Consider the following 56,712-nt stretch of genomic DNA (forward strand, 5'->3'; position numbering starts at 1 on the left):
AGCCCACCACGACCGAGGCGCCGCCACGTTCCGCGAAGGCGCCCACGGGTACGTCCGTGCCGGCCAGCACGCACACCGCGGCCGGCACCGAAGCGTCCGCCAGCGGCAATGCCGTCGCGTCGGCCGCGGCGACCGGCAAACGCCGTACCGCGTGACGCAGTCGACCGAGGGAGAGGTCGACGCCCATCGGCGTCCAGCCCAGCCCGCCGAGCCAGGCCGGCCTGACCGGTGGCCGGCGGCACGTGCGCCGATGAGTGTCGAGGGAGCTCCGGCCTGCTCCCGGAAAAGGACCGACCCCGGAGGTGTGGCCCCGACGCTGCGGGTGTCCTACCCTCGAGGCATCGGTATCTCTGACTGAGTCAACCATCCAGGGGGCGGCCGGTATGACAGTTCAGGACATCCGCACCTTCAACCGCTTCTACACGAACGTCATCGGCGCCCTGGACTACAGCCGCCAGCTGTACGCGCCGTACACCCTCACCGAATCCCGCGTCATCTACGAGCTCGCCCACTCCCCGCGTACCGACGCTGCCGATCTGCGCAGTGAACTCTCGCTGGACGCCGGGTACTTGAGCCGGATCCTGAACAAATTCGAGGACGCCGGGCTGATCGAGCGCACGACCTCCACCAGCGATCCCCGGCGCCGGCACATCACGCTCACCGCCCGCGGCCGCGAGACCGCCGACCTGCTCGCCGAGCGCGCCAACGAGTCGGTCGCCGCACTGCTGTCCACCGTTCCGTCCGCCGACCGGCCGCGGCTCGCGGAGGCGATGCTCACCGTCCGCGAGATCCTCTCCGAGGGGCGTCCGCCGCGCCGCGAGGACGTGCTGCTGCGAGACCCCGTCCCCGGCGACCTCGGCTGGATCGTGTCGCGCAACGCGGCCCTGTACGCCGCCGAGTTCGGCTGGAACACCGACTACGAGGGGCTCGTCGCACGGATCGTCGCCGACTTCGCCGAGGACCACGACCCGCATCTGGAGCGGGTGTGGATCGCCGAGCTGGACGGGCGTCCGGTGGGGTGCGTGATGTGTGTACGGGACGATGCGCCCGGCACGGCCAGGCTGCGGCTGCTGCTCGTCGAACCGGAGGCACGCGGGCTCGGCATCGGCGACCGGCTGGTCGACGCGGTCATCGACTTCGCGCGCGGCGTCGGCTACCGCGAGCTCGTCCTGTGGACCAACGACGTACTCGCCGCCGCCCGGCGCGTCTACCAGCGCCACGGCTTCGTCCTGGTCGCCGAGAAGCCGCACCGGTCGTTCGGCAAGGACCTCACCGGACAGGACTGGCGGCTGGACCTGCACGGCGGCCCGCGGGAATGAGGGAGCAGGAAGGGGGCGGGGGTGAGTCCGGGCCCCCGGGGTAGGGGGGACCCGATCGGCCAGGCCCGGCGCCTGGACCTGTAGCGCACCCACGAGTGACAGTAGGGACCATGCGACTGGCGTTCTCCACCCTCGGCGTCCCCGGCCTGCCCGTCCCGGACGTGGTCCGGCTCGCGGCCACCCACGGCTACCACGGCGTCGAACTGCGCGCCCACCCCGAGGAACCCGTGCACCCCGGCATCGACGCCGACCAACGTGCCGACGTCGCCGCCGAGTTCAAGGCGGGCGGCATCGAGATCCTGGGGCTCGCGGGGTACGCCCGCGTGGCGGCGCCCGGCGACGACGGGCCCGTGATCGACGACATGCGCGGCCTTCTCGACCTCGCCCACGACCTCGGCGCGCCGTACGTCAGGGTCTTCCCCGGCGCCGATCCCGAGCAGACCCGCGAGCGCGCCGACGCCATCGCCGCCCGCCGGCTCGGCACCGCCGCCGAGTACGCCGCCGACCTCGGCGTCCGCATCCTGCTCGAGACCCACGACTCGCACCGCACGGGAGCCGACGCGATCCGGGTCCTGGGGCTGGTCGGGCACCGGTACGTGGGCTCCCTCTGGGACGTCATGCACACCTGGCTCGGCGGCGAACAGCCCGCGGAGACCTACGCGGCCCTCTCGCCCTACCTCGGCTACGTCCAGGTCAAGGACATCGCCTCCGCCGAGGACAAGACCCCGCTCGCCCTCGGCGCCGGCGTCCTGCCGCTCACCGACTGCGTCGAGGTCCTGTCCCGGCACGGCTGGGACGGCTGGCTGTGCTGGGAGTACGAGAAGCGCTGGTACGAGGAGGCGGCACCGCTCCCGGACCTGCTGGCCGCGGGGCGGGAGCATCTGGGGCGTCTGCTCAACGAGTCGGCGTGAGGGGCCGGCGCCGGGCCGATGTGACGGGGCCCGCGTGACGAGAACGGGTCGGGGGCGGCGGTGACGGCGATGGGGAGCGTCGGGCGAATCGCGCTGCCCGCTCCGACTGCATAGCCGTCCACTTCGTCGGCCCTCGGCGCCCAGGTGAACCCGTAGGTCCCGCGCCCCTCCTCCGCGGCCAGCGCGAGGTCGGCCCCGTACCGGTGCTCCAGCGGCTCCTCCAGGCGCACCAACGCGCCCTCCAGCACCGGACCTTTCACCACCTGGGACGGCTCACGCGTCCCGTTGGACACACCGGTACCGACTTGCCGGAATCGCCGGAAAGGGGGGAACCCTCTCCCCGTACGGTTCGTCCAACCCGCAAGCTGTCGGATGAGTCTCCGCCGTGCGGTGTCGGCCCTCGCTGCTGGCTGCGATCGCTGACCCACCCTCTCCGCCGTACTGCGGCCGGCAGCACAGCCGCCATCGGCGCGCCCCCCTCCAAAGCGCCGATGGCGGCCCCTTCTCCTCCGGCGCGGGTGCCGTACCTCGCGGGCCGCGGGCCGTGGTACTGGAGGGGGCGTAGGCGCCGTACGTCACGCCCTCGGCGTGCGACCCTCAAGGGGCCCAATGCCTCCCGCGCGTCTGGCGTGACCGACCGAGGGGGGTCACGCTGGGCGTGGGTGCTTGGGGAGGTGCCCGGGGGGATCGGATCGCTATGCGTGAGAGATGTTCGGTGGGGGTGGTCTGCGCACCGCTGGTGCTGGTCGTCGCGTTGCTGACCGGCTGCCAGGCGCTGTCGTCCGCCTCCGGCAAGGACGGCGGACCGAGTACGGCACCGAGCCCGACCGCGAGCCGGCCCTCCGGGTACGGGGCGGTGTTCCTCGGGGTCGGCGAGTGCAGTTCCTTCGGCACGACGAGCTTCACCGAGGTGCCGTGCACCAGCGAGCGGGCGGCGGCGCGGGTGGTGGCGCGGTACGACGGCACGGTGGCCGACGGTCCGCTGTGCCCGGCGACGACGGACTTCGTGCTGCACATCAGCGCGCAGAGCCCGCCCTCCGGCGCGACCGGCGACGGTTCGGTGCCGCAGGGGTACGCCTGTATGCGCAACCTGGAGCCACCCCATCCCGGCGACCCGGGCGGCGGGGGCGGCCCGCTCACCATCGTCGGCGACTGCGTCTACGGCTCCGGCAACGGACAGGTCCGGGAGACGGCCTGTGACGGGAGCGGCGCGAGGAAGCCGCAGTACAAGGTCGTCAAGGCGGTCACCCGCCGCACGGCATGCCCGCCGTCGACGGACCTGTACGTCCACCTCGACGGCGGGACGCCGGTGGGCTGCGCCCGGCGCCTGTGAACCGCGTCAGCAGAGAATCCAGCCCGAGCTCACCGACCCCGCGTCCACCGACCCCTTGATCCACACGCACCGGTGCCCCGCGTGCACCATCACCGGCCCCGCGTGGTGGCTGTACTGCCCGCTGTCCACGACGGGACGGTTGCCGCGCGCCTGAACGCTCACCGACATGGAGCGCTTGACGCTGGAGGCCTGCTTCGGGAACGTCACGGCGCAGACGTAGCCGTTGGCCTTGTAGACGTGCACGACGCCGGTGGAGAAGGTCAGGTCCCTCACCTTGCGCCCGGAGCAGTACGGGTCGGCCTGCGCGCTCCCCGGTGCGGCAAGCGCCAACAGTCCCGACGCGGTCAGCACGGTCAGACCGAGCGCCGTCCGTCGCCGTATCGCACCTGTGTCCACTGTCGTCTCCCCTTACGACCGACAAAGAGCGTACGGGTGTACGGACGCAGGACGTATGTCGGACGGTTGCGCGACCGTCAGCTTCCCGACAGGAATCCCACAGCCACCCCACAGCGACCGAGCGCTCGGGTCACGCCGCCAAGGGCTCGTCCTCCCCCACGAACGTCCGCCACAACTCCGCGTACCGGCCGCCCCGTTCGAGCAGCTCGATGTGGGTGCCGTCCTCGACCACGCGCCCGTGGTCCATCACCACCACGCGGTCGGCGCGGGCGGCGGTGGTCAGGCGGTGGGCCACCACGAGGGTCGTGCGGCGGCCGGCGAGGCGGTCGGTCGCCCGGTTGACCTGGGCCTCCGTGGCCAGGTCGAGGGCGGCGGTCGCCTCGTCGAGGAGCAGTATGTCGGGGTCGACGAGTTCCGCGCGGGCCAGCGCGATCAACTGCCGTTGTCCGGCCGAGAGGTTGCGGCCGCGCTCGGCGACCTCGTGGAGGTATCCGCCGTCGAGGGTCGCGATCATCTCGTGCGCGCCGACCGCCCGGGCCGCCGCCTCCACCTCGGCGTCCGTCGCGTCGGGGCGGCCGTAGGCGATGGCGTCGCGGACGGTGCCCTGGAAGAGGTACGCCTCCTGGGGGACGACGCCGAGCCGGTGCCGGTAGGAGGTGATGTCCAGGGCCCGCAGGTCCGTGCCGTCGACCGTCACCCGGCCGCCGGTGGGGTCGTAGAAGCGCGCCACGAGCTTCACGAGGGTCGACTTGCCGGCGCCCGTCTCGCCGACGAACGCGACCGTCTGGCCCGCCGGGATGGTCAACCGGACGCCCGTCAGGGCCTCCTCGTCGTCGCCGTAGGCGAAGTGCACGTCCTCGAAGGCGATGTCGCCGCGCAGGGAGAGGACCTCGAGGGGTTTCTCGGCGGCCTGGGTGGAGGTCGGTTCGCGCAGCAGTTCCTGGATGCGGCCGAGGGACACGGTGGCCTGCTGGTAGCCGTCGAAGACCTGGGACAGCTGCTGGACCGGCGCGAAGAACAGGTCGATGTACAGCAGGTAGGCGACCAGCGCACCGGTCGTGAGGGTGGCGGCCTCGATCCGGCCCGCGCCCGCGACCAGCACCGCCGCCGCCGCGACGGAGGACAGCAGCTGCACGAACGGGAAGTAGACCGAGATCAGCCACTGCCCGCGCACCCGCGCCCTGCGGTAGTCGGCGCTGCGCTCCGCGAACCGCGCCGCGCCGTCCCGCTCGCGCCCGAAGGCCTGCACGATCCGCAGCCCGGACACCGACTCCTGCAGGTCCGCGTTGACCAACGACACCCGTTCCCGGGCGAGTTCGTACGCCTTCACGCTCGCCCGGCGGAAGAAGAACGTGGCCACGATCAACGGCGGCAGGGTCGCGAAGACGACGAGGGCTAGCTGCACGTCGATCACCAGCAGGACGACCAGGATGCCGAAGAAGGTGACCAGCGAGACGAACGCGGTGACGAGCCCGGTCTGCAGGAAGGTGGACAACGCGTCCACGTCGGTCGTCATCCGGGTCATGATCCGGCCCGTCAACTCCCGCTCGTAGTAGTCGAGTCCGAGCCGCTGGAGCTGGGCGAAGATCTTCAGGCGCAGCGAGTACAGGACGCGTTCACCCGTCCGCCCGGTCATCCGGGTCTCCCCCACCTGCGCCGCCCACTGCGCCACCACCGCGAGCAGCCCGAGCAGGGAGGCCGACCAGACGGCCCCGAGGGCCATCGCGTCCACGCCCTTGTCGATGCCGTGCCGGATCAGCACGGGCAGCAGCAGCCCCATGCCGGCGTCGACGGCGACCAGCCCGAGGCTGATCAGCAGGGGCGCCCCGAAGCCCCGCAGCAGCCGGCGCAGTCCGTACGACTCCTCGGGCATGACCGCCCGCGCCTCGTCGATGTCCGGGGTGTCGGTCGCCGGGGGCAGCGCCTCGACCTGGGCGAGGAGTTCCGGCGTGGCCGGCGTCCCGGCCAGCGCGGTGTCCTTGGGTTCCCGGTCGCCGGTCCACAGCCGCGGGGTCACCCCGCGCTCGGCGTCGAACTCGGCGTCCAGCTCCTCCCGTACGGAGGTGTCCTCGGCGGGCACGGCGGGCCGGGCGTGGCCGGGCGAGACCCCGCCGAGCTCGTCGGGGTCGGTGAGCAGGCGGCGGTAGAGCGCTGACCGTTCCTGCAGTTCCTCGTGGGTGCCGAGGTCGGCGAGCCGACCGCCGTCGAGGACGGCGATGCGGTCGGCGAGGTTCAGGGTGGAACGGCGGTGCGCGATGAGCAGGGTCGTGCGGCCCCGCATGACCTGCTTCAGCGCCTCGTGGATCTCATGCTCGACGCGGGCGTCCACGGCGGAGGTGGCGTCGTCGAGGACGAGCAGGCGCGGGTCGGTGAGGATCGCGCGGGCGAGGGCGACGCGCTGGCGCTGGCCGCCGGAGAGGGTCAGACCGTGCTCCCCTACCTTGGTGGCGTAGCCGTCGGGCAGCTCCCGGATGAACCGGTCCGCCTGGGCGGCGCGGGCGGCGGCCTCGACCTCCTCGTCGCTCGCGTCGGGGCGGCCGTAGGCGATGTTGTTGCGGACGGTGTCGGAGAAGAGGAAGGAGTCCTCGGGGACCAGCCCGATCGCCGCCCGCAGCGAGTCGAAGGTCAGTTCGCGGACGTCGTGGCCGCCGATCAGGACGGCGCCGTGGGTGACGTCGTAGAAGCGCGGCAGCAGGAGGGAGACGGTGGACTTCCCGGAGCCGGAGGAGCCGACGACCGCGAGGGTCTCGCCGGGCCGGATCTCGAAGCTCAGCCCTTCCAGGACGGGCCGCTCGTGGTCGTACCCGAACGAGACGTCGTCGAACTCGACGGTGGCGGGCGCGTCGGCGGGCAGGTCCTTCGTGCCCTCCCGCAGGGTCGGCTCGGTGTCGATCAGCTCCAGGACGCGCTCGGTGCCGGCCCGGGCCTGCTGGCCGATCGTGAGCACGAAGGCGAGCATGCGGACCGGGCCGACGAGCTGGGCGAGGTAGGTGGAGAAGGCGACGAAGGTGCCGAGCGTGATGTGCCCCCGCACGGCCAGCCACCCGCCGAGCGCCAGCATGGCGACCTGACCGAGCGCGGGGACGGCCTGGAGGGCTGGGGTGTACGTGCTGTTCAGCCGCACGGTCCGCAGCCGCCCGGCGAACAGCCGCCGCCCGACCTCCCGGAGCTTCCCGGTCTCCTGCTCCTCCTGCCCGAACCCCTTCACCACGCGTACGCCGCTGACGGCGCCGTCGACCACGCCGGCGACGGCGGCCGCCTGCGCCTGCGCGTACCAGGTGGCGGGGTGCAGCCGGGAGCGGCTGCGCTTGGCGATCCACCACAGCGCGGGGGCGACGGCGAGGGCGACGAGCGTGAGGAGCGGCGACAGCCAGGCCATGATCACCAGCGAGATCACGAACAGCAGGACGTTCCCGATGGTCATCGGGAGCATGAAGAGCAGCCCCTGGATGAGCTGCAGGTCGCTGGTGGCCCGCCCGACGACCTGCCCGGTGGACAGCTCGTCCTGCCGTCGGCCGTCGAGCCGGGTGATCGTCTCGAACATCTCGGTCCGCAGGTCGTGCTGGACGTCGAGCGCGAGACGGCCGCCGTAGTAGCGGCGGACGTAGGTGGAGACGTAGACGAGGACGGCGGCACCGACCAGCGCCGCGGCCCAGGGGGCCATGCGCCGGCTGTGGTCGCCGATGACGTCGTCGATGATCACCTTGGTGACCAGCGGGACCAGCGCCGTCACGGCCATGCCGGCGAGCGAGGAGCCGAGGGCGAGGACGACGTCCTTGGGGTACCGCCAGGCATACCCCGCCAGTCGCCGTGCCCATCCCTGCTGCTGACTCACGCCTGTGCCTTCCTGCAGACCTGCTCTACCGGAAGGCACCAACGTCAGGAGCAGCGGATTTCATCCCTCCGCAACAAAACGGCCTCCGCCCCGGTTCCCGGGGCGGTCAGCTCGCCGCGAGGTCCCGGTGGATGACCTTGGCGACGCCCTGGATGGTCGAGATGCCGTAGTTCATGGTGCTGTCGTCCCAGGTGAGCACGGTCATCATGTAGTCGTGTCCGCCGCCGGTGAAGGTGCCGACGCTGTGCACCCGCCAGCCGTGCGTGGAGCGCTGCAGCCACCCGTTCTTGACGTGCCAGGCGACGCCCGAGGGGGCGCCGTACGGCGTGCCCCAGCGCTGCGAGGGGATGACCTGGCTCATCAGCTTGAGGATGTACGCGCGGGAGTTGTCACTCAGGACCGCGTTGCCCGCGGTGATCAGCTTGAGCAGTTTCTGCTCGTCGGTGACGTTGATCTGGGTCAGGCCCCAGTAGCCGTTCGCGCCGGGGACGGTCCTCGTCATGCCGGCGGCGCTCAGGAAGCCCTTGATCTTCGTCAGGCCCAGCTGCTTCCACAGCTTGCTGGTCGCGGCGTTGTCCGACCGGGTGATCATGGCCTTCGCCAACGAGGCCTCGGTGTCGGTCAGATACCGGTTGTGCTTCTTCGCGTCCCACAGCAGCGTGGCGAGGACGGCGACCTTGACGACGCTGGCGGAGTCGTAGGAGTTGGTGGCCCGCAGCGAGCAAGTGGTGTTGGTGGAGCGGTCGTAGAGGCCGACGGCGACCGTGCCCCTGCGGCCGCTGAGGGCGCCGGTGATGTCCCTCTGCAGCTTGCCGGCGAGGCCCGCCTTCGCGGACGTACAGCTGACGGTGGGCGTCGCGGCGGCGGCGGGCGCGGCGGCCGCGACGGTGGGTATGAGCACGCCGAGCCCGAGGGCTCCCGTGGCGAGCGCTCTGGCGCGTCTGGTGGATGTGCCTTGAGTCATGCCCCAGTTGACGCACGGGTTCGCCTGAATGGTTGTACGCATCTGCGTCATGGTCGTACGCATCTGCGACCGCGTGGGCAATGACTGACAATCCGTTACCCCCCTTCACAACTCACCACCCCCCTCACCACTCCCCCTGCCGATTCACAGCCAGAAGCAAGCTCCAGCACAGCCCGCACCAACTCCCCCTCCGCACGATGCGCTGGTGACCTCTGCGACCGATCCACGCCCCCACTCCCACCGCCACGTCCAGCACGTGTCCGCCGACTGGCCGCCGCCCTCCCCTCCCGCGACCCCGCCAGAGGGGGCACCGCGCTGGTCGCTGCCGGCCCTGCTCGCGATCCTGGTCCTGGCGGCGGTCCTGTACGTCTGGAACCTCTCCGGCTCCAGCATGAACACCTTCTACAGCGGCGCCGTCTGGGCCGGCACGCAGAGCTGGAAGGCCTGGTTCTTCGGCTCGTTGGACCCGGGCAACTTCCTGACGGTCGACAAGCCCCCGTTCGCGCTCATGGTCATGGGCCTGTCGTGCCGCGTCTTCGGCTTCGGCACCTGGCAGATGATGGCGCCGATGATCATGGTGGCCCTCGCCACGATCTGGATCCTGCACTCCTCCGTGAAGCGGGTGTGGGGCCACGGCGCGGCGGCCGTCGCAGCGCTGGTGCTGGCGCTGACCCCGATCACGGTCGCCATCAACCGGGACAACAATCCCGACACGCTCCTCGTCTTCCTCATGGTCGCGGGCGCGGCGCTGGCCCTGCGCGCCACCCGTGACGACAGGCTGCTGCCGCTGCTGGGCTCGGCCGCCTGCTTCGGACTGGCCTTCAACACCAAGCTGCTGGCGGGCTGGATCGCCCTCCCGGCCGTCTTCGCGCTCTACCTCTACGCCGCGCGGGCCCCCTGGGTGAAGCGGATCGTCAACCTGCTGCTCGCCGCGGTGGTCCTCGCCGTCTCCAGCTTCTGGTGGGCCGTCGCCGTGTCCCTGGTCCCGGCCTCCGACCGCCCCTACATCGGCGGCTCGACGGACGGTTCCGCGTGGAACCTGATCATGGGCTACGACGGTCTCGGCCGCGTCTTCGGCGGCGAGGGCAACGGTGGTGGCGGCCGGGGCGGAGGAGGCGGCGGCTTCTCCGGCTCGGCGGGCCTGGGCCGGATGTTCAACGACATCCTGGGCGGCCAGATCTCCTGGCTGCTGCCCTTCTCCGCGATCGCCCTGATCGGCGGCCTGGTGCTGTGCGGACGCGCCCGGCGCACCGACCTCAGGCGCATGGCGCTGGTCCTGTGGGGCGGCTGGACCGTCCTCCACTACGTCATCTTCGCGACCGCGCAGGGCACCATGCACCCGTACTACACGACCGCGCTCGCCCCGGGCATCGCGGCGCTGTGCGGCGGCGGTGGCGTGATGCTGTGGCGCGCCTTCCGCGAGGACCGGCGGTGGGCGTGGGTGCTGCCGCTCGCCTTCGGCGGGACCGGCATCTGGGCGATCGTCCTGCTGCGCCGGGCCTCCGGCTGGAACCCCTGGCTGTGGCCCACGGTCGGCGTCCTGACGGCGGCCGGCATCGTGGGCATGCTGGTCCTGCGCTCCGGCACCCGGACCCGACTACTGACCGCCTCCCTCGCGGCAGCGGCGATCGCGGCCCTCGCGGGCCCGACGGCATACGCAGCGTCGGAACCCTTCGGCAACAGCACCGGCGGCGGCATGGGCGGCGCGAACCCGACAGCCGGCCCTTCGACGGGCAACGGCTTCGGCGGCCCGGGCGGCAACCGGGGCGGCTTCCCGGGCGGGGTCCGGCAGGGTGGCCAGGCGAACGGCGAGTTGCCGGGCGGCGGCAACGGCCAGATGACGCCGGGCGGCGGCAACGGTGAGCTGCCGCAGGGCGGCGGTGCTCCGAGCGGCGCCCCGAACGGGGCACTCCCGGGCGGCGCCCAGGGCGGCGGCGCGAGTGGTTCCACGCCGGGCGGCACCGGCGGGAGCGGCTTTGCGGCCGGCGGGCAGCGCGGCGACTTCTCGCGCGGCCGCATGGGCGGCTTCGGTGGCGGTATGGGCGGCGCGAGCAGCGAGCTGATCGCATACCTGAAGAAGCACCAGGACGGCGCCAAATGGCTGCTCGCGGTGTCCAACTCGCAGGGCGCGGCACAGATCGAGCTCAGCGCGAAGGAACCGGTCATCTCCATGTGGGGCTTCACCGGCTCCGACAGCGCGATGACGGTGGCCAAGCTGAAGGAACTGGTGAGGAAGGGCGAGCTGCACTACATCCAGATCGGCAGCGGCGGCATGGGCGGCCCCGGCGGCGGCAACACCCTCAGCACCGAGGTGTCCACCTGGGTGAAGCAGCACGGCACGGCGGTGAAGGAGAGCTCGTACAGCAAGAGTTCGACATCGACGTCACCATCGACGTCGGGCACCAACTCCTCGTCGCTCTACCGCCTGGACCCGTCGGACGTCGGCTGACGCACACCGACACGATCACAGCACAACGGCCCCCGACCGCGCGCCGCACGCTCGGGGGCCGTTTCCGCTTCCCCGAAACGACATCTACTGTGAACAAAAAGAGGTATCATTTCACGGTCAGGTCGAGCAGCGGAGGAACCGTCCACATGGCCAGAACAGTCATTGACCTCGATGAGGACATGGTCGCCGAGGCCATGCGTATTTTCGGGACCAAAACGAAGGCCAAAGCCGTCCGTCTCGCCATGGAGGACGCTGTGAAGAGACACCTGCGGCAGGAAGGCTTCGACGCCATGGACGCCGGCGAGTTCGACTTCGGTGAGATCGTCGAGAACACCGGTCCCCGCAACGCCGATGGCTCCCTGAAGCATGCCGGAGGCCGAGCCGCCTGATGCAGGACCGCTACCTGATCGACAAGTCCGCCCTCGCCCGCTGGACGAAGCCGAGCGTCAAGGAGGTGCTCAAGCCCCTGCACGAGCGCTACCTCCTCGCCGTATGCCCGCCAACCGAATACGAGATGATCCACTCAGCCCGGGACAGTTCAGAAGCGACGCGGATCAGCACGTGGCTGCACGCCTTCGACTACCTCCGCATTGACGACGTCGTCTTCACCCGCGCTCTCGAGGTCCAACGCCACGCTCTCAACGCGGGCTGCCACCGCGCCCTGTCCCTCCCCGACCTGCTGATCGCCGCCACAGCGGAACGGCACCGGCGGACGGTCCTCCACTACGACGGCGACTTCGACATGATCGCGGCCCTGACAGGACAACCTGCCGAATGGGTCGTACCGCCCGGCACCGCCGACCGGTGAGCCGACCGCCCATCTGTCCTACAGATGCGTCGCCGCGAACATCCGCAGCACAGCCGGGAGCACGACCACCGACGGCCCCGGTGCCGCCAACGCCTTCGCCAGGTCCCCCTCCAGCGCCCCCGGCGTCGTCCGCACCCCCGGCACCCCGAACGACTCCGCCAGCGCCACGTAGTCCGGGCGGGTCAGTTCCGTCGCCGTGGTCTCGCCGAAGGCGTCCGTCATGTACTCGCGGAGGATGCCGTAGCCGCCGTCGTCGACGATCAGCCAGGTGACGTTCAGGTCGTACTGGCGGGCCGTCGCCAGTTCCGCGACGGAGTAGAGCGCGCCGCCGTCGCCCGAGACGGCCAGGACCGGGCGGGTCGGGTCGGCCACCGCCGCGCCGAGGGCCGCCGGGAAGCCGTAGCCGAGGCCGCCGGCGCCCTGGGCGGAGTGCATGCGGCCCGGGCCCTTGGGGTCGAAGGCCGACCAGGCCCAGTACGCGAGGATCGTCATGTCCCAGAAGGACGGGGAGTCGGCGGGCAGCGCCCTGCGGACCGACGCCAACACGTCCTGTTCCAGGGTGAGTTCCTGGGAGGCGATGCGGTCGGCGACCTTCGCCAGGACCGTGCGGACCCGCTCGGGGGCTCCGGTGTCCGATCGCGGGGTCACCGTCTCCAGCAGCGCCTGCAACGCCGGTCGTGCGTCCGCGTGGATGCCCAGCGCCGGGTGATTGGACTCCAGTTTGCCGAGGTCGGCCTCGATCTGGACCAGCCGGCCCCGGGGCCTGAACGTGTGGTAGTTGGAGGAGAGTTCGCCGAGGCCCGAGCCGACCACCAGCAGGACGTCCGCGTCCTCCAGGAAGTCCGTGGTGTGCCGGTCCTCGATCCAGGACTGGAGGGACAGGGGGTGCGTCCACGGGAACGCCCCCTTGCCGCCGGCCGTCGTGACGACGGGCGCCTGCAGCGTCTCCGCCAGTTGCCTGAGCTTGCCCGACGCGTCCGCCCGTACCACTCCCCCGCCCGCGATGATCGCCGGGCGTTGCGCACGGGACAGCAAGTCGGCCGCTACCGCCGTGAGTTCGGGGCGCGGCGGCAGTTCCTCCGGGAAGGCGTCGCCGCCCGTCACCACGGGGATCAGGGTCGGGGCCAGCAGGACGTCCTGCGGGATCTCCACCCACACCGGGCCGTGCGGAGCGGACAGCGCCGACTTCCAGGCCGCCGCGATCGCGGACGGGATCTGGGACTGGGTGCGGACGGTGTGGACCGACTTCACCACGCCCCTGAACGACGCCGCCTGGTCCGGGAGTTCGTGGAGGTAGCCGTGCCGGCCGCCGCCCAGCCCCGCCGTCGGGATCTGGCTGCTGATCGCCAGCACCGGGGCCGAGGCCGCCGCCGCCTCCTGCAGCGCGGCCAGAGACGTCAGGGCTCCCGGGCCCGTCGACAGGAGCAGCGGCGCCGCCTCGCCCGTGATCCGGCCGTACGCGTCCGCCGCGAACCCCGCGTTGTTCTCCACCCGCAGGCCGACGTACCGCAGGTCGGAGCGGCGCAGCGCGTCGAACATGCCGAGCGCGTGCTGGCCGGGCAGCCCGAAGACCGTCGTCGCGCCGAGTCCGGCGAGTGTCTCCACGACCAGGTCTCCGCCGTTGCGGCCGGGAGGAGGGTTCAGAGCGGCGGAGATCTGCGCCGGCGTCGGGCGCAGATCCAGGTCGTGGTCGTGGGTCACTTCGCGCGGGCCTCGGCAATCTGGCGGGTCATGATGGTGGTCAGTTCGTACGCGGTGTGGGACGCGGCCACCGACGTGATCTCCGCGTGGTCGTACGCGGGGGCCACCTCGACGACGTCCGCCGAGACCAGGTTGCACCCCGCCAGACCCCGCAGGATCTCCAGCAGCTCCCTCGACGTCATGCCGCCCGCCTCGGGCGTGCCGGTGCCGGGCGCGTGCGCCGGGTCCAGGCAGTCGATGTCGATGGAGATGTACAGGGGGCGGTCCCCGATGCGGCCGCGCAACTGGTCGGCCACCTCGTCCACGCCGCGCCGCATGACGTCCGCCGACGTCACGATGCCGAAGCCCATCTTCTCGTCGTCCGTGAGGTCCTGCTTGCCGTACAGCGGCCCGCGGATACCGACGTGGGAGAGCGCGGAGGTGTCCAGGATGCCCTCCTCCACCGCCCGCCGGAACGGCGTCCCGTGCGTGTACTCGGCGCCGAAGTACGTGTCCCAGGTGTCGAGATGGGCGTCGAAGTGGAGCAGGGCGACCGGGCCGTGCTTCCTCGCGACGGACCTGAGCAGCGGCAGCGCGATGGTGTGGTCGCCGCCGAGGGTCATCAAGCGCGCGCCGGTGCCGAGGAGTTCGTCGGCGGCGGCCTCGATGGTCTCGACGGCCTCGTTGATGTTGAAGGGGTTGACGGCGATGTCCCCGCCGTCGGCGACCTGGGCGAGGGCGAAGGGGGAGGCGTCCTGCGCCGGGTTGTACGGCCGCAGCAGCCGGGACGCCTCGCGGATCGCGTTGCCGCCGAAGCGGGCGCCCGGCCGGTACGAGACGCCCGAGTCGAACGGCACGCCGACCACGGCGACATCGGTCCGGCCGACCTCGTCGAGGCGGGGCAGCCGGGCGAAGGTGGCGGGTCCGGCGTACCGGGGGATCCGGGAGGAGTCGACGGGGCCACGGGGTGTCTCGTTACTGCTCATGGGGTAATGCCTTCTTTCCTGCGCTTCATCGCGCGTTGCATCTGCACACGACTCTACTGGGACCCCGGGCCGGTTCGAATAAAAGTTCGACATCTCGGCGGTCGCGTCGACTGCATCCGCCCGCATCCGCAAACAGCCGGCCCCTGTGACACTAGGCAGACGGAAAGCGGCCGGGAATTATACGTTTCGTACAGCACGGCGCGACAGGATGAAGGAAACGTCCACCACGCCTGGCACACCCAGGGGTGACTGAATCACCGCTGAGCGCCATTCGGCACCTCGCCGGCCTGGAATCCCTCCATTTCGAAAGAGAGGGAGGATGTCAAAGGGCGCACACCTCGGATAGGTACGACGGCTCACCGACCCTGAGTACGTGACGCACGTCCCAGCGCGCGGGACACCAGGGACCGGCACAGGTCGCTGCCCCACAATGGGGAGCATGCCGATACCCGGGACTCCCAGCCGCGCCGAGCTCGTCGACCACCTCGTACGGACCCGTATCGCGGGCGAGGTCGCGACCCCGCGCGAGAACAATCTCAGCCACTACCGGAAGCTGGCGAACGGCGACCGTCACTACTGGCTCGGACTGGAACTGGGCGACCGCTGGAGCGACGAGCAGGACGTGCTCGCGGTGATGGCCGAGCGGGTCGGCGTGAACGACGACCCCGAGTACCGGTACGGCCAGGACACCATCGACCCCGAGTTGACCGTCGCCGCGCTGGAGCGGCTGGCGGGGCGGCTGCGCAAGGCGGCCGAGGGGCAGCAGCGGGTGCTGTTCGCCACCGGCCACCCGGGCGGCCTGCTCGACGTGCACCACGCCACGGCCGCCGCCCTGCGCACCGCCGGCTGCGAGATCGTCGTCATCCCGGAGGGGCTGCAGACGGACGAGGGGTACGTGATGCAGTTCGCGGACGTGGCGGTGCTGGAGCACGGTGCCTCGCTGTGGCACACGCACTCGCCGGAGCCGATGAAGGCGATCCTCACCGCGCTGGAGCGCGAGGGCCGTCCGCTGCCCGACCTGGTGGTCGCCGACCACGGCTGGGCGGGGTACGCCGGACAGCACGGGGTCGACTCGGTCGGCTACGCCGACTCCAACGACCCCGCCCTCTTCCTCGGCGAGTCGGAGGGGACCCTCCAGGTCACGGTCCCCCTCGACGACCACGTGGTCAGCCCCCGGCACTACGACCCGATGACCGCCTACCTGCTGGCGGAGGCGGGACTCGCCTAGGGAGCGTCCTCACCGGGGAACCCGGACCACGCCCTCCTGGATCACCGAGATCGCCAGCCGTCCGTCCTGCGTGTAGATGCGGGCCTGGCCGAGGCCCCGGCCGCCGTACGACGACGAGGACTCCTGGTCGTACAGGAGCCACTCGTCGGCGCGGAAGGGGCGGTGGAACCACATGGCGTGGTCCAGCGAGGCGCCGACCACGTCACCCACCGCCCAGCCGCCCCGGCCGTGCGCGAGCAGGACCGAGTCGAGCAGGGTCATGTCGGAGACGTAGGTGGCGAGGACGACGTGCAGCAGCGGGTCGTCGTCGAGCTTGCCGTTGGTGCGGAACCAGACCTGGGAGTGCGGCTCGCGCGGCTCGCCGAACTTCCCGTACGGCGGCTCGTCGGCGTACCGCAGGTCGATGGCCTCGCGTGCCTCGAGGAACCTCTCCACCACGGCCGGGTCGAGGTGGTCGTAGCCGCGCAGCCGCTCCTGCGAGGTGGGCAGGGTGACCGGGTCGGGCGCGGGCGGCATCGGGGCCTGGTGGTCGAGGCCGTCCTCGTACGCCTGGAAGGACGCCGACAGGGAGAAGATCGGGCGACCGTGCTGGACGGCGACCACCCGGCGGGTGGTGAAGGAGCGTCCGTCGCGGATGCGCTCGACGGTGTAGACGATGGGCGCGCCCGGGTCGCCGGGGCGCAGGAAGTACGCGTGCAGGGAGTGGGCGGGCCGGTCCGCGGGGACCGTGCGCCCGGCGGCGACCAGCGCCTGGGCCGCCACCTGTCCGCCGAAGACGCGCGGGACGACGGCGGACCGGGACTGGCCGCGGAAGATGTCCTCCTCGATCTGCTCGAGGTCGAGCAGATCGAGGAGGTCCTGAAGTGCCTCGTTCATGGCACCTTTTCTACTGGCCGGTAATTGCGGGAGCCTTACAGGCCCATGTCCTTCGCGATGATCGTCTTCATGATCTCGCTGGTGCCGCCGTAGATGCGGTTGACGCGGTTGTCCGCGTACAGGCGGGCGATCGGGTACTCGTTCATGAAGCCGTAGCCGCCGTGCAGCTGGAGGCAGCGGTCGATGACGCGGTGGGCGACCTCGGTGCAGAACAGCTTGGCGCTGGCGGCCTCGGCGGGGGTCAGCTCACCCGCGTCGAGGGCGTCGAGGGCGCGGTCGGCGACCGCCTCGGCGGCGTCCACCTCGGCCTGGCAGGCGGCCAGCTCGAACTTGGTGTTCTGGAAGGAGGCGACCGGCTTGCCGAAGACGGTGCGCTCCTGGACGTAACTCTTGGCGAACCGGACGGCGGCCTTGGCCTGCGCGTAGGCGCCGAAGGCGATGCCCCAGCGCTCGGAGGCCAGGTTGTGGCCGAGGTAGTAGAAGCCCTTGTTCTCCTCGCCGAGCAGGTCCTCGACCGGGACCTTGACGTCGACGAACGCCAGCTCGGCGGTGTCGGACGTCTTCAGGCCGAGCTTGTCGAGCTTGCGGCCGATGGAGTAACCCTCGGACTTGGTGTCCACCGCGAACAGGGAGATGCCGAAGCGGCGGTCCTCGGCGGTCGGCGCGGAGGTGCGGGCGCAGACGATCACGCGGTCGGCGTGCACGCCACCGGTGATGAAGGTCTTGGCGCCGTTGAGGACGTAGTGCGTGCCGTCCTCGGAGAGCTTGGCGGTGGTCTTCATGCCCGCGAGGTCGGAGCCGGTGCCCGGCTCGGTCATCGCCAGCGCCCACATCTCCTCGCCGGTGACGAACTTCGGCAGGTAGCGCTTCTTCTGCTCGTCGGTGGCGAGCATCTTGATGTAGGGCAGGCCGAGCAGCACATGCACGCCGGAGCCGCCGAACTGCACGCCCGCGCGCGCGGTCTCCTCGTACATCACGGCCTCGAACTTGTACGAGTCGATGCCGGCGCCGCCGTACTCCTCGTCGACGCGGATGCCGAAGACGCCGAGCTCGGCGAGCTTGTAGTAGAAGTCGCGCGGCGCCTGGCCGGCCGCGAACCACTCGTCGTAGACCGGGACGACCTCGGCCTCGATGAAGGCCCGGAGGGTCTCCCGGAACGCCTCGTGATCCTCGTTGAACACCGTACGGCGCACGCCGCCACCGCCCTTCTCTGCGCCTGAACCGGCGCCGCTCTCGCGTACGTGGTTGCTCGCCGTCGGGGTTCCCCAATCAATGGTTGCGACCCACATGGCTAAGCGCTTGCTCAGAAACAACCGTACCGGCGAGTACGAATGGCGTCCAGAGGCCTCCAGCCGTAACGCTCGTCACTCCGCCGCGGCCGCCGCGAAGGCGCCCCTCGCCATCCGGTGCAGCAGCTCCGCGGTCACGCCCCGGCCCGGGAGGGCGCCCGCGCGGCCCAGGTGCGGGGTGGAGTTGAGGAGCCCGAAGACCGAGTGCACGGCGGAACGGGCGGCCGGTTCCGCGAGGTCCGGGTAGACCTCGCGGAGCACCTCCACCCACAGCTCCACGTACTGCCGCTGGAGCTGGCGCACCAGCTTGCGGTCACTGTCCCGGAGGCGGTCCAGCTCACGGTCGTGCAGGGTGATCAGGGGACGGTCGTCGAGCGCGAAGTCGATGTGCCCCTCGATGAGCGAGTCGAGGACCGCCTCCGAGGCCACACCGCCGGCCTCCTGCAGCCGCCGCTTGGCGCCCGTCAGGAGCTGCCCGCTGATGCCGACCAGCAGCTCGGCGAGCATCGCGTCCTTGCCGGCGAAGTGGCGGTACAGACCGGGGCCGCTGATGCCGACGGCGGCGCCTATCTCGTCGACGCCGACCCCGTGGAAACCGCGCTCGGCGAACAGCCGCGCGGCCTCCTTGAGGATCTGCTCGCGGCGGGTGGGGGCGTCGGTTCTGGTGGCCATGGAGGCAATTCTAGACAGCGAGGTTAGCGGTCGTTAACCTGGAGGAAATGGTTAACGCTCATTAACAGGCGATCACTGGGTGAGGGGACCGCAAGGATGCACGAGGCACCGGAGCTCCACAGCGCGGCCGACCCCGCGTCGGAGGCCTGGCGGGCCAACGAGGAGGCGCACCGCGCGCTCGCCGAGGAGCTGCGCGGCAAGCTGGCCGCGGCCCGGCTCGGCGGCGGCGAGAAGGCGCGGGCCAGGCACACCGCGCGCGGCAAGCTGCTGCCGCGCGACCGCGTGGACACACTCCTCGACCCGGGCTCGCCGTTCCTGGAGCTGGCGCCGCTGGCCGCGGACGGGATGTACGACGGGGCGGCCCCGGCGGCCGGTGTGATCGCCGGGATCGGGCGGGTGAGCGGGCGCGAGTGCGTGATCGTCGCCAACGACGCGACCGTCAAGGGCGGCACGTACTACCCGATGACGGTGAAGAAGCACCTGCGCGCCCAGGAGGTGGCGCTGGAGAACCGGCTGCCGTGCGTGTACCTGGTCGACTCCGGCGGCGCGTTCCTGCCGATGCAGGACGAGGTCTTCCCGGACCGTGAGCACTTCGGGCGGATCTTCTACAACCAGGCGCGGATGTCGGGGGCCGGGATCCCGCAGGTCGCGGCGGTCCTCGGCTCGTGCACGGCGGGCGGGGCGTACGTGCCGGCGATGAGCGACGAGGCCGTGATCGTCCGCAACCAGGGGACCATCTTCCTGGGCGGCCCGCCCCTGGTGAAGGCGGCCACCGGTGAGGTCGTCACGGCCGAGGAGCTGGGCGGCGGCGAGGTCCACTCCCGGATCTCCGGCGTGACCGACCATCTGGCCGAGGACGACGCGCACGCGCTGCGGATCGTCCGGAACATCGTCTCGACGCTCCCCGCGCGCGGGCCCCTGCCCTGGGAGGTCGTGCCGTCCGTCGAGCCCAAGGTCGACCCGTACGGTCTCTACGGCGCCGTTCCGGTGGATCCCCGCACCCCCTATGACGTCCGCGAGATCATCGCGCGCGTGGTCGACGGCTCCCGTTTCTCGGAGTTCAAGGCGGAGTTCGGGCAGACCCTGGTCACCGGGTTCGCCCGGATCCACGGCCACCCGGTCGGCATCGTCGCCAACAACGGGATCCTGTTCTCCGAGTCCGCCCAGAAGGGCGCCCACTTCATCGAGCTGTGCGACCAGCGCGGGATCCCGCTGCTGTTCCTGCAGAACATCTCCGGCTTCATGGTCGGCAGGGACTACGAGGCGGGCGGCATCGCCAAGCACGGCGCCAAGATGGTGACGGCCGTGGCGTGCACGCGCGTGCCGAAGCTGACGGTCGTGGTCGGCGGTTCGTACGGCGCGGGCAACTACTCGATGTGCGGCCGCGCCTACTCCCCCCGCTTCCTGTGGATGTGGCCCGGCGCCAAGATCTCCGTCATGGGCGGCGAGCAGGCCGCCTCCGTCCTCGCGACCGTCAAGCGGGACCAGTTGGAGGGCCGCGGCGAGGACTGGGCCGCGGACGAGGAAGAGGCGTTCAAGGCGCCGATCCGGCAGCAGTACGAGCGCCAGGGCAACGCCTACTACGCCACCGCCCGCCTCTGGGACGACGGCGTGATCGACCCGCTGGAGACCCGGCAGGTGCTGGGCCTCGCCCTGACCGCCTGTGCCAATGCGCCCCTGGGTGAGCCCCAGTTCGGCGTCTTCCGGATGTGAGGGGACCGAAGACGATGTTCGACACAGTCCTTGTGGCCAACCGGGGCGAGATCGCCGTCCGGGTGATCCGCACGCTCCGCTCGCTGGGTGTGCGCTCGGTGGCCGTCTTCTCGGACGCGGACGCCGACGCACGGCACGTGCGCGAGGCCGACACGGCGGTGCGGCTCGGTCCGGCACCGGCGGCCGAGAGCTATCTGTCCGTCGAGCGGCTGCTGGAGGCCGCCGCCCGCACCGGCGCCCAGGCCGTCCACCCCGGCTACGGCTTCCTCGCAGAGAACGCGGCCTTCGCACGCGCCTGCGCCGACGCGGGGCTTGTCTTCATCGGGCCGCCCGCCGAGGCCATCGCCCTCATGGGTGACAAGATCCGCGCCAAGGAGACCGTGAAGGCGGCCGGAGTACCGGTCGTGCCCGGCGGACGCGACCCCGAACTGGCCGAGGCAGCCCGGGAGTTGGGCCCGCCCGTGCTGCTCAAGCCGTCGGCCGGCGGGGGCGGCAAGGGCATGCGCCTGGTGCGGGACCTGTCCGTGCTGGAGGAGGAGATCGCCGCCGCCCGCCGGGAGGCCCGCGCCTCCTTCGGTGACGACACTTTGCTCGTGGAGCGGTGGGTGGACCGGCCACGGCACATCGAGATCCAGGTGCTGGCGGACGGCCACGGGAACGTCATCCACCTCGGCGAGCGCGAGTGCTCGCTGCAGCGCCGGCACCAGAAGGTCGTCGAGGAGGCGCCGAGTGTGCTGCTCGACGAGGAGACCCGGGCCGCGATGGGCGAGGCGGCGGTACAGGCGGCCCGCTCCTGCGGCTACCGGGGCGCGGGCACGGTGGAGTTCATCGTGCCGGGCGTCGACCCGTCGTCGTACTACTTCATGGAGATGAACACCCGGCTCCAGGTGGAGCACCCCGTCACCGAACTCGTCACCGGGCTCGACCTGGTGGAGTGGCAGCTGCGGGTGGCGGCGGGCGAACGACTGCCGTACGAGCAGGGCGACATCACGCTGACCGGGCACGCGATCGAGGCCCGCCTGTGCGCCGAGGACCCCGCGCGCGGGTTCCTCCCCTCCGGGGGCACGGTGCTGAAGCTGGCCGAACCCCAGGGCGACGGCGTGCGCACGGACTCGGGGCTCAGTGAGGGCACGGAGGTCGGTTCGCTGTACGACCCGATGCTGTCCAAGGTGATCGCGTACGGGCCGGACCGGGAGACGGCGATCAGGAAGCTGAGGGCCGCCCTCGCGGACACGGTGACGCTCGGCGTGCAGACCAACGCCGGGTTCCTGCGGCGGCTGCTCGCCCATCCGGCGGTCGTGGCGGGCGAGCTGGACACCGGGCTGGTGGAGCGGGAGGTGGACGCCCTCGTCCCCACCGAGGTGCCGGAGGAGGTGTACGAGGCCGCGGCCGCCGTACGCCTGGAGGCACTGAAGCCGCCCGCGGAGGGCTGGACCGACCCCTTCTCGGTACCGAGCGGCTGGCGGCTCGGCGGAACCCCCCGGCCCGTCGCCTTCCACCTGCGCGTCCAGGACCCCGTCGCCTACGCACCGCGCGGCACCCACACGGTCACCGACGACACCGTCCACGTCACCCTCGACGGCGTCCGGCACACCTTCCACCGGGCCGGCGAGTGGCTCGGCCGGGACGGCGACGCCTGGCAGGTGCGGAACCACGACCCGGTCGCCGCGTCCCTCACCCGCGCGGCGCACGCGGGGGCCGACTCGCTGACCGCGCCGATGCCCGGCACGGTGACCGTGGTGAAGGTGGCCGTCGGGGACGAGGTCACCGCGGGCCAGAGCCTGCTGGTGGTCGAGGCGATGAAGATGGAGCACGTCGTCTCCGCGCCGCACGCCGGCACCGTCGCCGAACTGGACGTCACGCCGGGCACGACGGTCGCCATGGACCAGGTGCTCGCCGTCATCACCCCGGCAGAGGAGGACCAGTGACACTCCCCATGGCCGTACCGGCCCCGGAGCTCCCCCCGCGCCTGCGCATCCACGAGGTGGGCGCCCGCGACGGACTGCAGAACGAGAAGGCGACGGTACCGACGGAGGTGAAGGCGGAGTTCGTCCGCCGACTCGCCGACGCGGGACTGACGACGATCGAGGCGACCAGTTTCGTCCACCCGAAGTGGGTGCCCCAGCTCGCGGACGCGGAGCAGTTGTTCCCGCTGGTCTCCGAGCTGGCGGTGGACCTCCCGGTGCTGGTGCCCAACCAGCGGGGTCTCGACCGTGCCCTCGCGCTCGGCGCCCGCCGGGTCGCCGTGTTCGCCAGCGCCACCGAGTCCTTCGCCAAGGCGAACCTCAACCGCACGGTGGACGAGTCGCTGGCCGTGTTCGACCCGGTCGTACGGCACGCCAAGGACGCCGGGGCGCACGTCCGCGGCTACGTCTCCATGTGCTTCGGCGACCCCTGGGAGGGCGCGGTCCCGCTCCACCAGGTCGCCAGGGTCTGCAAGGCGCTCATGGACATGGGCTGCGACGAGCTGAGCCTCGGCGACACCATCGGCGTGGCGACGCCGGGCCATGTGAGCGCGCTGCTGTCCCTGCTCAACGAGGAGGGCGTGCCGACGAACGTGATCGGTGTGCACTTCCACGACACCTACGGCCAGGCCCTCGCCAACACCCTGGCCGCCCTCCAGCACGGTGTCACCACGGTCGACGCCTCCGCCGGCGGCCTGGGCGGCTGCCCGTTCGCCAGGTCCGCCACCGGCAACCTCGCCACCGAGGACCTCGTGTGGATGCTGCGGGGCCTCGGCATCGACACCGGAGTCGACCTCGGCCGTCTCGTCGCCACCAGCGTGTGGATGGCCGACCGACTGGGCCGACCCAGCCCGTCCCGCACCGTCCGAGCCCTCTCCCACCAGGAGCAGTGATCACCGCCATGGACTACCGTCTGACCCCCGAGCTGGAGGAACTCCGGCGCACTGTCGAGGAGTTCGCGCACGACGTGGTGGCGCCCAAGATCGGCGACTTCTACGAGCGGCACGAGTTCCCCTACGAGATCGTCCGCGAGATGGGCCGCATGGGCCTGTTCGGGCTGCCGTTCCCGGAGGAGTACGGCGGCATGGGCGGCGACTACCTCGCACTGGGCGTGGCGCTGGAGGAACTGGCCCGCGTCGACTCCTCCGTGGCCATCACCCTGGAGGCCGGTGTCTCGCTGGGCGCCATGCCGCTGCATGTCTTCGGCACCGAGGAGCAGAAGCGGACCTGGCTGCCCCGGCTGTGCTCCGGCGAGATCCTGGGCGCCTTCGGCCTGACGGAGCCGGACGGCGGCAGCGACGCCGGAGCCACCCGGACGACGGCCCGGCTGGACGAGGCGACCGGCGAGTGGGTGATCAACGGCACCAAGTGCTTCATCACCAACTCCGGTACGGACATCACCGGGCTGGTCACGGTCACCGCGGTCACCGGCCGCAAGCCGGACGGCCGGCCGCTCATCTCCTCGATCATCGTCCCCTCCGGCACCCCGGGCTTCACGGTCGCGGCGCCGTACTCGAAGGTCGGCTGGAACGCGTCCGACACCCGCGAGCTGTCCTTCCAGGACGTCCGGGTGCCGGCCGCCAACCTGCTGGGCGAACAGGGCCGCGGGTACGCCCAGTTCCTGCGCATCCTCGACGAGGGCCGCATCGCCATCGCCGCCCTGGCCACCGGGCTCGCGCAGGGCTGTGTGGACGAGTCGGTGAAGTACGCCAAGGAACGCCACGCCTTCGGCCGGCCGATCGGCGCCAACCAGGCCATCCAGTTCAAGATCGCCGACATGGAGATGAAGGCCCACACGGCCCGCCTCGCCTGGCGCGACGCGGCCGCCCGCCTGGTGACCGGCGCCCCCTTCAAGAAGGAGGCGGCCGTGGCCAAGCTGTACTCCTCCACGGTCGCCGTGGACAACGCCCGGGACGCCACCCAGATCCACGGCGGCTACGGCTTCATGAACGAGTACCCGGTGGCCCGCATGTGGCGCGACTCCAAGATCCTGGAGATCGGCGAGGGCACCAGCGAGGTCCAGCGGATGCTGATCGCGCGCGAGTTGGGGCTCGCGGGGTAGCGGGCGGGGCGGACCACCCGCTGGATATCTAGTGAGGTTAGGCTAACCTCACTTAGACCTTGTCCGGCGGGCGCTCCGCCCCGTTCGAAAGCAGCCATACCCATGCCCCACACCCGTGCGACCAACCCGACTCGACGCGGCCTTCTCGCCGCGGGCGGCGCCCTCGGCCTCGGAGCCGCGCTCGCCGCCTGCGGGGACGGCAAGGCGAAAAGCGGGAGCGCCGGGGACGGGACGGTTGCCGCCAAGTCCGGCCCCTGGTCCTTCAAGGACGACCGCGGGCAGACGGCGAAGGCCGACAAGGTCCCCGCGAACATCGTGGCCTTCGTGGGCGTCGCCGCCGCGCTGTACGACTACGGGGTCCAGGCCAAGGGCGTGTTCGGCCCGACCCGGACCAAGGACGGCAAGGCCGACGTCCAGGCCGGCGACATGGACATCAGCAAGGTCACCGTCCTTGGCGACGAGTGGGGCCAGTTCAACATCGAGAAGTACGCGACCCTCGCCCCCGACGTGCTGATCTCCACCATGTTCGACGACGCCGGCACGCTCTGGTACGTCCCGGACGAGTCGAAGAAGAAGATCCTCGCCCTGGGCGCCCCGAGCGTCGGCATCTCGGTCTACGACCGCCAACTGACCGAGCCGCTGCAGCGCATGCTCGCCCTCGCGAAGTCCCTCGGCGCGGACACCACGTCCAGCAAGGTCACGGCGGCGAAGAAGCGGTTCGAGGACGCGGCGGCCCGCCTGCGGGCGGCCACCAGGGCGAGGCCCGACATCAAGGTGCTGGCCGGTTCCGCGAGCCAGGACCTCTTCTACGTCTCCGGCTCGAGCCTCTCCATCGACCTGGAGTACTTCAAGGCCCTCGGTGTGAACCTCATCGAGCCCTCCGCGCGGGCCAAGGCGAAGAGCGGCGGCTGGTTCGAGTCGTTGAGCTGGGAGAACGTCGACAAGTACCCGGCGGACATCATCATGATGGACAACCGGACCTCCGCCCTCCAGCCCGCCGGCATCACCGAGGCCACCTGGCGGAAACTGCCCGCCGTGAAGGCCGGGCAGGTCATCGCCCGCAACCCCGAGCCGATCCTGTCGTACGACAAGTGCGTGCCGTTGCTCACGAGCCTCGCCGAGGCCATCGAGAAGGCGAAGAAGGTCAGCTGACATGACTACGGCCGTAGCCGCCCCGTTCCGTTTCTTCTCCCTCCAGGTCGCACGGACGAGGCGGCTCGGTCCGTCCCTGGTCCGCGTCACCCTCGTCGGCGACGATCTGCGCCACTTCTTCTCCGACGGGCGCGACCAGTCGCTGTCCCTGTTCCTCCCGCACCCCGGGCAGAGCGAGCCCGCCGTGCCGTACGAGCTGGGATGGGGGTCCCCCCGCTCGAGCGAAGTCGAGAGTGGGGGAGGCTGGTGGCAGGCCTGGCGTGAACTCCCCGACGACGTACGGGCCGTGATGCGGTCGTACACGCTGCGGGCCCTGCGCCGCGACCCCGACGAGATCGACGTCGACTTCGTGCTGCACGCCCCGGCCGGTCCCGCCTCCGCGTGGGCCGCCCGGGCCGCGTCCGGCGACCGGGTCGTACTGCTGGGCCCGGCGGTCGCCGACAACCGCGCGATCCGGTTCCGGCCGCCGCAGGACACAGACCTGACGCTGCTCTGGGGCGACGAGACCGCCCTGCCGGCGATCTCCGCGATCCTGGAGTCCCTGCCGGCCTCCCGGCGCGTGCGCGCCTGGCTGGAGGTGCAGGACGCCGGGACCATCCAGGACCTGGCCACCGAGGCGGACGCCGAGATCACCTGGCTGGTGCGGGGCGCGAGCGGCGTCGAGGGGTCCCCCATGGCCGTCGACGCCGTGCGCACCGCCCCACTCCCGCCCTTCGAGCGGCCGTACGTCTGGCTCGCGGGCGAGTCCGGGTGCGTGAAGCAGTTGCGCCGGCACTTCGTGGGCGAGCGCGGAATCGACCGGCGGCGCGTCACCTTCGTCGGGTACTGGCGACAGGGCCTGAGCGAGGAGCAGTTGCGCGAACGGGAGTGAGGGCGGTCACGGGGGGCCGGATGAGCGGGATTTGAAGTTAGGTTAGGCTAACCTAAGTCGACCTTCAAGCCGTGGCTTCGGCCCCTCTCCCCACCCCGCACGGACCGTCCCCACCGGAGGACCCCACATGCGCTCGCACCTGCTCAATGACCTGACCTCGGAGCACTACCGCCGCTCCGTGACCGAAGGAGTCGAGCGGGTGGCGGCCCAACTCGCCACCACCGACCGTCCGTTCACCGGTGTCACCGTCGACGCCCTCGCCCCCCGGATCGACGCGATCGACCTGGACCGGCCGCTGGGCGACGCCAGTGCCGTTCTGGACGAACTGGAGGAGGTCTACCTCCGCGACGCGGTCTACTTCCACCACCCCCGCTACCTCGCCCACCTCAACTGCCCGGTCGTGATCCCGGCCGTACTCGGTGAGGCCGTCCTGTCCGCCGTCAACTCCTCCCTGGACACCTGGGACCAGTCGGCCGGCGGCACCCTCATCGAGCGCAGGCTCATCGACTGGACGGCCGAGCGCATCGGCCTCGGCCCGGCCGCCGACGGCGTGTTCACCTCGGGTGGCAGCCAGTCCAACCTCCAGGCGCTGCTGCTGGCGAGGGAGGAGGCGAAGAGCGACAGCTTGAACAAACTGCGGATCCTGGCCTCCGAGGTCGGCCACTTCAGCGTGCAGAAGTCCGCGAAACTGCTCGGCCTGGGACAGGAGGCAGTCGTTCGCGTCCCCGTCGACCAGGACAAGCGGATGTGGACCGTCGCCCTCGCCCGCGAGCTGGAACGCTGCCGCCGCGACGGTCTCGTCCCCATGGCGGTCGTCGCCACCGCCGGCACCACCGACTTCGGCTCCATCGACCCGCTGCCCGAGATCGCCGAACTGTGCGCCCAGTACGGCACCTGGATGCACGTGGATGCCGCCTACGGCTGCGGACTGCTCGCCTCCCGCAGGCGCCGGGACCGCCTCACCGGCATCGAACGCGCCGACTCGGTCACCGTCGACTACCACAAGTCCTTCTTCCAGCCGGTGAGTTCGTCCGCGCTGCTGGTCCGGGACGGCTCGACCCTGCGTCACGCCACCTACCACGCGGACTATCTCAACCCCCGCCGGATGGTGCGCGAACGCATCCCCAACCAGGTCGACAAGTCCCTGCAGACCACCCGCCGCTTCGATGCCCTCAAGCTGTGGATGACCCTCCGGGTCATGGGCGCCGACGGCATCGGCGAACTCTTCGACGAAGTATGCGAGTTGGCCGAGGAGGGCTGGCGGCTCCTCGCGGCCGACCCCCGCTTCGACGTCGTCGTCCGCCCGGCCCTGTCCACGCTGGTCTTCCGCTACGTCCCCGCCGCCGTCACCGACCCGGCCGAGATCGACCGCGCCAACCTGTACGCGCGCGGGGCCCTGTTCGCCTCCGGTGACGCGGTCGTCGCCGGCACCAAGGTGGGCGGCCGCCACTACCTCAAGTTCACCCTCCTCAACCCCGAGACGCGGGCGTCCGACATCGCCGCCGTCCTCGACCTGATCGCCGGCCACGCCGAGCAGTACCTGGGAGAGTCCCTTGACCGCGCTTCCTGAACCCGCCGAGCGCACCCACGACTTCGTGGGCATCGGGCTCGGTCCCTTCAACCTGGGGCTGGCCTGCCTCACCGAGCCCATCGCCGACCTCGACGGCGTCTTCCTGGAGTCCAAGCCCGACTTCGCCTGGCACGCGGGCATGTTCCTGGACGGCGCCCATCTGCAGACCCCCTTCCTGTCGGACCTGGTCACCCTGGCCGACCCGACCTCCCCGTACTCCTTCCTCACCTACCTCAAGGAGCGGGGGCGGCTGTACTCGTTCTACATCCGCGAGAACTTCTACCCCCTGCGGGTCGAGTACGACGACTACTGCCGCTGGGCGGCCGGCAAGCTGAGCAGCGTCCGCTTCGGCACGACGGTGACCGAGGTGACGTACGAGGACGAGCACTACCTCGTGCGCACCGAGGCCGGCGGCACCTTCCGCGCCCGCCATCTCGTCCTCGGCACCGGCACCTCCCCGCACTACCCGCGGGCCGTGCGCGGCCTTGACGGCGACTTCCTCCACAACTCCCGCTATGTGCAGCACAGAAGCGAGCTGGTGAAGAAGGAGTCGATCACGATCGTCGGCTCCGGGCAGTCCGCCGCCGAGATCTACCAGGACCTGCTGCGCGAGATCGACGTCCACGGCTACCGGCTGAACTGGGTGACGCGCTCCCCGCGCTTCTTCCCCCTCGAATACACCAAGCTCACGCTGGAGATGACCTCCCCGGAGTACGTCGACTACTACCGCGCCCTGCCGGAGGCCACCCGCTACCGGCTCATGGCCCAGCAGAAGGGCCTGTACAAGGGCATCGACGGCGACCTGGTCAACGACATCTTCGACCTGCTCTACGAGAAGAACCTCGGCGGCCCGGTGTCCACCCGCCTGCTCACCAACTCCGCGCTCACCGGCGCCCGTCGGGAGAACGGCACCTACACCCTCTCCTTCCGTCAGGAGGAGCAGGAGAAGGACTACGAGATCGAGTCGCAGGGCCTGGTCCTGGCGACCGGCTACCGCTACACCGAGCCCGAGTTCCTGGCCCCGATCAGGGACCGCCTGCGCTACGACTCCCACGGCAACCTCGACGTCGCCCGCAACTACGCCGTCGACGTCACGGGCCGCGGCGTCTTCCTGCAGAACGCCGGCGTCCACACCCACAGCGTCACCAGCCCCGACCTGGGCATGGGCGCCTACCGCAACAGCTGCATCATCCGAGAACTGCTCGGCACCGAGTACTACCCGATCGAGAAGTCCATCGCCTTCCAGGAGTTCGCGGTATGACCTTCACCTTCCGACCGCTGGACCCCCTGCGGGACGCCGAGCTCCTGCACTCCTGGGTCACCCACCCCAAGGCCGCCTTCTGGATGATGCGGGACGCCAGGCTGGAGGACGTCGAGCGGGCCTACCGGGACATCGCGGCCGACGAGCACCACCACGCGCTGCTCGGCCTCGACGAGCAGGGCCGGCCCGCCTTCCTCATGGAGAAGTACGACCCCGCCCACCGCGAACTCGTCGGCCTGTACGAGCCGTTGCCGGGCGACATCGGCATGCACTTCCTCACCCCGCCGACCGACACACCCGTCCGCGGCTTCACCCGCGCCGTCATCACGGCCGTCATGGCGCACCTCTTCGAGGACCCGGCGGTACGGCGCGTCGTCGTCGAGCCGGACGTGGCCAACAAGGCCGTCCACGCCCTGAACGCGGCCGTCGGCTTCGTGCCCGAACGGGAGATACGCAAGCCGGAGAAGGCGGCGTTGCTGAGTTTCTGCACGCGCGAGCAGTTCCAGAAGGCGGTACTGGTATGACCCTCGCCGACGCCGTGGCCCACCTCTCGCCCGAGCGCTGGGAGCAGGCCAACCGCCTCCTGGTCCGCAAGGCCCTCGCCGAGTTCGCCCACGAGCGGCTGATCACACCGGAGGCCACCGACGAGGGCCGCTACGTCGTCCGCAGCGACGACGGCCTCACCCGCTACCGCTTCACCGCCACCCGCCGCGCCCTCGACCACTGGCAGGTCGACGCCGACTCGATCACCCGCCACCGCGACGGCACCGAACTCCCCCTCGCCGCACTGGACTTCTTCATCGAACTGAAGACCGCCCTCGGCCTGAGCGACGAGATCCTGCCCGTCTACCTGGAGGAGATCTCCTCCACCGTCTCCGGCACCTGCTACAAACTGACCAAAACCCGGGTCCCCGTCGCCGAGCTCGTGGGCAGCGGCTTCCAGGCCATCGAGACCGGCATGACCGAGGGCCACCCCTGCTTCGTCGCCAACAACGGCCGGCTCGGCTTCGGCATCCACGAGTACCTGTCGTACGCCCCCGAGACCGCGAGCCCCATCCGCCTGGTGTGGCTCGCCGCGCACCGCTCGCGGGCGGCGTTCACGGCGGGTGTCGGGATCGAGTACGAGTCCTTCGTACGGACGGAGCTGGGCGAGGCGACCGTCGAGCGCTTCCACGGCGTCCTGCGCGACCAGGGCCTCGACCCGGCCGACTACCTCCTCATCCCGGTCCACCCCTGGCAGTGGTGGAACAAGCTCACCGTCACCTTCGCCGCCGAGGTCGCCCGCCGCCACCTCGTGTGCCTCGGCGAGAGCGAGGACGAGTACCTGGCCCAGCAGTCCATCCGGACCTTCTTCAACACCTCCCACCCCGAGAAGCACTACGTGAAGACGGCCCTGTCCGTCCTCAACATGGGCTTCATGCGCGGCCTGTCCGCCGCCTACATGGAGGCCACCCCGGCCATCAACGACTGGCTCGCCGGGCTCGTCGAGGGCGACCCGGTGCTGAAGGCGACCGGACTGAGCATCATCCGGGAGCGGGCCGCCGTCGGCTACCGGCACCTGGAGTACGAGCAGGCGACCGACCGCTACTCGCCGTACCGCAAGATGCTGGCGGCGCTGTGGCGCGAGAGCCCGGTCGCCTCCCTGCGGGAGGGCGAGTCCCTGGCGACCATGGCCTCACTCCTCCACCTCGACCACGAGGGCGCCTCCTTCGCGGGCGCGCTGATCGAGCGGTCGGGCCTCGCGCCCACACAGTGGCTGCGGCACTACCTGCGGGCGTACTACGTCCCGCTCCTGCACAGCTTCTACGCCTACGACCTGGTCTACATGCCGCACGGCGAGAACGTGATCCTCGCCCTGAAGGACGGTGTCGTCCAGCGCGCGATCTACAAGGACATAGCCGAGGAGATCGCCGTCATGGACCCGGACGCGGTGCTGCCGCCCGCGGTGGAACGGCTGCGCGTCGAGGTCCCCGAGGACAGGAAACTCCTGTCGATCTTCACCGACGTCTTCGACTGCTTCTTCCGCTTCCTCGCCGCCCACCTCGCCGTCGAGGCGATCCTGGAGGAGGACGACTTCTGGCGCACGGTCGCGGAGATCACCCACGAGTACCAGGAGTCGGTACCGGAACTCGCCGAGAGGTTCCGGCGGTACGACCTGTTCGCCCCCGAGTTCGCGCTGTCCTGCCTCAACCGGCTCCAACTGCGCGACAACCGGCAGATGGTGGACCTGGCCGACCCCTCCGGCGCGCTCCAGCTCGTCGGCACCCTCAGGAACCCCATCGCCGGGTTCCGACCATGACCGGACGGGCACCCCGGAGTACGGTCCTCGGGGGGTGCCCGTTCCGGCCGGTGGAACAATCTCCCCATGGCGGAAATCATCCAGAAGGACGGCACCTGGGCCTTCGACGGCGACGCTCTGCGACTGACCCCGGGACATGACCGCAACGTCAGTCTGCTGCGCCGCGCCCTGGGTGAACTCGTGGTCCCGCTGGGCGCGTTGGCCGGTATCTCCTTCGAGCAGGGCAAGAAGGCGGGCCGGCTCAGACTGCGCCTGCGCGACGGCGCCGACCCGCTGCTGCAGGCCTCCGGAGGCCGCCTCACCGAGCCGAACGACCCCTACCAACTGCTCGTCGAGTCCGACCGCTACGGAGTGGCCGAGTACTTCACGGACGAGGTGCGCGACGCCCTGCTGCTGGACGAGGTGTCCTCCGACCCGGTGAGCGAGTACCTGCTGCCGGGCCCGTCCGTGCCGCTGTCCGTGTCCGCCGGGGACGGCACGGCGAGCTTCGACGGCGAGCGCGTACGGCTGGAGTGGAACTGGAAGACGGAGGACGCCAAGGCCGCCGCCGGCACCCGCGTGCTGGCCCTCGCCGATGTCGTGGCCGTGGAGTGGCAGCCGGCGGTGGGCCTGGAGAACGGGCATCTGCGCTTCACCGTGCGCGGCGGCCAGACCAAGGCCCCCGCCAAGTACGACCCGAACGCGGTGGAGTTGTGGGGCTTCAAGAAGGACCCGCTGATGGCGCTCCTCGCGGCGGCCGTGCAGGCGCGGCTGCCGCATCCGTCGGCGCGGACCGAGGAGCGGCCGGCCCCACTCGAGGAGGCACCCCGGGACGACCATGACGCGCTGCTGCGCCGACTGCGGGAACTGGGCGAGCTGCACCGCACGAACGTCCTGACGGACGACGAGTTCCAGCTGGCCAAACAGGCGATCCTCAAACGCATGTAGCGCGCGAGGACCGCCTGCCGACAGTGCACCCTCCGGGTACACGAACTGCCGCCTTTCGGGCCCTACTTGGCCCTGCGCGCCACCGTGAAGTGGTCGATGCGGTCGCCGGTCTCGGCGATGCCCGACACCTTCAGCCTGGCGAGACGCCCCTTCGCGGCGGGCTCGACGTCCACGCGCAGGAAGGAGTAGTTGAGGTAGCGCACCCGGGACCAGGCGACGGTCTCGTTGACCTTGCCGTCCTTGGTGTTGATGAAGGAGGCGACCGAGTCGACCTCGTTCAGGTGGCCCTCGTAGGAGTCCGGCGCGGTGAACGCGTAGAGGCTCCGGCCGGCCGCGCCCGCCGTGACGTAGACGACGCCCTCGGTCTCCGGGTACGCGGTCTCGCCGATCGGGAGCTTCTTGACGACCTTGTTGCCCTTGATGACGTCGGTGCGCTCGTACTGGTGGTTGTGGCCGTTGATGACCAGGTCCACCGTGTACTTCTCGAACAGCGGCACCCACTCCTGCCGCACGCCCCCCTCCGAGGCGTGCGCGGTGGAGGTGCAGTAGGCGCAGTGGTGGAAGAAGACGACGATGAAGTCGATGTCCTTCGACGCCCGGAACTTCTTCAGCTGCGCCTCGAACCACTTGGTCTGCGTGCCGCCGGAGATGCCGAGGTTGGCCGGGATCTCGAAGGAGACGTCGTTCGGGTCCAGCGAGATGACCGCCGTGTTGCCGTAGACGAAGGAGTACACGCCCGGCAGGTGCTTCTTGTCCGGCCCGTTGTCGGGCAGCGTGAAGCGGGCCTCCTCGCCGCCGTAGCCGTTGGGCGAGTACCAGGCCTCCATGTCGTGGTTGCCGTAACTCACCATCCACGGCACGGTCTTGGCGACCGACTCGGTCTGGGCGAGGAACTGGTCCCAGGTGCGCGAGTCGAAGCCGGTGTCGGCGGACTTGCCCTGCCCGGTCGGGTCGCCGTAGGCGATGTCGCCGGCGTGCAGGTGGAAGCTGGGGTTCTGGCCGAGGATCAGGCTGTCGTTGGCCAGCGCGTGGTAGCTGACGCCCTGGTCGCCGAAGGCCGTGAAGGTGAAGGGCTTGCGGCGGTCGGGGGCGGTGGTGAAGGTGCCCAGGGTGCCGAGCAGGTGCGGCTCGGCCGGGTCGAAGCCCTGGTGGCCGACGCCGTAGTAGTACGTCCGGCCCGGGCGCAGGTGGGTCAGCTCGGCGTGCACGTAGTACTGCGTGTGGTCCGCGCTCGCGCCGACGCCGGCCGGCGTGTACAGCGTGCGGACCTCGGCTTCGATCTTGCGGGAGAGGTCCCAGGGGTGGGCGCCGATGCGGATGAAGGGCTTCTTCACCGCGACCGGGACCTGCCAGGAGACGGTCATCTCAGTGCTCGCGTCGTTGCCGAACGCGAGGTGCCGGCCGAAGGGGGCGACGAGCGCGCCGTCGACGTGCTCGGTCGCGGGGGCGACGCGCTGCGTGGGAACCGCGGCCTGCGCCACCGCACCCGGCACGAACGCGCCACCGGCGACGGCGCCGATCGTCACGGCGCCGCCTCTCATCAGGTTGCGCCGCGAGAATCTCGCGCGCAGGTACTCGTGCTGCTCGGCCATGCTCATGCGCTCGGCGAGCCGCTCCGGTACGCCCATACGAGGTATGTCCATGACGACTGAAACTCGCCGACATGAGCAACGGCGCACCAGACCCGGGATGGACGGATCGCAAACAGACGTTCATGAGAACACCAAGGACCGCCCGACACGCTCATGCCCGATATCGGGCAGGATTCTTGCGAAACCCTCGTCCGTGGCTCAGGATCTACCGGGTGCACGACGAACTCCTTGATCACCTGACGCGTTCCACGCCGCTGAGCCGGGGCGAGGCGCTGCGGGTGGTCCAGGACGTGCTCGCCTACTTCGACGAGACGACCACCGAGTACGTCCGTCGCCGCCACCGCGAGCTGCAGGCCCAGGGCCTGGTGAACGCGGAGATCTTCGAACGGATCGAGGCGGACCTGAAATACCGCGCGGTCGCGCCGCCGGAGCTCACGCTCAGGCAGCTGCGCCGCATCGTCTACGGCTGAGGGACTCATCTGTATGTGCGGAATCGTCGGATACATCGGGAAGCGTGACGTCGCTCCCCTCCTGCTGGAGGGCCTGCAGCGCCTCGAATACCGCGGCTACGACTCGGCGGGCCTCGTCGTCACCTCCCCGAAGACGGCCGGCCTGAAGATGGTCAAGGCCAAGGGCCGGGTACGCGACCTGGAGGCGAAGGTCCCGGCCCGCTTCAAGGGCACCACCGGCATCGCCCACACCCGCTGGGCCACCCACGGCGCCCCCTCCGACGTGAACGCCCACCCGCACCTGGACGCCGAGGGCAAGGTCGCCGTCGTCCACAACGGCATCATCGACAACGCCTCCGACCTGCGCCGCAAGCTGGAGGCGGACGGGGTCGAGTTCCTCTCCGAGACCGACACCGAGGTCCTCACCCACCTGATCGCCCGCTCCCAGGCCGCCACCCTGGAGGAGAAGGTCCGCGAGACCCTCCGGGTGATCGAGGGCACGTACGGCATCGCGGTGCTGCACGCCGACTTCCCCGACCGCATCGTGGTGGCCCGCAACGGCTCCCCGGTCGTTCTCGGCGTCGGCGAGAAGGAGATGTTCGTCGCCTCGGACATCGCCGCCCTGGTCGCCCACACGCGGCAGATAGTGACCCTGGACGACGGCGAGATGGCCACCCTCAAGGCCGACGACTTCCGCACCTACACCACCGAGGGCACCCGTACGACGTCCGAGCCGACCACCGTGGAGTGGGAGGCGGCCTCCTACGACATGGGCGGCCACGACACCTACATGCACAAGGAGATCCACGAACAGGCCGAGGCGGTCGACCGCGTCCTGCGCGGCCGCATCGACGACCGCTTCTCCACCGTGCACCTCGGCGGCCTCAACCTGGACGCCCGCGAGGCCCGCCAGATCCGCCGGGTGAAGATCCTCGGCTGCGGCACCAGCTACCACGCGGGCATGATCGGCGCCCAGATGATCGAGGAGCTGGCCCGCATCCCCGCCGACGCGGAGCCGGCCTCCGAGTTCCGCTACCGCAACGCGGTCGTGGACCCCGACACCCTCTACGTGGCCGTCTCCCAGTCCGGTGAGACCTACGACGTCCTCGCGGCCGTCCAGGAGCTCAAGCGCAAGGGCGCCCGCGTCTTCGGCGTCGTGAACGTCGTCGGCTCGGCGATCGCCCGCGAGGCGGACGCCGGCATCTACGTCCACGCGGGCCCGGAGGTCTGCGTCGTCTCCACCAAGTGCTTCACCAACACCACGGTGGCCTTCGCGCTCCTCGCCCTCCACCTGGGCCGCACCCGCGACCTCTCGGTCCGCGACGGCAAGCGCATCATCGAGGGCCTGCGCAAGCTGCCCGCCCAGATCACCGAGGTCCTGGCGCAGGAGGAGGAGATCAAGAAGCTGGCCGAGCAGTACGCCGACGCCCGCTCGATGCTCTTCATCGGCCGGGTCCGCGGCTACCCGGTGGCCCGCGAGGCCTCCCTGAAGCTCAAGGAGGTCTCCTACATCCACGCGGAGGCCTACCCCGCCTCCGAGCTCAAGCACGGCCCGCTGGCCCTCATCGAACCGGCCCTCCCCACGGTCGCGATCGTCCCCGACGACGACCTCCTGGAGAAGAACCGCGCCGCGATGGAGGAGATCAAGGCCCGCAGCGGCAGAATCCTCGCGGTGGCCCACCGCCACCAGGAAAAGGCCGACGAAACCATCGTCGTCCCCAAGAACGAGGACGAACTGGACCCCATCCTGATGGGCATCCCCCTCCAACTCCTCGCCTACCACACGGCTTTGGCTTTGGGCAGGGACATCGACAAGCCCAGGAACCTCGCAAAGTCGGTAACGGTCGAGTAGCGGCGTTTGCTTTTGGCTTTTGGGGGCGCGGGGCTGTAACGATATGCGGCTCCGCCGCGTGGGCGCGACAAGCCCCCACCCACCCGCAGAGGCCGACCAACCAGACGGACCCCCACGTGATGCCACCACCACCGGGGGTCCGCCCATAACGCCGGGGAGCCGCCCAACCCCCCAGCCAGCGCAGCTAACCGGTGGCCGTCACCCCCCGGCCCGCAGCGCGTCGCGGAAGCGCCGTCGGCCAGTGAGCCAGCGCGGCCGTGGCCGCGTACCAGGCGACCGCCCCCGCCGCAACGGCGAACCAGCCCCCGACCTTCGTGAGCGAACCGCTCGTCGCGAAGGTCGCGATGGCGAGCAGCACGAGCGAGACGAAGAACAACCCGTAGGTCCCCTGCGTCAGTTGGTCCCCACCGGCGAGGGTGAGCGACAGCACCACGAGGGCGAACAGCAACAGGAACAACCCTGCCGCATGGGCGGAGCCGCCTGAGGTGACGGCCCAGGTGAACCACAGCGCACCGAGCGCCGAGTACGCCGTACCGTTGACGGAGTCGCCGTCACGGAAGGCGAGGAGACCGGCGACGAACAGCGCGACGCCGCCTACGTAGTGGGCCAGTGATACGGCGTCAGCGGCCGAGACGCCGTTGATCACGCCGGTGTGTCCGAGTCCGAACGCCAACAGGGTGATCCCCAGGGCGAGTCGGCCGACCACGGTGGTGGTCGCGCTCCCGGCGGAGACGTCTTTGTCCACGGCGGGCTCCCTTCGTGCATGTGCAGTTGTGCGGTGATCCCTATATGCCCTTCACAAGGGCACAAACCACCTCTACGCGCGAGTAGTTTCAGGCTGCACGAAGGAACGCGAAAGGGAGTTGACGGTGAGTCGGAAGACTCAGGGGATGACGATGACGGGCCGCTTCGCCCGCTTGGCGAGCCGACCCGCGACGGAGCCGAAGATCCGCCCCACGATGCCGTGCGTCGACCCGACGACGATCGCGTCGGCCTCGTACTCCCGCCCGACCTCCTCGAGTTCGTGGCAGATGTCGCCGCCGCGCTCGACGAGGATCCAGGGGACCTCGGCCAGGTAGTCCGCGCAGGCGAGTTCGAGCCCGAGCACCTCGGTGCGGTGGTCCGGCACGTCCACGAAGACCGGCGGCTCGCAGCCGGCCCACACCGTGGTGGGCAGCCGGTTGGCGACGTGCACGATGATCAGGCCCGAGCCGGAACGATGGGCCATGCCGATGGCGTAGGCGAGGGCGCGCTCACTGGACATGGAGCCGTCGAAGCCGACGACCACGCCGTGCTTGAAGGCGGGATCGCAGGAATGACGTGGCTCTTCCGCCGCCAGGGGCTCGGCCGCCGTGGGGTCGGCGACGGGCCGCTTGCGGTCCCTGGGTTCGAAGAATTCGTGACCGGCCATGGCTGTCTCGGCGTTTTGATCCTTTATGGGAGGGACGACATGTGCGGCGGAGCTGTGTCCGGGAATCATCTTTCCCGCCCCATACCCTCAAGGGTACGGCGCCACGCCTCCTTAGCCCAGTTCCCGCCCACGGTCGGTGGGGGTTCCAGGGAGCATGCACGAGGGGCCGCCCGTAACGCAATGGTTGCTGCGCTGTACAGGCGGTTTGCACAGGATTCGCTCACCGGACGGCCGAGGGGCCGCGAGCGGGCGGCGGGCGTACAGTGACCGACCGGTCGAACACGCGTTGAACCCCGAGACCCACGTCCCAGGGAGCACGCATGTCCGCACCGCACCGCACCCCCGGCCCTCCCCGCCCGGGCGCCCCGCCCCAGAACGCCGCGACCGACGTGGTCCGCTGGGCGGCCTTCAGCTGCGTCCTGGTCCCCGTCGTGCTCCTGTGGTACGGCAGCTCGCTCGCCGGCGCCGCCGGCACCGCGCTCGGTCTCGCCGCCGTCACGGGCGTGTGCCGGCTGCTGTTGCGCCAGTCAGAACGGGGTACGGCACGCCTGCTCACCGAGGAGCCGGCACCGGCTCGCGGCCGTCGGCGCAGAACCGGAACCGCCTCTCAGCGAGGCGGACGTCACAGCGGGGGAACTACACCGGTCGGCTGACCGGTTTCCGCGCACGCCTCCGACGCTTTTCAGCCAACTTCCAGCGACCGGACCGGGCCACCCCGCACCACCCCCCAACCGCCGTTCGACCTGCACGGACAGGGGCAACGGGACCGGGCGCACCCTACGTGGATTGGCCACTGCGACAAGGCGCACTTCCCCGCACGGCCCACGAGTGCAACGCTTCGTGATCGAATGCTTTACGCCAAGTTGCCATGTCGACAATGTGCCGGTTGCCGAACTGGTCACTCCGGCACCACGGGACACAGTAGATTCGATCTTGACGTCTTACGGCGGGGGACTCGTGCAGGACCGAGGGGAAACGTGTTGGAGCGACAGACCCGAAGGGAACAGGGCGCCGCGACCACCGAGGGGGGCTTAGCAGTATGAGCCACGACTCCACCGCCGCGCCGGAAGCCGCGGCCCGGAAGCTTTCCGGGCGCCGCCGCAAGGAGATCGTCGCGGTGCTGCTGTTCAGCGGCGGCCCCATCTTCGAGAGTTCCATTCCGCTGTCGGTGTTCGGGATCGACCGCCAGGACGCCGGCGTGCCGCGCTATCGCCTGCTGGTGGCAGCCGGCGAGGAGGGCCCCCTGCGGACCACAGGGGGCCTGGAACTCACCGCGCCACACGGCCTGGAGGCGATCTCACGCGCCGGGACGGTCGTCGTACCGGCCTGGCGCTCGATCACCTCCCCGCCACCGGAGGAGGCGCTCGACGCACTGCGTCGGGCACACGAGGAAGGCGCCCGCATCGTCGGGCTGTGCACCGGTGCCTTCGTACTGGCCGCCGCGGGCCTGCTGGACGGCCGCCCAGCGACGACCCACTGGATGTACGCACCGACGTTGGCCAAGCGCTACCCGTCGGTGCACGTGGATCCGAGAGAACTCTTCGTCGACGACGGGGACGTCCTGACATCGGCGGGCACCGCGGCCGGAATCGACCTGTGCCTGCACATCGTCCGCTCGGACCACGGCAACGAGGCGGCCGGCGCGCTGGCCCGCCGCCTGGTCGTGCCGCCGCGCCGGACAGGAGGCCAGGAACGCTACCTGGACCGCTCTTTACCAGAGGAGATCGGCGCCGACCCGCTCGCCGAGGTCGTCGCCTGGGCGCTGGAGCACCTGCACGAGCAGTTCGACGTCGAGACGCTGGCGGCCCGCGCGTACATGAGCCGCCGCACCTTCGACCGCCGGTTCCGCTCGCTGACCGGCAGCGCGCCGCTGCAGTGGCTGATCACGCAGCGGGTGTTGCAGGCCCAGCGGCTGCTGGAGACCTCCGACTACTCGGTCGACGAGGTGGCGGGCCGCTGCGGCTTCCGCTCCCCCGTCGCCCTGCGCGGTCACTTCCGCCGCCAGCTGGGCTCCTCCCCGGCCGCCTACCGCGCCGCCTACCGGGCCCGCCGCCCCCAGGGCGACAAGCCGGCCGAGATGGAGGGACCGACGGGACCCGCGCTGCCGGGCCCCGCCGCCCTGCACCCGGAGGGCCCGGTCCCGCTGCAGAGCCGACGCGCGGCGGCGAACGCGGTCGGTTCCGGCACGTCGCTGTCCACGGCCGCGACCGCGTCGGTGGACGGCAGCCGCGAGATGTACGTCACCGGCAGAGCGAGTGTGCCGGGGCAGCGCAGCGGGACGTGAGGTGACGGGCCGGGGTACCGGGAGGCTGCAGCCCCGGTACCCCGATCCCGACCCCGACACCGGTCACCCCAAAAACGAGCGTCAGCTTTAGGGTGGTCGCATGAACGATCGCATGGTGTGGATCGACTGCGAGATGACCGGCCTCTCGCTGTCCGACGACGCGCTCATCGAGGTGGCCGCCCTCGTCACCGACTCCGAGCTGAACGTACTCGGCGACGGAGTCGACATCGTCATCCGCCCGCCGGACCGGGCGCTGGAGACGATGCCGGAGGTGGTGCGTCAGATGCACACCGCGTCCGGGCTGCTCGCCGAGCTCCCCGGCGGCACGACCCTCGCGGACGCCGAGGAACAGGTCCTCGCCTACGTCCGCGAGCACGTCAAGGAACCCGGCAAGGCACCCCTGTGCGGCAACTCGGTCGGCACCGACCGCGGCTTCCTCCTCCGGGACATGCCGACCCTCGAGGACTACCTCCACTACCGCATCGTCGACGTGTCGTCGGTCAAGGAGCTGGCCCGCCGCTGGTACCCGCGCGCCTACTTCAACAGCCCGGAGAAGAACGGCAACCACCGCGCGCTCGCCGACATCCGCGAGTCGATCGCCGAGCTGCGCTACTACCGCGAGGCGATCTTCGTACCCCAGCCCGGCCCCGACTCGGACACCGCCAGGACGATCGCCGCGAAGCACGTCCTGCCTGCTCAGTAGCGTCGAACAGGGCCCGCCCGGGGGCACCGTGAAAGCCGTGCGCGAGCACCCCTTCGGACCCTGTACACTTTTTCTCGGCCGGTCGGTGAAACCACAGATCTCAACCGCTGGTCATGGTGGGTGTAGCTCAGCTGGTAGAGCACCTGGTTGTGGTCCAGGATGTCGCGGGTTCGAGTCCCGTCACTCACCCTGAACGATCAAGGGGCGGCCTGTCCGAACAGGCCGCCCCTTCGTCGTGCGCCGAGGACGCCGCGCCCGGAAGCGGTAGCTCCGCCCGGGTGGAGGGCAGAACGGTCGCGTACAGGTGTACGTCTCAACCAGGCCTCGGGGGTGCTGACTTGACGGTCATCGTCGGCCTCGTCCACCGTAAGCGCGTTCATCTGGCCGGGGACTCCGCCGGCAGTGACGGGCACCAGCTCACCATCCGTCGCGACCGCAAGGTGTTCACCAACGGGCCGTACGTGTTCGGCTTCACCACCTCCTTCCGCATGGGGCAGCTGCTCCACCACGCCTTCGAGCCACCGCACCCGGAGGGGGCGCTCGACCGCTTCATGACCACCACCTTCGTCAACGCGGTCCGCACCTGCCTCAAGGACGGCGGCTGGGCCCGCAAGGACTCCGAGCAGGAGCAGGCCGGCACCTTTCTCGTCGGCGTCCACGGACGGCTCTTCGTCCTGTACGGCGACTACCAGGTCGGCGAGCCCGTCGACCGGTACGCGGCCGTCGGCTGCGGCGACGAGCTGGCCCTCGGCGCCCTCCACGCCACCGCCTGCCTCGACCTCAAGCCCCGTCAACGTCTCACCGCCGCCCTCCGCGCGGCCGACCACCACAGCGGCGGGGTCGCGGCCCCCTACACCTACGCCAGGACCCCACGCTGACCCACGTCCGCCCCCGCACGCGCAGTCACCCCAACTCCCCGCCGACCCCGCCCAGTCGAGCGGCTCCCCGCGTAGGCTGCCCCCGATGAGCGAGCCCCCGTACGCCCAGGCGGAGCCCTTCCGGACCCCTCGTCTGGACGCGATACCGTTGCGCGTGGGACACGCGGCGGAGATGGCCGCCGTCCTCGCGGACCCTGCCCTGCACACCTTCATCGGGGGCGCCCCCGCCTCCCCGGCCGCCCTCCGCGCACGCTACGAACGTCTGGTCGTCGGCTCCCCCGACCCCGCCGTCCGCTGGTGCAACTGGGTGCTGCGGCTGCGCGAGGAGGAGCGGCTGGTGGGAACCGTCCAGGCCACGGTCACGGGTTCCGTCGCGGAGATCGCCTGGGTGGTCGGCCCCCCATGGCAGGGTCGGGGTCTGGCAACCGAGGCCGCCCGCGGGCTGGTGAGCGCGCTGGCGTCGCCATCGTCGTACGTGCGCACAGTGATCGCGCACATCCACCGCGACCACCACGCCTCGGAATCGGTCGCCCGCGCCTCCGGCCTGCATCCGACCCGGGAGGTACAGGACGGCGAGCGGCGGTGGCGGCTGGAGTTGCCGGCCTCCTCCAGTTGAGCGGTTCAGGTGTCGAGGAACTCGGGGACGAAGATGTCCTCGCCGGTCAACAGGCGTTGGGACAGGCCCTGTTCGTGGTGGTAGCGCAGGAACGTGTCGACCGCCTTCCGGTTCGCGCCGAGGCCGTAGGGCCACCAGTCCTCGCCGAGCAGGGCGCGGTTGCGTTCGAACAGGCTGCTGAACCAGGGGGTCACCAGGCTCATGTGCTGCTTCCGGGCGTCCTCGCGGTGGGCGCGTTCGGCCAGGTCCTTGGCCTCGACGAAGGCGCGGTAGACCGAGCGCAGCTCCTCGGTGCGGTGCGCCAGGTCCTTGCGGACCGCGACGAGGTGCATCGGGGGGAAGATGCCGGTGCGCCGGTAGTAGTCGCGCTCGACCGCTTCGTAGTCGGGGAAGAGCCGGGCGATCCTCGTCGAGCCTTGCAGCAGGGCCTGGGGCACGTCGACCGAGATCAGCGCGTCGATCTCGCCGGACTCGAGCATCGCGCCCAGGGTCTGGCCGTCTGCCGCGTGCCGCACGTGCACGCCGTCCGGTACCGGCTGCGGGAGCCAGTCGAACGCGGGGACGGGATGGTCGGTGCCGCCGACGACCCAGCGGCACTGGTCGACGCTCACTCCGTACTCGTCCGACAGGATGCCCTTGGGCCAGACCCCGGCGTCGTGTCCGAAGAGCGCGAACTCGCCGATCGTCTTCCCGGCGAGGTCCTGCGGCTTCTCGATCCCGGCCGCGGTGTTCACGAAGATCGCCGAGTGCCGGAAGTTGCGGTTCGGGAAGACCGGTAGCGCCAGGAAGGGCGCGTTCTCCAGGTCGAAGGTGCGCAGGAAGTAGGTCAGGCCCAGCTCCGCGATGTCGTAGCGGCCTTCGAGCATGTGCCGGAAGAGGTCCGAGACGAGCGGCTCCGTCTCCAGCGTGGCGTCCACCCCGTCGATCCGCACGCGGCCGTCGAACAGCGCCTCGGTGTGCTCGTACCGGTACGTGCCAATGGTCAGCTCGGTAGCCATCGATCTCTCCTCACTTCCGTGAATGACCTTTCACTTTACGATGGGGCGGTTATGGTTCGATGTCAAGGTGAATGGTCATTTACTTAGTTGGAGGTCGTCATGCCACGCATCACGCCCGAGCGTCGGGAGGCGAAGCGCGCGCAGATCGTGGCGGCGGCGCGCCGCTGTTTCGCGCGGGACGGTTTCCACCAGACCTCGATGCCGGACATCGCCGCCGCGGCCGGCGTCTCCGCGGGTGCTCCCTACCGCTACTTCGCGAGCAAGGACGAGATCATCCTGGCCATCGCCGCGGACGCCTTCCGGCTGATCTTCGAGCCGATGGAGGAGGTGGCCAGAGCTGCGAAGGCCCCCTCGCTGGGCGACCTCGTCTCCGCGTCCCTGGAGGCGCTGAGCGTCGAGGGCGTCAGCGACGCCGCCGGGCAGGTGGTGCCGGTCGAGGAACTGCTGCGGTGCGTCGTGCAGACCTGGTCGGAGCTGCTGCGCGACGACGACGTGCACGCGGGCGCCGTCGAGGGCTTCGAGAGGGTCCGTCGCGGCATCGCCGACGCCCTGCGCCGCGGCGAGGCGGCCGGCGCCGTCCCGGCCGTGGATCCGGAGAACGGTGCCCGCGTGGTGATCGGCCTGCTGCACGGCTTCCTGCTCCAGCGCGTGGCCTTCGGCCTGACCGACACGGCGGGATACGACGATGCCGTACGGGGGTTGCTCAACGGATCCGCGCGGTGAGGTAGGGAATCCTCAGCCCCTCAGGACGACGCCCGCCTCACCAGTTCCGTCGCCAGCACCACCTGTCGGCGTTCCAGGCCCCGGGACGCCGCCGGGCGGCGGTCGGCGATCTCCTCCAGGAGGAGGTCGAGCATGCGGCGGCCCATCTCCTCGATGGGCTGGCGGACGCTGGTGAGGGGCGGGTCCATGTGGCGGGCGATGGCGGAGTCGTCGTAGCCGACGAGGGCCACGTCGTCGGGGATGCGGCGGCCCACCTCGCGCAGGACCTGGCGGGCGCCGGCCGCCATCACGTCGGAGCCGGCGAAGACCGCGTCCAGGTCGGGGCAGCGGGCCAGCAGGTCGGTCATGGCGCGGCGGCCGCCGTCCTCGGTGAAGTCGCCGGGCTCGATCAGGTGGTCGTCCACCTTGTGCCCGGCGTCGCGCAGCGCGTCGCGGTAGCCGTCGACGCGGCGCTGGGCGCCGTAGACGTCGAGCCGGCCGGTGATGTGGGCGATCTTGCGGCGGCCGCCCGCGAGCAGGTGTTCCGCGGCCGAGCGGCCGCCGCCGTAGTTGTCGGAGTCGACCGAGGTGAGGGTCTCCGCGGCGGAGCGCGGGCCGCTGATCACGGCCGGGATCTCGAGCTGGGAGAGGAGGTCGGGAAGGGGGTCGTCCGCGTGGACGGAGACAAGGAGGACACCGTCCACCCGGTGCGCGGCCAGATACTGGGCGAGGCGCCTGCGCTCGCGGTCGTTGCCCGCGAAGATCAGGAGCAACTGCATCTCGGTCTCGGAGAGTTCGGCTCCGACACCCTTGAGCATGTCCGAGAAGTACGGCTCCGAGAAGAACCGGGTCTCCGGCTCGGGCACGACCAGGGCGATGGCGTCCGTGCGGTTGGCGGCGAGGGCGCGGGCCGCGGTGTTGGGGACGTAACCGAGTTCGGCGACCGCCGCCTCCACCGCGGCGCGGGTCGCGTCGCTGACCCGGGGCGAACCGTTGATCACGCGGGAGACCGTGCCGCGGCCGACGCCGGCCCGCGCGGCGACCTCTTCGAGGGTGGGCCGGCCCCCGCTCCGGCTCCGCGCTCCGTGGCCTGCTGCCATTGGCTCCACCCTCCCGTGCACCTGCGTTGGCCTGGAATCTAACAGCCCCCGGGGCGGGGCAGCCCCGGAGGAGGACCAGGTCACGGACCCCGCCATTCCACTTAACGGCCCGATAACTGAACGCATAAGTCCGCGCCCCCGCCCTTGACACCCCCGCTCGAACCGGCGAACCTTCAACACATCACCTGTGGGAGCGCTCCCACAGTACCTGACACATACACATCCCGCACGTTCCCCGCCCGAGCCGCAGCGAGTACCAACGGGCCCAACAATGCAGTTGGCCGGGGGGTCGGCACGTCAGGCAACAGGAGGACGCAACATGGGCACGAGTACCCGAAGGTCCCGCCGGATGATGGCCCTCACGGCCGTCGCCGCGCTGGCCACGGGCCTGCTGGCCGGCTGCTCCAGTGACTCGAACAGTGGCTCGTCGAACGACAGCGGCGGCAACAGCAAGGGCAAGACCACGCTGACCATCGGCACCTTCGGAGTGTTCGGTTACAAGCAGGCCGGCCTCTACGACGAGTACATGAAGCTGCACCCGGACATCACCATCAAGGAGAACGTCACCACCCGCACCGACGTCTACTGGCCGAAGGTCCTCACCCGCCTCCAGGCCGGCTCCGGCACGGACGACGTGCAGGCGATCGAGGTCGGCAACATCACCGAGGCGGTGCAGACGCAGGCCGCCAAGTTCGTGGACCTCGGCAAGGAGGTCGACAAGTCCCAGTGGCTGGACTGGAAGAACGCCCAGGCCACCACCAAGGACGGCAAGCTGATAGGCCTCGGCACCGACATCGGCCCGATGGCGATCTGCTACCGCAAGGACCTCTTCCAGAAGGCCGGACTGCCCACCGACCGCACCAAGCTCGCCGCCATGTGGAAGGGCGACTGGGCGAAGTACGTCGACGTCGGCAAGCAGTACATGAAGAAGGCGCCGAGCGGCACCAAGTTCGTCGACTCCGCCTCCTCCGTCTACAACGCTGCCCTCGGCGGCGCGAGCGAGCGCTACTACGACAAGAGCAACGACAGCGTCGTCTGGGACAAGTCCGACGGCGTGAAGAAGGCCTGGGACGTCGCGATGCAGGTGGCGACCAGCAACATGTCGGCGAAGCTGAAGCAGTTCGACAAGCCGTGGGACCAGGGCTACGCCAACGGCTCCTTCGCCACGGTGGCCTGCCCGGCATGGATGATCGGCTACATCGAGCAGAAGTCCGGTGACTCCGGCAAGGGCAACTGGGACGTGGCGGCGGCCCCGACCGCGTCCAACTGGGGCGGCTCCTTCCTCGGTGTGCCGACGGCGGGCAAGCACCAGAAGGAGGCCATCGCCCTGGCCAAGTGGCTGACCGCGCCCGCGCAGCAGGCCAAGGTCTTCGCCAAGCAGGCCAGCTTCCCGTCGACCCCGTCGGCGTACGCGAACCTGCAGCCGGCCGCTGACACCACGGCGTACTTCTCGAACGCGCCGCTGACGCAGATCTTCGCGGACTCGGCGAAGACGATCCCCTCGCAGTACTTCGGCATCAAGGACCAGCCGATCAACACCGCGATCACGGATGTCGGCATCCTCCAGGTCGAGCAGAAGGGCAAGACGCCCGACCAGGGCTGGAGCGCGGCCAAGAACGAGATCAAGGACGTGCTCGGCCAGTGACCAGCTCCAAGCAGGCTCTCGCGCATCCCGCGTCGAGCGCCGAGGCCGCGCCCGGCACCCCGCCGGGCGCGGCCCGGGGCGCTCAGGGTCGCGGTACGCCGCCGCCGGACCCCGACTCCTGGCGCAGCCGGTTGTACCGCTGGGACATGAAGGCGTCCCCGTACGCGTTCATCGCCCCCTTCTTCATCATCTTCGGGGCGTTCTCGCTGGTCCCGCTGCTGTACACCGCGTGGTACTCGCTGCACAACGTGCAGCTGTCCTCGCTGGACACCCAGACCTGGGCGGGCCTGGACAACTACAAGAACCTGTTTTCCTCGAGTTTCTTCTGGAACGCCCTGAAGAACACCTTCACCATCGGCCTGATCTCGACCGTGCCGCAGCTGCTGGCGGCGATCGGCCTCGCGCACCTGCTCAACTACCGGCTGCGCGGCTCGACCGTCTGGCGGGTCGTGATGCTGACCCCGTACGCCACCTCGGTGGCGGCGGCGACCCTGGTGTTCACGCTGCTGTACTCCTGGGACGGCGGCATGATCAACTGGCTGCTGCACTTCGTCGGGGTCGGTCCGGTCAACTGGCGTGAGTCCAACTGGGGTTCGCAGTTCGCGGTGTCGTCGATCGTGATCTGGCGGTGGACCGGCTACAACGCGCTGATCTACCTGGCGGCGATGCAGGCGATCCCGACCGACCTGTACGAGTCGGCCTCGATCGACGGCGCCAACCGCTGGCAGCAGTTCCGGCACGTGACGATCCCGCAGCTGCGGCCCACGATCCTGTTCACCGTGGTGGTGTCCACCATCGGCGCGACCCAGCTCTTCGGTGAGCCGCTGCTGTTCGGCGGGGTCAGCGGGTCCAAGGGCGGCTCCGAGCACCAGTACCAGACGCTCGGTCTGTACATGTACGACCAGGGCTGGATCATCGGCAACCTGGGCAAGGCGTCCGCGATCGCCTGGTCGATGTTCCTCATCCTGGTCCTCGTCGCCGCGGTCAACATGCTGTTCACCCGACGCCTGAGGAAGTCCCAATGACCACCAGTGAACTGACGTTGCCTCAGTTGCGCAAGGAGCCGCGTCGCCCGCGCCGGGTGATGGGTGCGGGCAAGCAGCTGCACGCGGGCCCGGTGACCTACCTCGTGCTGACGGTCTTCGCCCTGGTCTCGCTGGCGCCCCTGGTGTGGACGGCCGTCGCGGCCTCGCGCACCGACCACCGGCTGGCGGAGACGCCGCCGCCGCTGTGGTTCGGCGGGAACCTGTTCAAGAACATGCAGGCCGCCTGGGACCAGGCCGGGCTCGGCACCGCGATGTTCAACAGCACGGTCGTCGCCGGGACGATCACCGTCGCGACGGTGCTGTTCTCGACGCTCGCCGGGTTCGCCTTCGCCAAGCTGCGGTTCCGGTTCTCGAGCGTGCTGCTGCTGCTGACCATCGGCACGATGATGATCCCGCCGCAGCTGGCCGTCGTACCGCTGTACCTGTGGATGTCGAACCTGGGCTGGTCGAACCAGTTGCAGACCGTCATCCTGCCGACCCTCGTGACCGCCTTCGGTACGTTCTTCATGCGCCAGTACCTCGTGCAGGCGCTGCCGACCGAGCTGATCGAGGCGGCGAGGGTGGACGGTGCGAGCAGCCTCAGGGTGGTGTGGCACGTGGTCTTCCCGGCGGCGCGGCCGGCGATGGCCGTGCTCGGCCTGCTGACCTTCGTGTTCGCCTGGAACGACTTCCTGTGGCCGATCATCGCCCTCAACCAGCAGAACCCGACCGTGCAGGTCGCCCTGAACTCGCTCGGCACCGGCTACGTCCCCGACCAGGCCGTGATCATGGCGGGCGCGCTGCTGGGCACGCTGCCGCTGCTGATCGCCTTCGTCCTGTTCGGCAAGCAGATCGTGGGCGGCATCATGCAGGGCGCGATCAAGGGCTGACGCCCGGTCGCCCCGGTCGCCCCGTCGCGCGGTGCGCATCTCGGGGCCGGGTCACCGCCGCCCCGGCCCCTCTTCCCCCCTCCGATCTCCCCCCTCCGACTCTTCGGTCTGAACGACCTCACATGGGAGCGCTTCCATGCCTGACTCCGCACAGCCGGCCACCCCGGTGACCTTTCCTCCCGCCTTCCTCTGGGGCGCCGCGACCTCCGCGTACCAGATCGAGGGGGCGGTGCGGGAGGACGGTCGCACGCCCTCCATCTGGGACACCTTCAGCCACACGCCCGGGAAGACGGCGGGCGGCGAGCACGGTGACATCGCTGTCGACCACTACCACCGCTACCGCGAGGACGTGGCGCTGATGGCCGATTTGGGCCTGACCGCGTACCGCTTCTCGATCTCCTGGTCGCGGGTGCAGCCGACGGGGCGGGGTCCGGCCGTGCAGGTGGGCCTGGACTTCTACCGCCGGCTGGTGGACGAGCTGCTCGCGCACGGCATCAAGCCGGCCGTCACCCTCTACCACTGGGACCTGCCGCAGGAGCTGGAGGACGCGGGCGGCTGGCCGGAGCGCGACACGGCGTACCGTTTCGCCGAGTACGCGCAGATCGTCGGCGCGGCGCTGGGCGACCGGGTGGAACAGTGGATCACCCTGAACGAGCCCTGGTGCAGCGCTTTCCTCGGCTACGGCTCCGGGGTGCACGCCCCGGGCCGCACCGAGCCGGAGGCCACGCTGCGGGCCGCGCACCACCTCAACCTGGCGCACGGCCTGGGCACCACGGCGCTCCGCTCGGCGATGCCCGCCCGCAACTCGGTGGCGATCAGCCTCAACTCCTCGGTCGTCAGGCCCCTTTCGCCGCAGAACCCGGCGGACCTGGCGGCCGTGCGGAAGATCGACGACCTCGCCAACGGCGTCTTCCACGGCCCGATGCTGCACGGGTCCTACCCGGAGAGCCTGTTCTCGGCGACCTCCTCGGTCACCGACTGGTCGTACGTCCTCGACGGCGACCTGCGCGCCATCCACCAGCCGCTGGACGCGCTGGGCCTCAACTACTACACGCCGACGCTGGTCTCGGCGGCCGACGCTCCCGTGACCGGCCCGCGCACCGACGGCCACGGCGCGAGCGAGCACTCCCCCTGGCCGGGCGCGGACGACGTCCTGTTCCACCAGACGCCGGGCGAACGCACGGAGATGGGCTGGACGATCGACCCGACCGGCCTGCACGAACTGATCATGCGCTACACCCGCGAGGCCCCCGGCCTGCCGCTCTACATCACCGAGAACGGCGCCGCCTACGACGACAAGCCCGACCCCGACGGCCGCGTCCACGACCCCGAGCGCGTCGCCTACCTGCACGGCCACCTCTCGGCGGTCCGTCGTGCCATCACCGACGGCGCGGACGTGCGCGGCTACTACCTGTGGTCGCTGCTGGACAACTTCGAGTGGGCGTACGGCTACGAGAAGCGCTTCGGCGCGGTGTACGTCGACTACGCCACCCTCACCCGCACCCCGAAGTCGAGTGCCCTCTGGTACGGCCAGGCGGCCCGCACGGGCACCCTGCCGCCGGCGACGTCCGACTGACCGCCCGACCCACTGACCGCCGGGAGCCGACGGGGGCACAGGGGACGGGACGCGGCAGGTCGAGGAGGCCTGCCGCGTCCCGCGGGGTCTTTTCCGTGTGGGTCAGCCGAGGGCGCCGAACGCCTTCGAGAAGGCGAACTTGGCCTGGGTGATGGAGCTGCAGGTGGCGTCGGCGGTGGGCTTGGTGCCGCCGGGGCACTGCTGGTCGCGGGTGGCCGACCACATGGAGAGCCCGCCGAGGCCCTTGGACTTGGCGAAGTCCACCAGCTGGGTGGCGTCGTCGACCTTGAAGACCTCGGAGGAGACGTCGTTGACGCCGATCATCGGGGTCACCGCGACGGCCTTCCAGGCGGCGGAGTCGGACAGGCCGAGGACGCCCTTGATCTGCGCCTGTGTAGCGGTCGCCGCCTGTTCGGCGTAGGTGCCCATGTCGCCGTTGTAGGAGGCGCCGTAGTCCATGGCCATGATGTTGACGGTGGAGATCCTCACGCCGTTGGACTTGGCGTTGGAGAGCAGGTTCACGCCGTCCTGGGTCAGGCCCTCCGGCATCACCGGGAGGGTGAAGGACACGTCCAGGCCGGGGTGCTGGGCCTGGAGCTTGGCTATCGCCTTCGCCCGGTTGGTGTTCGCGGTCGTGTTGGGCAGCGCGGCGCCCTCCACGTCGAAGTCGACCTTGGTCAGCTTGTAGGCGTCCACGACCTTGCCGTACGCCGCCGCCAGCGCGTCCGCCGAGGAGCAGGTCGTCGCCAGCTCGGAGCCGGAGGCGCCGCCGAAGGAGACGCGAACGTCGCCGCCCTTCGCACGCAGGGCGCCGATCTGGGCGGCCACCCCGTCGCTGCCGAGGTCCGTGACGCCGCCCCACTTGGGTGCGCAGCCGCCGCCGTCGGTGACGAAGGCCAGGTTGTAGTTCTTCACGCCGGTCGCGGCGGTGCTCGCGAGCAGGTCGAAGGCGGGGTAGAGGGAGGTGTCGACGTAGGGGGCGAATCCGGCGCTCGCGGCGGTGCCGGTGCCCGTGCCGGTGCTCTGGGAGGGGGAGGCCGTGACGGTGGGGGTCGGGGTGGGAGTGGGCGTCGGGGTGGCGGGCTGGGTCGGGCGGCCGCTCGGTTCGGGGGTGGCGGTGGCGTCCGTGGAGCATGTCGCGCCGTCGATGAGACAGCCCGTCGGATCGCCGCCCCCGTTGACCACGAAGCCGACCGTGACCGACTTGCCGACCGCGAGACCGTCGGTGTCCCACTTGGCCGGTGTCACGGTGACGTGCTGTCCGCTCACGCTCGACTCGGCGTTCCACAGCGAGCCGAGCTTGGCGCCGGACGGCAGGTCGAACTCCAGTTTCCAGGTCTTCTCCGTGGCGCCGCTGTTGTTCGTCACGACGTACTGCGCGGTGTAACCCGTCGACCAGTCACTGGTCTTCGTGTACGCGGCCCCGATCCCGGCGGCCTGGGCCGTACCGGTGAGAAGGACCGCGCCACCGCCCACCACGGCCGCGGCGACGGCCCCGCCGATGACCTTGTTCCTGCCGCTCACCTTGCGTCGATGCATGCTCATGGCGTGGCACGCTAGCGAGCCGGAAACGGGCAAAGCACCCGATCCGGGCGGGGGTTGAGGATCTTATAGTGCGCTTAAGGGAGGGATCGGGGGCGATTAAAGGTAGAGACCAATTTCCGCTGCCGGCGCCGCCGCACCGACCGGTGCCCCCGCCCGCCCGGCGTCCGCGCCCGGCCGTCCAACTGGATCCAGATCCGGACCTCCGTCCCGCCCAGCACCGACGAACCGATCCGTACGTCACCGCCGGTCGCCTCCGCGAGCCGCCGCACGATGTCCAGGCCGAGGCCGGTCGAGCCGTCGCTGCCGGAGCCCCGGCCGCGCGCCATCGCCGCCTCGGGGTCCGAAATGCCCGGGCCCGCGTCGGAGACGAGGACGATCACCGCGTCCTCGCCGTTGTGCAGGTCGACGGCGAAGGCGGTGCCCTCGGCGGTGTGCCGGAAGACGTTGCCGAGCAGGGCGTCCAGCGCGGCGGCGAGGTCCGCGCGGGCCACGGGTATCCGCACCGGCCGGTCGGCGCCCGCCATCCGCCACTTGCGGCCCTCGTCCTCGGCCAGAGCCGACCAGAACGCCATCCGCTCGCGCACCACCTCGGCCGCGTCGCACCCGGCGCCGGGCCCGGCGGCCGCGGTCTGCGGCTTGGCGTCCCGGGCGGTGCGGATGATGGTGTCGACCTCCCGCTCCAACTGGGCCACCGCGGCCCGGGTCTGCTCGGCGGCCGGCCCGTCCCCGAGGGAGGCCGCGTTCAGCCGCAGCACGGTCAGCGGGGTGCGCAGCCGGTGCGACAGGTCGGCCGCCAACTCACGTTCATTGGCGAGGAGTTGGACGACCTGGTCGGCCATGGAGTTGAACGCGACCGCCGCCAGCCGAAGTTCGTTCGGCCCCTCCTCCGGCACCCGTGCGCCCAGCTTCCCCTCCCCCAGCTCGTGCGCCCCCTCCACCAGCCGCTGGGCCGGCTGCACCATCCGCACGCCCAGCCGGTCGGCGACCGCGACCGAGCCGACGATCAGCGCGACGCCGACCCCGGCGAGCACCGCCCAGGCCGTGCCGACCCCGTTGGTGACCTCGGACTCGGGCACGTACACCTCGACCACCGCTATCGCGCCGGAGCTCAGCGCGACCGGCTGGAGCAGCGTGGAGCCGCCCGGCACCTCGGTGGTGGAGGCCCGGCCCAGCCGGCGCACGGTCGCGATGTCCCCGTCGGCGGCGCGCTGCCGTCCGATGTCGACGGCCGACTGACCGCCGGCCGCCGGTATGTGGACGGCCATCCCGGCATCCGAGCCGGCCGAGGCGACGACCCGTTCCAACTGGTCGCGCTCGGTGGTGATGGACAGCGCCGGGGCGACCGCGGCCGCCTGCCGCTCGGCGTTGGAGAACGCCCGGTCGCGGGCCATCTCCTTGATGACCAGCCCGAGCGGGACCGCGAAGGCCACCACGACCATGGCGGTGACCGCCAGACAGACCTTGACCAGGGCCCACCTCATCGCGGCACCTCCCCGCCCGGCGGTTCCAGCTTCACCCCGACGCCCCGCAGCGTATGCAGATAGCGCGGCCGCGCCGCCGTCTCGCCCAGCTTCCGCCGCAGCCAGGAGAGGTGGACGTCGATGGTCTGGTCGTCGCCGTAGGACTGCTGCCACACCTCGGCGAGCAGTTCCCTGCGGGGGACGACGACGCCCGGCCGGCCGGCCAGGAAGGCGAGCAGGTCGAACTCGCGGCGGGTGAGGTCGAGCCGCGCACCGTCCAGTTCGGCCTGGCGGCGCAGCGGGTCGACGGTGAGGCCGCCGACCCGGATCACGGTGGAGGGCGCGGCATCGCCGGGGGCCGTACGGGACCGTCGCAGGACCGCCGCCATCCGCGCGGACAGGTGCTCGACCGAGAACGGCTTGGTCAGGTAGTCGTCCGCGCCCGCGTTCAGCAGTCGGACGATCTCCGTCTCGTCGTCCCGCGCGGTGGCGATGATCACCGGGACGTCGGTGATCCCGCGCAGCATCTTCAGGGCCTCGGACCCGTCCAGATCGGGGAGGCCGAGGTCCAGGATGACCACGTCGAAACGGAAGTGGGCGACCTCACGCAGCGCCTCCAGCGCCGTCCCCACACTGCGCACGGTGTGCGCGGCGTCGGTCAGGTGCCGGATCAGCGCCGAACGTACGAACTGGTCGTCCTCGACCACGAGCACACTTGCCATGCGCGGCACCGTACGCCATGCGGACGAGCCGCACCGGGGCCTGTGGATAACTCCGAGCGTGTGCGGCCCGTGGGTCGGGTGGGGCAGTATGACCGGCGATGTTCAGAGGACTCGTGCACGTACTGGCTTGGACGCTCGCCACGGGCGCGGCGGTCACGCTGTCGTGGTGGGGTGTCCACACGGTGATGGCGGGCACCGCCTACGACCCGCCCCGCGCCCTGCCGATCACTGCTGCCCACGCCACCACCCAGGACTCGAAGCCGCTCGCCTCGTCCACGCCCCGGCCCTCCCCGTCACCGTCGAGGACCACGCCGAGTGGCCCGTCTCCGAGGCCGACCGCCCCGAAGACCCCGGCCGCACAGCCCTCCCCGACCACGTCCGGCGAGGTCAAGAGCTACGACACCGACGGCGGGCGGGTGGTCTTCGACCTCGGCCAGGCCTCCGCGTCGCTGGTCATGGCGACCCCCGACACCGGGTGGTCGATGCAGACGTGGAAGACGGACACCTGGATCCGGGTGGAGTTCACCTCGGGCACCGCGAAGGTCTCGGTGATCTGCACCTGGCACGACGGACCGCCGCACGTGGAGGTCGGGAACTACTAGTGCCCGCAGCGGCACTGGCGCCTGCGCGGCGCTAGCGGAACACCGAGGGCGGTGGCGCTGGAGACGCGGTCGCCGCGGCGTCCGTGACCGGGAGCGCGCCGCCGGTGAAGTCCCGCAGGGCGCGGCCGTGTTCGACGCGGCCGGGGTGGGGGTCGGAGGCGGCGCGGCGGGTCAGTTCGGTGACCGGCAGCGGGGTGTCGGAGGCGACAAGGACGGCGTTGCCGAAGCGTTTGCCGCGCAGCACGGTCGGGTCGGCGACCAGCGCGAGTTCCGGGAAGCGGGCGGCGGCCGTGGCGATCTGGCCGCGCAGGTGGGCCAGTGGCGGGCCGTCGGCGAGGTTCGCGGCGTAGTGGCCGCCCGGTCTGAGGACCCGTCGGACCTCGTCCAGGAACTCCGTGGAGGTCAGATGGGCGGGGGTGCGGGCGCCGCTGAAGACGTCGGCGATGACGAGGTCCGCCCAGCCGTCGAGGACCTTGGCGAGGCCGTCGCGGGCGTCGGCGGAACGGACCCGGATGCGCGCGTTCGGATCCAACGGCAGTTCACGGCGGACCAGTTGGACGAGGGCCGCGTCCCGTTCGACGACCTGCTGGGTGGAGCGGGGGCGGGTGGCGGCGACGTACCGGGCGAGGGTGAGGGCGCCCCCGCCGAGGTGCACGGCGTGCACCGGGCGGCCGGGCGGGGCGGCGAGGTCGATGACGTGGCCGAGGCGGCGCTGGTACTCGAAGGCGAGGTGGCAGGGGTCGTCCAGGTCGACGTGGGACTGCGGGGCCCCGTCGATCAGCAGCGTCCAGGCCCGCGGCCGGTCCCGGTCGGGTATCAGCTCGGCGAGCCCCCCGTCCACGGCTTCGACGACGGCTTCGGCACCGCCGCTCGTGCGCCGGGAGTTCCTGGACTTTCCCATGGGGCCATTATCGGGCCGCACAGGATGGTCGGCTCAGCGGGCTTGCGCCGGGCCCACCGGTGATCGAGGCGTCCGGGCCGTCGTCACCGGCAGTTGTCCGCCGCCTCGATCGTCCGGGCCGCCTCGCCCAGGGCCGCGCGCAGGACCGCCGGGTCGGTGGCGAGGTCGCAGGCGCCGGGCGGCAGGAGCCAGTCGGAGCCCGCGACGGGGGGCACGGGATTCAGGCTCAGGCCCCGGCCGTCGGTCTGGGTGCAGGTGCTGCCGGGGACGTCCCAGGCGGCGGCCGTGCCGGGCGGGACGAGGAAGCCGAGGGTGTCGCGGTCGTCGTCGTGCAGAACGGGGCCCACCGCGTCGCCGGTGCCGCGGCGCAGGATGTCGACGGCCTCCAGGCCCTGCCGGGCGGGCACGGTGACGAGGTCACAGGCGCCGCCGGGAAGGGGCGGCGCGCTGTGGTCCGGGGTCGGTGGGTGCCCCACCGTCGTCAGCGGCGTACAGGGAACGACACTCTGCCTGGTCTCCATCCCGGCCTCCAGCACGGAACCCCTCCTTGAACGAAGCGGGTCGGGAGACGGGCGGCTCCCGGTCCGCGGTGTTCAACGCACGCGCGCGTCAACGGCTACGCCGGAAGTCCGCCGCAAAGGATGGCAGTTCATGGCAGATCTCGGATGAGATATCCGGTTTGTAGCTAAACACTGCGTGACGGGTCCGGCACAGCCGGTACGTTCTTACCTGCTGGAAACGGGGAGCTACTGGAACAACTCACCGCAATTCCGGCATGGTTCGACGGTTCGCACGAGAGGACCCGGCCATGGCGTCGTCACAGGTGACCTCGTCCCAGCCCACACCCGACCGGCCACCGCGGCCGAACCTGGTCTTCCGGGAGCTGCGCGGCAAGCGCTCCCCGGCCGAGTTCGCCGCCGCGGTGCGCCGGGCCGCCCGCGAGATCGGGGAGCGGGTCAGCTGCGACGCGCGCTATGTGGGCCGGGTGGAGGCGGGCGAGATCCGTTGCCCCAACTACGCGTACGAACGGGTGTTCCTGCACATGTTCCCCGGTCGCACGCTCACCGACCTCGGCTTCGCACCCCGCTCGTCCGTCCGCGGACGCCGGGCGCACCCCACCGGTGAGACGGGCGGGGCGCACGAGCCGTATGACACGCAGGACCCCCAGAACCACGAGATGGACGACAACTACGAGG

The 56,712-nt window shown here is 70.8% G+C and carries 50 protein-coding genes and 1 tRNA gene (1 of these 51 only partly in view); 33 read left to right on the forward strand and 18 right to left on the reverse strand.

Annotated elements, in window-relative coordinates; translation table 11 throughout:
* Positions 1–383: 383 nt before the first annotated feature.
* From ACIRVK_RS06840 to ACIRVK_RS06850, 3 genes are all read left to right on the forward strand, one after another.
* Complete coding sequence (locus ACIRVK_RS06840) at positions 384–1,319, forward strand: GNAT family N-acetyltransferase (protein ID WP_404244355.1); 936 nt, start codon at positions 384–386, stop codon at positions 1,317–1,319.
* 110 nt (positions 1,320–1,429) lie between these two features.
* Complete coding sequence (locus tag ACIRVK_RS06845; RefSeq protein WP_404244356.1) at positions 1,430–2,230, forward strand: sugar phosphate isomerase/epimerase family protein; 801 nt, start codon at positions 1,430–1,432, stop codon at positions 2,228–2,230.
* Between the two features lie 697 nt (positions 2,231–2,927).
* Positions 2,928–3,563 (forward strand): hypothetical protein, encoded by a 636-nt coding sequence (locus ACIRVK_RS06850; RefSeq protein ID WP_404244357.1) that lies wholly within the window; start codon positions 2,928–2,930, stop codon positions 3,561–3,563.
* A gap of 6 nt (positions 3,564–3,569) precedes the next feature.
* Here ACIRVK_RS06850 and ACIRVK_RS06855 read toward each other — a convergent pair whose 3' ends face one another.
* From ACIRVK_RS06855 to ACIRVK_RS06865, 3 genes are all read right to left on the reverse strand, one after another.
* Positions 3,570–3,959, reverse strand: coding sequence for a hypothetical protein (locus ACIRVK_RS06855; protein ID WP_404244358.1), 390 nt, complete (start codon positions 3,957–3,959; stop codon positions 3,570–3,572).
* Positions 3,960–4,089: 130 nt separating this feature from the next.
* Positions 4,090–7,794 (reverse strand): ABC transporter ATP-binding protein, encoded by a 3,705-nt coding sequence (locus ACIRVK_RS06860; RefSeq protein WP_404244359.1) that lies wholly within the window; start codon positions 7,792–7,794, stop codon positions 4,090–4,092.
* 106 nt (positions 7,795–7,900) lie between these two features.
* Positions 7,901–8,758, reverse strand: coding sequence for a serine hydrolase (locus tag ACIRVK_RS06865; RefSeq protein WP_404244570.1), 858 nt, complete (start codon positions 8,756–8,758; stop codon positions 7,901–7,903).
* A gap of 205 nt (positions 8,759–8,963) precedes the next feature.
* Here ACIRVK_RS06865 and ACIRVK_RS06870 point away from each other — a divergent pair, with 205 nt between their 5' ends.
* The 3 genes from ACIRVK_RS06870 (at position 8,964) to ACIRVK_RS06880 (ending at position 12,015) form a co-directional block, all read left to right on the forward strand.
* Positions 8,964–11,207, forward strand: a complete 2,244-nt coding sequence (locus ACIRVK_RS06870) for an ArnT family glycosyltransferase (protein ID WP_404244360.1) — start codon at positions 8,964–8,966, stop codon at positions 11,205–11,207.
* Positions 11,208–11,353: 146 nt separating this feature from the next.
* Positions 11,354–11,596, forward strand: a complete 243-nt coding sequence (locus tag ACIRVK_RS06875; protein ID WP_404244361.1) for a type II toxin-antitoxin system VapB family antitoxin — start codon at positions 11,354–11,356, stop codon at positions 11,594–11,596.
* Positions 11,596–12,015 carry a PIN domain nuclease gene (locus tag ACIRVK_RS06880; protein ID WP_404244362.1) on the forward strand — a complete coding sequence of 140 codons (420 nt, stop codon included), beginning with the start codon at positions 11,596–11,598 and terminating at the stop codon, positions 12,013–12,015. Before ACIRVK_RS06875 ends, ACIRVK_RS06880 begins: the two co-directional genes overlap by 1 nt.
* Positions 12,016–12,033: 18 nt before the next feature.
* Here ACIRVK_RS06880 and ACIRVK_RS06885 read toward each other — a convergent pair whose 3' ends face one another.
* Entirely contained in the window at positions 12,034–13,716 is a 1,683-nt protein-coding gene (locus tag ACIRVK_RS06885; protein WP_404244363.1) for a thiamine pyrophosphate-binding protein, read from the reverse strand.
* Positions 13,713–14,681 carry an agmatinase gene (gene speB, locus ACIRVK_RS06890; RefSeq protein ID WP_404244364.1) on the reverse strand — a complete coding sequence of 323 codons (969 nt, stop codon included), beginning with the start codon at positions 14,679–14,681 and terminating at the stop codon, positions 13,713–13,715. Before speB ends, ACIRVK_RS06885 begins: the two co-directional genes overlap by 4 nt.
* A gap of 439 nt (positions 14,682–15,120) precedes the next feature.
* On the opposite strand from speB, the gene ACIRVK_RS06895 reads away from it, so the two are divergent.
* Entirely contained in the window at positions 15,121–15,909 is a 789-nt protein-coding gene (locus ACIRVK_RS06895) for a phosphatase (protein WP_404244365.1), read from the forward strand.
* Positions 15,910–15,918: 9 nt separating this feature from the next.
* Here the strand turns inward: ACIRVK_RS06895 and ACIRVK_RS06900 are convergent, their stop codons facing one another.
* The 3 genes from ACIRVK_RS06900 to ACIRVK_RS06910 all read right to left on the reverse strand — a co-directional run bounded on the left by ACIRVK_RS06900 (position 15,919) and on the right by ACIRVK_RS06910 (position 18,746).
* Positions 15,919–16,785 (reverse strand): acyl-CoA thioesterase, encoded by an 867-nt coding sequence (locus ACIRVK_RS06900; protein WP_404244366.1) that lies wholly within the window; start codon positions 16,783–16,785, stop codon positions 15,919–15,921.
* Positions 16,786–16,820: 35 nt separating this feature from the next.
* Positions 16,821–17,978 (reverse strand): acyl-CoA dehydrogenase family protein, encoded by a 1,158-nt coding sequence (locus tag ACIRVK_RS06905; RefSeq protein ID WP_404244367.1) that lies wholly within the window; start codon positions 17,976–17,978, stop codon positions 16,821–16,823.
* Positions 17,979–18,149: 171 nt separating this feature from the next.
* Positions 18,150–18,746: a TetR/AcrR family transcriptional regulator gene (locus ACIRVK_RS06910; RefSeq protein WP_404244368.1), complete on the reverse strand. Its 597-nt coding sequence runs from the start codon at positions 18,744–18,746 to the stop codon at positions 18,150–18,152.
* Between the two features lie 96 nt (positions 18,747–18,842).
* On the opposite strand from ACIRVK_RS06910, the gene ACIRVK_RS06915 reads away from it, so the two are divergent.
* From ACIRVK_RS06915 to ACIRVK_RS06965, 11 genes are all read left to right on the forward strand, one after another.
* Positions 18,843–20,459, forward strand: a complete 1,617-nt coding sequence (locus tag ACIRVK_RS06915) for a carboxyl transferase domain-containing protein (protein ID WP_404244369.1) — start codon at positions 18,843–18,845, stop codon at positions 20,457–20,459.
* Positions 20,460–20,473: 14 nt separating this feature from the next.
* Positions 20,474–22,387 (forward strand): acetyl/propionyl/methylcrotonyl-CoA carboxylase subunit alpha, encoded by a 1,914-nt coding sequence (locus ACIRVK_RS06920; RefSeq protein WP_404244370.1) that lies wholly within the window; start codon positions 20,474–20,476, stop codon positions 22,385–22,387.
* Complete coding sequence (locus ACIRVK_RS06925) at positions 22,384–23,316, forward strand: hydroxymethylglutaryl-CoA lyase (protein ID WP_404244371.1); 933 nt, start codon at positions 22,384–22,386, stop codon at positions 23,314–23,316. Before ACIRVK_RS06920 ends, ACIRVK_RS06925 begins: the two co-directional genes overlap by 4 nt.
* A gap of 8 nt (positions 23,317–23,324) precedes the next feature.
* Positions 23,325–24,485 carry an acyl-CoA dehydrogenase family protein gene (locus ACIRVK_RS06930; RefSeq protein ID WP_404244372.1) on the forward strand — a complete coding sequence of 387 codons (1,161 nt, stop codon included), beginning with the start codon at positions 23,325–23,327 and terminating at the stop codon, positions 24,483–24,485.
* Between the two features lie 102 nt (positions 24,486–24,587).
* The gene (locus ACIRVK_RS06935) at positions 24,588–25,637 is read left to right on the forward strand and encodes an ABC transporter substrate-binding protein (RefSeq protein WP_404244373.1); all 1,050 of its coding nucleotides are present in this window, start codon (positions 24,588–24,590) and stop codon (positions 25,635–25,637) included.
* A gap of 1 nt (position 25,638) precedes the next feature.
* On the forward strand, positions 25,639–26,508 hold the full coding sequence (locus tag ACIRVK_RS06940) for a siderophore-interacting protein (RefSeq protein WP_404244374.1): 870 nt from the start codon (positions 25,639–25,641) through the stop codon (positions 26,506–26,508).
* 127 nt (positions 26,509–26,635) lie between these two features.
* Positions 26,636–28,078, forward strand: coding sequence for a lysine decarboxylase DesA (gene desA / locus ACIRVK_RS06945; RefSeq protein WP_404244375.1), 1,443 nt, complete (start codon positions 26,636–26,638; stop codon positions 28,076–28,078).
* Positions 28,062–29,339 carry a lysine N(6)-hydroxylase/L-ornithine N(5)-oxygenase family protein gene (locus ACIRVK_RS06950; protein WP_404244376.1) on the forward strand — a complete coding sequence of 426 codons (1,278 nt, stop codon included), beginning with the start codon at positions 28,062–28,064 and terminating at the stop codon, positions 29,337–29,339. Before desA ends, ACIRVK_RS06950 begins: the two co-directional genes overlap by 17 nt.
* Positions 29,336–29,863 (forward strand): GNAT family N-acetyltransferase, encoded by a 528-nt coding sequence (locus tag ACIRVK_RS06955; protein ID WP_404244377.1) that lies wholly within the window; start codon positions 29,336–29,338, stop codon positions 29,861–29,863. Before ACIRVK_RS06950 ends, ACIRVK_RS06955 begins: the two co-directional genes overlap by 4 nt.
* A complete protein-coding gene (locus tag ACIRVK_RS06960; RefSeq protein ID WP_404244378.1) occupies positions 29,860–31,638 on the forward strand; it encodes an IucA/IucC family protein in 1,779 nt (592 codons plus the stop codon). Before ACIRVK_RS06955 ends, ACIRVK_RS06960 begins: the two co-directional genes overlap by 4 nt.
* Positions 31,639–31,704: 66 nt before the next feature.
* Positions 31,705–32,565, forward strand: a complete 861-nt coding sequence (locus ACIRVK_RS06965; RefSeq protein ID WP_404244379.1) for a DUF4429 domain-containing protein — start codon at positions 31,705–31,707, stop codon at positions 32,563–32,565.
* 62 nt (positions 32,566–32,627) lie between these two features.
* Here ACIRVK_RS06965 and ACIRVK_RS06970 read toward each other — a convergent pair whose 3' ends face one another.
* Positions 32,628–34,193 carry a fibronectin type III domain-containing protein gene (locus ACIRVK_RS06970; RefSeq protein WP_404244571.1) on the reverse strand — a complete coding sequence of 522 codons (1,566 nt, stop codon included), beginning with the start codon at positions 34,191–34,193 and terminating at the stop codon, positions 32,628–32,630.
* Positions 34,194–34,369: 176 nt separating this feature from the next.
* On the opposite strand from ACIRVK_RS06970, the gene ACIRVK_RS06975 reads away from it, so the two are divergent.
* On the forward strand, positions 34,370–34,627 hold the full coding sequence (locus tag ACIRVK_RS06975) for a hypothetical protein (RefSeq protein WP_404244380.1): 258 nt from the start codon (positions 34,370–34,372) through the stop codon (positions 34,625–34,627).
* Between the two features lie 13 nt (positions 34,628–34,640).
* Positions 34,641–36,458 carry a glutamine--fructose-6-phosphate transaminase (isomerizing) gene (glmS, locus tag ACIRVK_RS06980; RefSeq protein WP_404244381.1) on the forward strand — a complete coding sequence of 606 codons (1,818 nt, stop codon included), beginning with the start codon at positions 34,641–34,643 and terminating at the stop codon, positions 36,456–36,458.
* A gap of 184 nt (positions 36,459–36,642) precedes the next feature.
* Here glmS and ACIRVK_RS06985 read toward each other — a convergent pair whose 3' ends face one another.
* Both ACIRVK_RS06985 and ACIRVK_RS06990 read right to left on the reverse strand, forming a co-directional pair.
* Positions 36,643–37,203 (reverse strand): GPR1/FUN34/YaaH family transporter, encoded by a 561-nt coding sequence (locus ACIRVK_RS06985; protein ID WP_404244382.1) that lies wholly within the window; start codon positions 37,201–37,203, stop codon positions 36,643–36,645.
* A 138-nt stretch (positions 37,204–37,341) separates the two neighbouring features.
* Positions 37,342–37,869 (reverse strand): universal stress protein, encoded by a 528-nt coding sequence (locus ACIRVK_RS06990; protein WP_404244383.1) that lies wholly within the window; start codon positions 37,867–37,869, stop codon positions 37,342–37,344.
* 320 nt (positions 37,870–38,189) lie between these two features.
* Here ACIRVK_RS06990 and ACIRVK_RS06995 point away from each other — a divergent pair, with 320 nt between their 5' ends.
* The 6 genes from ACIRVK_RS06995 to ACIRVK_RS07020 all read left to right on the forward strand — a co-directional run bounded on the left by ACIRVK_RS06995 (position 38,190) and on the right by ACIRVK_RS07020 (position 42,350).
* Positions 38,190–38,522 (forward strand): hypothetical protein, encoded by a 333-nt coding sequence (locus tag ACIRVK_RS06995; RefSeq protein WP_404244384.1) that lies wholly within the window; start codon positions 38,190–38,192, stop codon positions 38,520–38,522.
* Positions 38,523–38,908: 386 nt separating this feature from the next.
* Positions 38,909–40,153 carry a helix-turn-helix domain-containing protein gene (locus tag ACIRVK_RS07000; RefSeq protein WP_404244385.1) on the forward strand — a complete coding sequence of 415 codons (1,245 nt, stop codon included), beginning with the start codon at positions 38,909–38,911 and terminating at the stop codon, positions 40,151–40,153.
* A 100-nt stretch (positions 40,154–40,253) separates the two neighbouring features.
* Positions 40,254–40,856 (forward strand): oligoribonuclease, encoded by a 603-nt coding sequence (gene orn, locus ACIRVK_RS07005; RefSeq protein WP_404244386.1) that lies wholly within the window; start codon positions 40,254–40,256, stop codon positions 40,854–40,856.
* A 116-nt stretch (positions 40,857–40,972) separates the two neighbouring features.
* Positions 40,973–41,045: transfer RNA gene (locus ACIRVK_RS07010), tRNA-His, on the forward strand.
* A gap of 149 nt (positions 41,046–41,194) precedes the next feature.
* Positions 41,195–41,734 (forward strand): hypothetical protein, encoded by a 540-nt coding sequence (locus tag ACIRVK_RS07015; RefSeq protein WP_404244387.1) that lies wholly within the window; start codon positions 41,195–41,197, stop codon positions 41,732–41,734.
* A gap of 85 nt (positions 41,735–41,819) precedes the next feature.
* Complete coding sequence (locus ACIRVK_RS07020) at positions 41,820–42,350, forward strand: GNAT family N-acetyltransferase (RefSeq protein ID WP_404244388.1); 531 nt, start codon at positions 41,820–41,822, stop codon at positions 42,348–42,350.
* 5 nt (positions 42,351–42,355) lie between these two features.
* Here the strand turns inward: ACIRVK_RS07020 and ACIRVK_RS07025 are convergent, their stop codons facing one another.
* Complete coding sequence (locus tag ACIRVK_RS07025; protein ID WP_404244389.1) at positions 42,356–43,348, reverse strand: 4,5-dihydroxyphthalate decarboxylase; 993 nt, start codon at positions 43,346–43,348, stop codon at positions 42,356–42,358.
* Between the two features lie 99 nt (positions 43,349–43,447).
* Between ACIRVK_RS07025 and ACIRVK_RS07030 the strand changes: the two genes are divergently transcribed.
* Complete coding sequence (locus tag ACIRVK_RS07030; RefSeq protein WP_404244390.1) at positions 43,448–44,071, forward strand: TetR/AcrR family transcriptional regulator; 624 nt, start codon at positions 43,448–43,450, stop codon at positions 44,069–44,071.
* Positions 44,072–44,091: 20 nt separating this feature from the next.
* Here ACIRVK_RS07030 and ACIRVK_RS07035 read toward each other — a convergent pair whose 3' ends face one another.
* Positions 44,092–45,150, reverse strand: coding sequence for a LacI family DNA-binding transcriptional regulator (locus ACIRVK_RS07035; RefSeq protein WP_404244391.1), 1,059 nt, complete (start codon positions 45,148–45,150; stop codon positions 44,092–44,094).
* 319 nt (positions 45,151–45,469) lie between these two features.
* On the opposite strand from ACIRVK_RS07035, the gene ACIRVK_RS07040 reads away from it, so the two are divergent.
* From ACIRVK_RS07040 to ACIRVK_RS07055, 4 genes are all read left to right on the forward strand, one after another.
* On the forward strand, positions 45,470–46,795 hold the full coding sequence (locus ACIRVK_RS07040; RefSeq protein WP_404244392.1) for an ABC transporter substrate-binding protein: 1,326 nt from the start codon (positions 45,470–45,472) through the stop codon (positions 46,793–46,795).
* The gene (locus ACIRVK_RS07045; protein ID WP_404244393.1) at positions 46,792–47,820 is read left to right on the forward strand and encodes a carbohydrate ABC transporter permease; all 1,029 of its coding nucleotides are present in this window, start codon (positions 46,792–46,794) and stop codon (positions 47,818–47,820) included. Before ACIRVK_RS07040 ends, ACIRVK_RS07045 begins: the two co-directional genes overlap by 4 nt.
* Positions 47,817–48,710, forward strand: coding sequence for a carbohydrate ABC transporter permease (locus ACIRVK_RS07050; RefSeq protein WP_404244394.1), 894 nt, complete (start codon positions 47,817–47,819; stop codon positions 48,708–48,710). The genes ACIRVK_RS07045 and ACIRVK_RS07050 overlap by 4 nt, the downstream gene beginning before the upstream one ends.
* Before the next feature lie 136 nt (positions 48,711–48,846).
* On the forward strand, positions 48,847–50,286 hold the full coding sequence (locus ACIRVK_RS07055) for a GH1 family beta-glucosidase (protein WP_404244395.1): 1,440 nt from the start codon (positions 48,847–48,849) through the stop codon (positions 50,284–50,286).
* A gap of 102 nt (positions 50,287–50,388) precedes the next feature.
* On the opposite strand, the gene ACIRVK_RS07060 is transcribed toward ACIRVK_RS07055, so the two are convergent.
* From ACIRVK_RS07060 to ACIRVK_RS07070, 3 genes are all read right to left on the reverse strand, one after another.
* Complete coding sequence (locus ACIRVK_RS07060; protein ID WP_404244396.1) at positions 50,389–51,831, reverse strand: cellulose binding domain-containing protein; 1,443 nt, start codon at positions 51,829–51,831, stop codon at positions 50,389–50,391.
* A gap of 74 nt (positions 51,832–51,905) precedes the next feature.
* Positions 51,906–53,312 (reverse strand): sensor histidine kinase, encoded by a 1,407-nt coding sequence (locus ACIRVK_RS07065; protein ID WP_404244397.1) that lies wholly within the window; start codon positions 53,310–53,312, stop codon positions 51,906–51,908.
* Positions 53,309–54,013, reverse strand: coding sequence for a response regulator transcription factor (locus tag ACIRVK_RS07070; protein ID WP_404244398.1), 705 nt, complete (start codon positions 54,011–54,013; stop codon positions 53,309–53,311). The genes ACIRVK_RS07065 and ACIRVK_RS07070 overlap by 4 nt, the downstream gene beginning before the upstream one ends.
* Before the next feature lie 98 nt (positions 54,014–54,111).
* Here ACIRVK_RS07070 and ACIRVK_RS07075 point away from each other — a divergent pair, with 98 nt between their 5' ends.
* Positions 54,112–54,615, forward strand: coding sequence for a hypothetical protein (locus ACIRVK_RS07075; RefSeq protein WP_404244399.1), 504 nt, complete (start codon positions 54,112–54,114; stop codon positions 54,613–54,615).
* A 31-nt stretch (positions 54,616–54,646) separates the two neighbouring features.
* On the opposite strand, the gene ACIRVK_RS07080 is transcribed toward ACIRVK_RS07075, so the two are convergent.
* Together ACIRVK_RS07080 and ACIRVK_RS07085 are read right to left on the reverse strand one after the other, a co-directional pair.
* Positions 54,647–55,516, reverse strand: a complete 870-nt coding sequence (locus ACIRVK_RS07080; RefSeq protein ID WP_404244400.1) for a spermidine synthase — start codon at positions 55,514–55,516, stop codon at positions 54,647–54,649.
* An 83-nt stretch (positions 55,517–55,599) separates the two neighbouring features.
* Positions 55,600–56,037, reverse strand: a complete 438-nt coding sequence (locus ACIRVK_RS07085; protein WP_404244572.1) for a hypothetical protein — start codon at positions 56,035–56,037, stop codon at positions 55,600–55,602.
* Positions 56,038–56,324: 287 nt separating this feature from the next.
* Between ACIRVK_RS07085 and ACIRVK_RS07090 the strand changes: the two genes are divergently transcribed.
* Positions 56,325–56,712, forward strand: partial view of a hypothetical protein gene (locus tag ACIRVK_RS07090; protein WP_404244401.1) — the 5' end (the start) only. The gene runs 1,022 nt beyond the window's last position; 388 of the gene's 1,410 nt are visible here — the first part of the coding sequence; it begins with the start codon at positions 56,325–56,327; its stop codon lies off the right edge, out of view.

Source organism: Streptomyces sp. NPDC101152, assembly GCF_044768275.1.
Lineage (GTDB): Bacteria > Actinomycetota > Actinomycetes > Streptomycetales > Streptomycetaceae > Streptomyces.

Bases quoted from the DNA above. Each gene is read 5' to 3' on its own strand.
- ACIRVK_RS06840 (WP_404244355.1), top strand. From the start codon at position 384: ATGACAGTTCAGGACATCCGCACCTTCAACCGCTTCTACACGAACGTC.
- ACIRVK_RS06845 (WP_404244356.1), top strand. From the start codon at position 1,430: ATGCGACTGGCGTTCTCCACCCTCGGCGTCCCCGGCCTGCCCGTCCCG.
- ACIRVK_RS06850 (WP_404244357.1), top strand. From the start codon at position 2,928: ATGCGTGAGAGATGTTCGGTGGGGGTGGTCTGCGCACCGCTGGTGCTG.
- ACIRVK_RS06865 (WP_404244570.1), bottom strand. From the start codon at position 8,758: ATGACTCAAGGCACATCCACCAGACGCGCCAGAGCGCTCGCCACGGGA.
- ACIRVK_RS06875 (WP_404244361.1), top strand. From the start codon at position 11,354: ATGGCCAGAACAGTCATTGACCTCGATGAGGACATGGTCGCCGAGGCC.
- ACIRVK_RS06880 (WP_404244362.1), top strand. From the start codon at position 11,596: ATGCAGGACCGCTACCTGATCGACAAGTCCGCCCTCGCCCGCTGGACG.
- speB (WP_404244364.1), bottom strand. From the start codon at position 14,681: ATGAGCAGTAACGAGACACCCCGTGGCCCCGTCGACTCCTCCCGGATC.
- ACIRVK_RS06895 (WP_404244365.1), top strand. From the start codon at position 15,121: ATGCCGATACCCGGGACTCCCAGCCGCGCCGAGCTCGTCGACCACCTC.
- ACIRVK_RS06900 (WP_404244366.1), bottom strand. From the start codon at position 16,785: ATGAACGAGGCACTTCAGGACCTCCTCGATCTGCTCGACCTCGAGCAG.
- ACIRVK_RS06910 (WP_404244368.1), bottom strand. From the start codon at position 18,746: ATGGCCACCAGAACCGACGCCCCCACCCGCCGCGAGCAGATCCTCAAG.
- ACIRVK_RS06915 (WP_404244369.1), top strand. From the start codon at position 18,843: ATGCACGAGGCACCGGAGCTCCACAGCGCGGCCGACCCCGCGTCGGAG.
- ACIRVK_RS06920 (WP_404244370.1), top strand. From the start codon at position 20,474: ATGTTCGACACAGTCCTTGTGGCCAACCGGGGCGAGATCGCCGTCCGG.
- ACIRVK_RS06930 (WP_404244372.1), top strand. From the start codon at position 23,325: ATGGACTACCGTCTGACCCCCGAGCTGGAGGAACTCCGGCGCACTGTC.
- ACIRVK_RS06935 (WP_404244373.1), top strand. From the start codon at position 24,588: ATGCCCCACACCCGTGCGACCAACCCGACTCGACGCGGCCTTCTCGCC.
- ACIRVK_RS06940 (WP_404244374.1), top strand. From the start codon at position 25,639: ATGACTACGGCCGTAGCCGCCCCGTTCCGTTTCTTCTCCCTCCAGGTC.
- desA (WP_404244375.1), top strand. From the start codon at position 26,636: ATGCGCTCGCACCTGCTCAATGACCTGACCTCGGAGCACTACCGCCGC.
- ACIRVK_RS06955 (WP_404244377.1), top strand. From the start codon at position 29,336: ATGACCTTCACCTTCCGACCGCTGGACCCCCTGCGGGACGCCGAGCTC.
- ACIRVK_RS06960 (WP_404244378.1), top strand. From the start codon at position 29,860: ATGACCCTCGCCGACGCCGTGGCCCACCTCTCGCCCGAGCGCTGGGAG.
- ACIRVK_RS06965 (WP_404244379.1), top strand. From the start codon at position 31,705: ATGGCGGAAATCATCCAGAAGGACGGCACCTGGGCCTTCGACGGCGAC.
- ACIRVK_RS06970 (WP_404244571.1), bottom strand. From the start codon at position 34,193: ATGGGCGTACCGGAGCGGCTCGCCGAGCGCATGAGCATGGCCGAGCAG.
- glmS (WP_404244381.1), top strand. From the start codon at position 34,641: ATGTGCGGAATCGTCGGATACATCGGGAAGCGTGACGTCGCTCCCCTC.
- ACIRVK_RS06990 (WP_404244383.1), bottom strand. From the start codon at position 37,869: ATGGCCGGTCACGAATTCTTCGAACCCAGGGACCGCAAGCGGCCCGTC.
- ACIRVK_RS06995 (WP_404244384.1), top strand. From the start codon at position 38,190: ATGTCCGCACCGCACCGCACCCCCGGCCCTCCCCGCCCGGGCGCCCCG.
- ACIRVK_RS07000 (WP_404244385.1), top strand. From the start codon at position 38,909: ATGAGCCACGACTCCACCGCCGCGCCGGAAGCCGCGGCCCGGAAGCTT.
- orn (WP_404244386.1), top strand. From the start codon at position 40,254: ATGAACGATCGCATGGTGTGGATCGACTGCGAGATGACCGGCCTCTCG.
- ACIRVK_RS07020 (WP_404244388.1), top strand. From the start codon at position 41,820: ATGAGCGAGCCCCCGTACGCCCAGGCGGAGCCCTTCCGGACCCCTCGT.
- ACIRVK_RS07025 (WP_404244389.1), bottom strand. From the start codon at position 43,348: ATGGCTACCGAGCTGACCATTGGCACGTACCGGTACGAGCACACCGAG.
- ACIRVK_RS07030 (WP_404244390.1), top strand. From the start codon at position 43,448: ATGCCACGCATCACGCCCGAGCGTCGGGAGGCGAAGCGCGCGCAGATC.
- ACIRVK_RS07035 (WP_404244391.1), bottom strand. From the start codon at position 45,150: ATGGCAGCAGGCCACGGAGCGCGGAGCCGGAGCGGGGGCCGGCCCACC.
- ACIRVK_RS07040 (WP_404244392.1), top strand. From the start codon at position 45,470: ATGGGCACGAGTACCCGAAGGTCCCGCCGGATGATGGCCCTCACGGCC.
- ACIRVK_RS07050 (WP_404244394.1), top strand. From the start codon at position 47,817: ATGACCACCAGTGAACTGACGTTGCCTCAGTTGCGCAAGGAGCCGCGT.
- ACIRVK_RS07055 (WP_404244395.1), top strand. From the start codon at position 48,847: ATGCCTGACTCCGCACAGCCGGCCACCCCGGTGACCTTTCCTCCCGCC.
- ACIRVK_RS07060 (WP_404244396.1), bottom strand. From the start codon at position 51,831: ATGAGCATGCATCGACGCAAGGTGAGCGGCAGGAACAAGGTCATCGGC.
- ACIRVK_RS07065 (WP_404244397.1), bottom strand. From the start codon at position 53,312: ATGAGGTGGGCCCTGGTCAAGGTCTGTCTGGCGGTCACCGCCATGGTC.
- ACIRVK_RS07070 (WP_404244398.1), bottom strand. From the start codon at position 54,013: ATGGCAAGTGTGCTCGTGGTCGAGGACGACCAGTTCGTACGTTCGGCG.
- ACIRVK_RS07075 (WP_404244399.1), top strand. From the start codon at position 54,112: ATGTTCAGAGGACTCGTGCACGTACTGGCTTGGACGCTCGCCACGGGC.
- ACIRVK_RS07080 (WP_404244400.1), bottom strand. From the start codon at position 55,516: ATGGGAAAGTCCAGGAACTCCCGGCGCACGAGCGGCGGTGCCGAAGCC.
- ACIRVK_RS07085 (WP_404244572.1), bottom strand. From the start codon at position 56,037: ATGGAGACCAGGCAGAGTGTCGTTCCCTGTACGCCGCTGACGACGGTG.